Raw genomic sequence first — 57,671 nt, 5'->3', positions numbered from 1 at the left:
AAGAACTCAATCAGCATTTGATACAGCTTCCTCTATTTATGTTTTAAGTAAAGAGCAAATTACTAACTCTGGTGCTATGTCTGTACCTGAAGCACTAAAAATGGTTCCCGGGCTTATTGTTAGACAACTCGATAATAACCAGTGGGCTATCTCTTCGAGAGGCGTTGCTTCTCGCTTTTCTAGCAAGTTATTAGTCATGATCGATGGCCAAAGTTTATATACACCAAAATTTGCAGCTGTTTATTGGGAAACACTCAATGTTCCTTTGTACGATATTGAACGCATAGAAGTCATTCGAGGGCAAGGTGGGCTTTTATGGGGAAGTAACGCAAATAATGGTGTTATCAATATTATTACTAAAAATAGTATTGATACTCGTGACACATTAGCAACAGCAACCACCGGCAATCAAATAAATGTCGATACAAATTTTCGTTATGGAAACGATATTGGTAATAAAGGCAGTTATCGAATTTATGGCCATGCAAAACATGCAAATGCATCTAAAAAAGGAGCTAGACTCAAACCAAATGATACTACGAAACAATATTCTTTTGGTATACGTGCTGACTATACACCTAATGATGAATTGTCGGGTTTATTTCAAGGCGATGTTACGCATTCAAAATTAGGCCAAAACTACCGAGGTGTAGTTGATGCTACAAATGAAAACATTGCATTTTCTGATGATTTAAAGCGTATCGACTCACGTATGATGGCCCGTTTAGAACACAGAATATCAGGCAATGCCAATCAGATGTTACAGGTATCATGGCTCAAAAAAAATGGATCTCAAGCCTACATAAAAGAGCATTTCGAATCGATAGATATTGACTACCAAATGAATTTTATTTACCAGTCACTACAGTTTGATTGGGGATTAAACTACCGCTATAACACCATTTCATTTGCACAAAGTGTCTTTTTAGATAGCGATAAAGATTTGGATAACCTTCAGCAGTATGGTGGGCTTATTCAGGCTCAATATAACTTTACCCCTGATACTCTCGATTTTATAATTGGCACTAAATTAGATCATAATGATCTAACAGGGTGGGAAAACCAACCTTCAGCAAGGTTAGTTTACAAACCAATCGAGAATCATCTTGTTTGGAGCGCTATATCCAGAAGTGTACGAATCCCCACGCTTATTGAGTTTAACGATAACTTTAAACTTAATGGAACCAGAGTTCTTGATGTACTTGGCACTAGTACAGGGCTGGTAGCTATAGATGAATATCGAATCGCCACTTTTTTAAATGGTAACGATAAAGTGAAATCTGAGAATTATATCTCTCACGAACTAGGTTACCGATTTTCCGATAACGATTGGTCAATGGACTTTTCCGCTTATAACACGCACGGTAAAAACGTAGCGGTTATTAACTTAAATACCCATTTTGAACAATTCTTGCCTGCTCTCGCTCTGTTTCGATCGGGAGAGATCCCACAAGCAGCTCAAGCGCTTACAACAACTCAAATCAACCTTGATTTAATCTCTGTTGGAAAAACAACAACAAAAGGTTTTGATGTCGTTTTATCGTGGCAACCTATGGATACTCTCAGCGCAGAACTTGGGTACAGTTATACAGACTTTAAATATAGCTTACCTTATGATACTAGGCCTGTGGTTGGGTTTGATTCAACAAATAGGCAGCTATTTGCAAAAGCAAATTACACTCTATTTAACGGCCATTCTCTGTTTTCTACATTACGAGTAGAAAATTCTAATGCGTATAACACAGATAACTACGCAGCATTAGATTTGACTTGGAATTGGCAGATAAATCAACAGTGGTCAACAGCGCTTTCAGGTAAAAATTTATTAGCTAGTTCTCACATCGAATATGGTAATACACACGAAACCTATACTATACCCAATTATATTGATGAATCTTTTACATTCACAATTATGACTACGTTTTAAGTTTATAACATGCTCAAGTCAAAAAGTTTAATCCATCGTACCTTAATTATATTTGTATTTTTATTTAGTGCGAATTGTAATGCAATGGAAAAAGAATACATGCTTAAAGCAGGCTTCTTATATAATTTTGCCAGATTTTCTCAATGGCACTCGCTTCCTCAAAAAGACAATTTTTTTACTCTATGCAGCCCTGATAAACACTTTATTGAGTTAGCAAACATTGTTTTAAAAGAACGAATAGTAAAAGGATTACCTTTAAAGAATAAACATATTGCTCTCAACGATATATCGAACGTATCGTGTGATATGCTTTTTATAACCGTCAATACAGTCGCTAATTGGGAAAACCTAAAGGTTTTTCCTTATGACAATATTATGGTTATAGGTGAAACTGAAGGTTTTATTAAAAATGGCGGACACATTAGGTTTTTTCTTTCAAGTGGTAAAATTCGTTTCGAAATAGCGCCTAAAAAGCTTAAAGAAGTAGGTATTACAATGAGTTCAAAAGTATTACGCCTTGCTCGCGTTGTTGATAGGTAATGCAATGAAAAAACTATTTTTATTAAACACAATGAGCAAAAAACTTTTAGTCATTTTAATGTGTGTCGCCCTCGTATCAACCGCAACAGTCACAACCGTATTTAGTGCCTATGAAATAAGTAGCGCGAAAGAAGAGCAAGTAAAAAGTTTAGTATCTCTTTCTAAAATGTTGTCCCCTAATATAACGACAGCGCTTATGTTTGACGATGCAGAGGCAATACAAGAACTTATTAACCCACTGCTTATTCGCTCAGATATAGTATCTGTGATTGTGAGTAACTCAGATGGTAAACCACTTGCTATCGCCAATTCTCTGTCTAAAACAGCACAACATAGTATAGAAATAAGTACCGTTTTAGAGCTAGATTCTCATTGCTATGGTGAGCTAAAAATTAGGGCTAATGATAGCTACATTAATGATAGAGTGGCATTTTATAGTAAGTTTCTTATTATTTTGGTGATATTTACATTTATTGTGAGCTTACTATTATCCTTATTACTCAGACGTCGGTTTTTAAACCCTATATTATATTTGGCACAAACAGCTAACCAAATAACAAAATCGAATGACTATAGCTTACGTGCAAAACAGCTCTCGCAAGATGAGGTAGGCGAACTTACTTCCTGTTTCAACGATATGTTACACACGATTGAACAGCGAGAAAGTTCACTTGAAAATCAAGTTCGGCTTCGTACTAAAGAACTTGAAAATGCAAATTTACAATTACACCAATATGCATATGAAGATGGCCTTACAGACCTACCTAACAGACGTTACTTTTACGAAAAACTACAAAGTTTAATTAGCAAAAAAAATATAACTTTTGCCCTTATTTTTATTGATTTAGATGGCTTCAAAGAAATAAACGACAGTCTCGGACATGACTATGGCGATTTACTGTTACATCAAGTCGCAGTTAGGTTACAAAACTGCATAACAGCTAACGATACTGTAGCAAGACTAGGCGGTGATGAATTTACTCTTATTCTAGAAAGAGTAGACAATCAAGCGAGCGCAAGTAAGGTTGCAAATGCAGTAAAAAGTAGCTTAATGCAGTGTATTCATCTAAAAAAAGAAAAGGTGTATGTGACTGCAAGTTTAGGTTTAACTTTTTATCCAACGGATGGGGTAACAGTAGAAGACTTAGTAAAGCGAGCTGATCAAGCAATGTATTTATCTAAACATAAAGGTAGAAACCGCTACGAATTTTTCACTTATGCTATGGAAGAACAAGCAATCGAAAAGCGCCGTTTAATAGAACAAATACATACTGCCCTTAAAAAAAGTCAATTTGAGCTTTATTATCAACCCATTTTTTCTATCAATGGTACATCAGTACCCAAAGCCGAAGCGTTAATACGCTGGAATCACCCTGAGCGAGGTCTAATTGGCCCAAATGAATTTATACCAATCGCTGAAAAGAATGGCTTAATAAGCGATATTGGCCAGTGGGTAAAACTACAAGCAATTAAAGATACTGTTCAATTTAATCTACTTTGCGAAACACCTATACAAATTAGCGTAAATACGTCACCACTTGAGATTGATCGTGCTGGTAATTGGGTAAATGAATGGCTAGAAGCAAGTGAGCAATACAAACTCCCCGCCCATACTATTCTCATAGAAGTTACAGAGAACACTCTAATGGATCCTGATTCTTTAATACAGAGTCAATTAAAGCGACTTAACGCAAAAAATATTGATATAGCAATAGATGATTTTGGTGTCGGTTATTCATCACTTGCCTATCTTCAACGCTTAGATATCGATATCCTAAAAATTGATCACTCTTTTATTAGAGATATAGAAACCAATGAAAACAGCATAGCGCTTATAAAGGCAATAATAACAATGGCACATAATTTAGGTGTAAAGGTTGTCGCTGAAGGGGTAGAAACCCAACATCAATACTTACTATTAAAGCAGTTAGCATGTGATTATATTCAAGGTTATGTATTTTCAAAACCAATCACTAAACAAAGCTTTATTGAAAAGTACGTAAAGTCTAAAGTATTACTTTAAAATTAAATACCAGCTTGTATGTGGGTAGTATCTTTATTACAACCAGCGAGGTACGCGTTGTTTATAATACTGATACTGCTCTGAAAAAGATTGCGATAGATGCTTTTCTTCTACTAAAGTTTGTCTATATAAAGCGCTCACCCCTACAATCAAACATATCAGACTAAATACACACGGCAATGCTAAAAAGAAACCAATTTGAGCCGCTGCAACACCTAAATACATAGGGTTGCGAGAATAGTCATAGAGTCCAGTGGTTTTTAGCTCCTTTGGCCCATTAGGATCTATTCCTGAGCGCCAAAGTGATGCCATATCAAAATGTACAAACATACTTAATATAAACCCAGCACTCAGTAATACATTGCCAAACATGACCCCAGGCCAGCCGTTTAAAGGTTCAAATAATACTAAATAATTATCTAATTCAGGAATAAAAACTCTCACAACACACACAAACCAAATAGCAGCCCTGAAAAATTTAAACGCCATATGGTTCCACCAACTAGAGCAATACTGCTGACCAGGAAAAATTACGCCTGAGGGTGTGATTCGATTCTTATAAATAATTCTATAAGTATAAAATCCCGCAACAAATGTATAGAAAATAGCGAGGTAAATACGTGTAAACTCTATTAAGGATACTGAGTCATCTATAAAGGGTTGATAGTTCATTGAGGGAGCTCACACACATTATTTTTTAGCTAATACTATAAATTAACTTTAGTGTTCATACTGTTAATTAACAAGCAAAGTCAGCTAAATGGGCATAAAAGATTAGAGTAAGTTTACCAATGATACCATGTATTATCCATCCACTTTTCTGCAGAAGTAAAAAAGCCCGAATCGTTAAATTCGGGCTCTCTACAATGTTAAGTCGGTGCGCTACGCAGTAGAATGTCATGGTACCCACAGCGGTGGAGAGTCACAGTGAAATGCTACACTATCTTTGTGTCAGGGCGGCCCTCAGTGGGTCTCGCCTTCGAGCTGTTTTGTTTCACTACTGAGTTCGGCATGGGCTCTTGCTACCGCTTTTATTTTCACTTTTCTGCAGACGTAAAAAAGCCCGACTATTTCTAGTCGGGCTCTCTACAATTTGAAGCCTGGTAATGTCTTAGTGCCCACAGCGGTAAAAAGTCACATAACAAATGCTACACTATCATCGGTCGAAGCTTTGACTTCACTACTGAGTTCGGCATGGACTCTTGGCTATTTACTAAATCCCAGATAGCAAAAAAACCCGTCACATTGCTGCAACGGGTTTCTTTAATTTGAAGCCTGGTAATGTCCTACTTTCACATAGCAAATGCTACACTATCATCGGCGCTGTTTCGTTTCACTACTGAGTTCGACATGGAATCAGGTGGGTCCAAAACGCTATTGTCACCAAGCAAATATGGTGCAAAGAATTAATGACAAGCACGTAGTGCTACCATTTTCTTTGCGCAAGGTGCCTCAACTTTAACGCTACGCGCTAAGAGTCACCTCTTGAATTTGGAAAATATCTGATAATATTTTTTAAGTCTTTCTAAGTAATTTCTACTTTAGTTATATTAACTTCTTCGCTTGCTTCACTATCACATAAAACGCGTTTGGCGTTGTATGGTTAAGCCTCACGGGTAATTAGTACAAGTTAGCTTAATGGCTCACACCACTTCCACATCTTGCCTATCAACGTTGTAGTCTTCAACGGCCCTTCAGAGACTTTAAAAGTCTAGTGAGAACTCATCTCGAGGCCTGCTTCGCGCTTAGATGCTTTCAGCGCTTATCAGTTCCGAACGTAGCTACCGGGCAATGCCATTGGCATGACAACCCGAACACCAGCGGTTCGTTCACTCCGGTCCTCTCGTACTAGGAGCAACCCCTCTCAATTCTCAAACGCCCACGGCAGATAGGGACCGAACTGTCTCACGACGTTCTAAACCCAGCTCGCGTACCACTTTAAATGGCGAACAGCCATACCCTTGGGACCGACTTCAGCCCCAGGATGTGATGAGCCGACATCGAGGTGCCAAACACCGCCGTCGATATGAACTCTTGGGCGGTATCAGCCTGTTATCCCCGGAGTACCTTTTATCCGTTGAGCGATGGCCCTTCCATTCAGAACCACCGGATCACTATGACCTACTTTCGTACCTGCTCGACGTGTCTGTCTCGCAGTTAAGCTGGCTTCTACCATTACACTAACCGTACGATGTCCGACCGTACTTAGCCAACCTTCGTGCTCCTCCGTTACTCTTTAGGAGGAGACCGCCCCAGTCAAACTACCCACCAGGCACTGTCCGTAACCCCGATTCATGGGCCAACGTTAGAACATCAAAACTACAAGGGTGGTATTTCAAGGTTGACTCCAACAAAACTAGCGTCTCATCTTCAAAGTCTCCCACCTATCCTACACATGTAGGTTCAATGTTCAGTGCCAAGCTGTAGTAAAGGTTCACGGGGTCTTTCCGTCTAGCCGCGGGTACACAGCATCTTCACTGCGATTTCAATTTCACTGAGTCTCGGGTGGAGACAGCGTGGCCATGGTTACACCATTCGTGCAGGTCGGAACTTACCCGACAAGGAATTTCGCTACCTTAGGACCGTTATAGTTACGGCCGCCGTTTACCGGGGCTTCGATCAAGAGCTTCTCCCTAAGGATAACCCCATCAATTAACCTTCCGGCACCGGGCAGGTGTCACACCGTATACGTCATCTTGCGATTTTGCACAGTGCTGTGTTTTTAATAAACAGTCCCAGCCACCTGGTCACTGCGGCTCCCGTCCGCTTAGAGAGCAAGTCTCATCACAGATAGGAGCGTACCTTCTCCCGAAGTTACGGTACGATTTTGCCTAGTTCCTTCACCCGAGTTCTCTCAAGCGCCTTAGTATTCTCTACCTGACCACCTGTGTCGGTTTGGGGTACGATTCCATATAATCTGAAGCTTAGAGGCTTTTCCTGGAAGTATGGCATCAGCAACTTCATCACCGTAGTGACTCGTCTCGTGTCTCAGGTTTAATGTCTGTCCGGATTTACCTAAACAAACGCCCTACTCACTTTCACATAGACTACCAACGCTATGCTTGCTTAGCCTGCTCCGTCCCCCCATCGCAATTATATCGAGTACAGAAATATTAATCTGTTTCCCATCGACTACGCCTTTCGGCCTCGCCTTAGGGGTCGACTTACCCTACCCTGATTAACATGGGATAGGAACCCTTGGTCTTCCGGCGTGGGAGTTTTTCACTCCCATTATCGTTACTCATGTCAGCATTCGCACTTCTGATACGTCCAGCATACCTCCCGGTACACCTTCAACCGCTTACAGAACGCTCCCCTACCACTCAGAATAAATTCTGAATCCGCAGCTTCGGTGCATAGTTTAGCCCCGTTACATCTTCCGCGCAGACCGACTCGACCAGTGAGCTATTACGCTTTCTTTAAAGGATGGCTGCTTCTAAGCCAACCTCCTGGCTGTCTGGGCCTTTCCACATCGTTTCCCACTTAACTATGACTTTGGGACCTTAGCTGGCGGTCTGGGTTGTTTCCCTCTTCACGACGGACGTTAGCACCCGCCGTGTGTCTCCCGGATATTACTTTACGGTATTCGGAGTTTGCAAAGGGTTGGTAAGTCGGGATGACCCCCTAGCCTTAACAGTGCTCTACCCCCGTAAGTATTCGTCCGAGGCTCTACCTAAATAGATTTCGGGGAGAACCAGCTATCTCCCGGTTTGATTAGCCTTTCACTCCTAGCCACAGGTCATCCCCTAACTTTTCAACGTTAGTGGGTTCGGTCCTCCAGTTGATGTTACTCAACCTTCAACCTGCCCATGGCTAGATCACCGGGTTTCGGGTCTATACCTTGCAACTATTCGCCCAGTTAAGACTCGGTTTCCCTACGGCTACCCTATTCGGTTAACCTCGCTACAAAATATAAGTCGCTGACCCATTATACAAAAGGTACGCAGTCACCCAACAAGTGGGCTCCTACTGCTTGTACGTACACGGTTTCAGGTTCTATTTCACTCCCCTCACAGGGGTTCTTTTCGCCTTTCCCTCACGGTACTGGTTCACTATCGGTCAGTTGGGAGTATTTAGCCTTAGATGATGGTCCACCTATATTCAGTCAAAGTTTCACGTGCTCCGACCTACTCGATTTCACTTAAAATGTCTTTTCATGTACGGGACTATCACCCTGTATCGTGGCGCTTTCCAGCAGCCTTCCATTAACACATAATAAGCTTAAGGGCTGTTCCGATTTCGCTCGCCGCTACTTTCGGAATCTCGGTTGATTTCTTTTCCTACGGGTACTTAGATGTTTCAGTTCTCCGCGTTCGCCTCGTTAACCTATGTATTCAGTTAACGATACCTGCAAGCAGGTGGGTTTCCCCATTCGGAAATCCTAGTCTCAAGCGCTTTTTACTAGCTTGACTAGGCTTATCGCAAGTTAATACGTCCTTCATCGCCTCCAACTGCCAAGGCATCCACCGTGTACGCTTAGTCACTTAACCATACAACCCAAACGGGTCTTTGTTTTGTGACAGTTTAACTTCGCCAGAAGTTAATATTGAATACTAAAGTAGATACCAATCAATCAACTCATAAGAGTTAACTAAATGGCACTCAATGGTACTGCTACCATTGTTTTTTTACTTTTGAAAACTCTTGATAAATACAATGTATTCATCAGAATTTTATTATCAGCTTTTCCAAATTTTTAAAGAGCATATTAATTAGTTATCCCAAAGGGACAAGCACTAATTAACAATCATCTGTGTGGACACTACGAACAAATAAGTTCTAAATCGTATAAGGAGGTGATCCAGCCCCAGGTTCCCCTAGGGCTACCTTGTTACGACTTCACCCCAGTCATGAATCACTCCGTGGTAAACGTCCTCCCGAGGGTTAGACTATCTACTTCTGGAGCAACCCACTCCCATGGTGTGACGGGCGGTGTGTACAAGGCCCGGGAACGTATTCACCGCGTCATTCTGATACGCGATTACTAGCGATTCCGACTTCATGGAGTCGAGTTGCAGACTCCAATCCGGACTACGACGCACTTTAAGTGATTCGCTTACCTTCGCAGGTTCGCAGCACTCTGTATGCGCCATTGTAGCACGTGTGTAGCCCTACACGTAAGGGCCATGATGACTTGACGTCGTCCCCACCTTCCTCCGGTTTATCACCGGCAGTCTCCTTAGAGTTCTCAGCATTACCTGCTAGCAACTAAGGATAGGGGTTGCGCTCGTTGCGGGACTTAACCCAACATCTCACAACACGAGCTGACGACAGCCATGCAGCACCTGTATCAGAGTTCCCGAAGGCACCAAACCATCTCTGGTAAGTTCTCTGTATGTCAAGTGTAGGTAAGGTTCTTCGCGTTGCATCGAATTAAACCACATGCTCCACCGCTTGTGCGGGCCCCCGTCAATTCATTTGAGTTTTAACCTTGCGGCCGTACTCCCCAGGCGGTCTACTTAATGCGTTAGCTTTGAAAAACAGAACCGAGGCTCCGAGCTTCTAGTAGACATCGTTTACGGCGTGGACTACCGGGGTATCTAATCCCGTTTGCTCCCCACGCTTTCGTACATGAGCGTCAGTGTTGACCCAGGTGGCTGCCTTCGCCATCGGTATTCCTTCAGATCTCTACGCATTTCACCGCTACACCTGAAATTCTACCACCCTCTATCACACTCTAGTTTGCCAGTTCGAAATGCAGTTCCCAGGTTGAGCCCGGGGCTTTCACATCTCGCTTAACAAACCGCCTGCGTACGCTTTACGCCCAGTAATTCCGATTAACGCTCGCACCCTCCGTATTACCGCGGCTGCTGGCACGGAGTTAGCCGGTGCTTCTTCTGTCAGTAACGTCACAGCTAACGGGTATTAACCGTTAACCTTTCCTCCTGACTGAAAGTGCTTTACAACCCGAAGGCCTTCTTCACACACGCGGCATGGCTGCATCAGGCTTGCGCCCATTGTGCAATATTCCCCACTGCTGCCTCCCGTAGGAGTCTGGGCCGTGTCTCAGTCCCAGTGTGGCTGATCATCCTCTCAAACCAGCTAGGGATCGTCGCCTTGGTGAGCCATTACCTCACCAACTAGCTAATCCCACTTGGGCCAATCTAAAGGCGAGAGCCGAAGCCCCCTTTGGTCCGTAGACATTATGCGGTATTAGCAGTCGTTTCCAACTGTTGTCCCCCACCTCAAGGCATGTTCCCAAGCATTACTCACCCGTCCGCCGCTCGTCAGCAAAGTAGCAAGCTACTCTCTGTTACCGCTCGACTTGCATGTGTTAGGCCTGCCGCCAGCGTTCAATCTGAGCCATGATCAAACTCTTCAATTAAAAAGTTTTATGTCTTTCGACAGCTCAATGAATTCTGAATTTTTTAATATCTTTCGATATTGAATTGACTGTGCCGAATAATTACCGAAATAACTATTCTGTTGGTCACTCAGTTTTCAATTGAGACTCTAATTTGTTTGCCTTACTTAGCGAACTAAGCTTGGCTGTTAGAACTCAATCTGTACGAGTGCCCACACAGATGATTGCTTTATATTGTTAAAGAACATTTTGAGTCGCTTTAGCGTCTCAAGGGATGCGAATAATACACCCTTTATTTTTCGAGTCAATACTTTGTTTTAAACTTTCTTTTTAGAAGATTTAAAACCGAAGTTTTATTTAACTCTCTGATTAGTTCGTGCCTTGCTATGCGTTGGCGTTTCCCGTCTCAGTGGGGTCGCATTATAGGGAGATCCGAGCGGGGGTCAATGTTTTATTTCAGCTTTTTGACAATTAAATCAATTTAGTATAAAAGCTATACAAACAAAGGGCTGCATCGCCTTTTTTGCCCATTAAACAACCAATTTGTACACAAATCCCAGGGGGACTTAAAAACACCTCTATAAATAACACTGCAGAGCTATGTTAACTGTGCGGTTATCACTACTGCATTAAATAAGTGTTTTACTATAGCGCCACTAAAATAGCGCAATAACAAAGCTGACATTATAATGTATTGATCATTGAGCTTAAGCTAATTAAGTAGCTTAAACTGTATCTATGAAATTCAATTGAATTTTCTTTTCACAAATTTACTGAACAGATACCAACTTTAAACACTACCAATTATTCGCTTAGCTATTGAACATCGTCCGCTTTATGTTTTACTTCTCTTTATTCGCTTTTACATTTTGTGCTTGCTCAAATATTTCTTTGTACACTTCGTCGTGGCTAATTGGCGGATACTTAAATTTAGCCAGTATTAAAATAAGCTCTACTCTTAGTGATGATTTAATATCTTCGCGGTGGTTCCAATCAACAAATTTAACTTTGTCGTCCACTATTACTTTTACCGCTTGGGCGAGCTCAATCAACTTATCTTCGGGGTAGTCAAAGTCGTATTTAACCGCGAGCATTTTTAATGCGTCGTAAAAGCCTTTTTCTTCAATATCAATACCTAGCTCGTCGCCGGCGTTCATTTCGTCGCGTACGCTGTAAATCATATTAACCATAGTGTCTGAAAACTCATCAAGTACGTTACTTACCAATATGTCATCATCTTTTCGCTCGTTATAGCGCTGTACCAGCGATTCAAAGCGTTTAGTAAAGTCGATACCTTGGGTTTGGTTTACTTTTTTAAGCTCGCCTATGGCTTTAGCTAACATTTGTTGCAGTATTTTTATTTTGGTATTGGGGAGTTTTATTTTTTCTATTTTGGCGATGTAGTCGTCATTAAAAATATCAATTTCGCCGCCGTCTTCATTGCCGAGTTTAAATACCTCTTCGACACCGTCGCTTTGTAGGGCTTCGGCTATCATTTCACGTACTTTGGCGTTCATTTGCGCGGTATCGGGCGCTTCGCCTTTGGTTAGCTTGTAAATAATAGAGCGAATAGCGAGGTAAAAGTGAATGTGGTTACGCTCGTTTTCGTTAATTTTTTCACTACCACAACATACATCGTAAGCGGCTTTTAAACGTTTAACTAAATCCATAAAGCGTTTTCGGCGCTTTTCGGTAATAAGCGCAAACTCGGCTGCGTGGTTTAAACAATTAAGCTGTGCAACGGCTTCGCCGGTAAAGTACGCGCGGCTGTCAAACTTATGAAATAACTGAGCAAGTAACGCTAAGTGATTTTTTACTTCGATAACCGAGGCGGTAATGTCTTCAAAGTTGGTTTCGTCTGTTTTTGAATACTGCGCTAACGCTTTATTCATTTCAGATTTAATACCAATGTAATCGACTACCAAGCCTTTATTTTTACCTTCAAACTGGCGATTAACCCGCGAAATAGTTTGTATTAAGCTGTGCTTTTGCAGTGGCTTATCTATGTACATGGTGTCTAAAAATGGCACATCAAAACCGGTTAGCCACATATCGACCACTATGGCTATTTTAAAGTTTGAATGTTTGTTTTTAAATTGCTTATCAAGCTCTTTACGTTCGTCTTTACTGCCCAGTAAATTATATAAGTGTGCGACGTCGTCTTTACCACGGGTCATCACCATTTTTACTTTTTCAGAAGGGGCTGCAATACGGCCTTCGCTAATAGCACGCTTTCGCTCGGTATCCGATAAGTTTTGCGCGTTGTCCTGCTCGTTTAAAGAGTCGACTACATCAAACCAATCTGGACGTAATTCTTCTAATTCTTGATACAACTGATAAGCAATATCACGCGAGCTACACACAAACATTGCCTTGCCGGCAACCGTTGAGCATTCTTCAACACGTTTTTCGTAGTGCTGTACAAAATCTTTTGCTAACACTTTAATACGATCAGGGTCGCCTAAAATGCTATTCATGTTCGCAGTGGCTTTTTTACTGTCTTCTATTTGCAGCTCGTTACTGCCTGCATCGGCGCATTCTTTGTAATAAGCTTCAATTTCTGCCAGCTTGCTATTGTTTAAACACACCTTAGCGGCGCGCCCTTCGTAAACAATGCGTACGGTTATTTCATCTTTGACTGATTCGGTCATAGTATACGAGTCAACTACTTCACCAAACACATCTAAAGTCGCGTCTACTGGTGTGCCAGTAAAACCAACATAAGTGGCGTTTGGCAATGAGTCATGCAGGTATTTTGCAAAACCAAAGGTTTTTCTCACTCCGGCATTTGGGCCTTTGTCGGTAATAGTAATTTTTTGATCGAGATTAACTTGGCTACGATGCGCCTCATCAGAGATACAAATAACGTTAGTGCGCTCGGTTAAAAGCGCAGTGTCTTCGGTGAACTTATGAATGGTAGTTAAAAATACACCGCCGCTGTTACGGCCTTTTAATAGCTCACGCAAGTGAGTACGGCTGGTGACTGTTTTTACCGTGTCATCGCCAATGTAGGTTTTAGCATTACCAAACTGCTGCGAGAGTTGATCGTCTAAATCGGTTCGGTCGGTAATTAAAATAATGGTCGGGCTTTTAAGTTCAACGCTTTTCATTAATAAGCGTGTTAAAAATTGCATGGTGTAACTTTTACCACACCCCGTTGCGCCAAAGTACGTACCGCCTTTACCATCGCCTTGTGGCTTTAAATGCAGCTTTATATTTTCGAACAACTTATTAGCCGCATAATATTGCGGGTAACGCGGCACAATTTTTTTCTCTTTTTTGCACGCACTTTTATTATCAGAATCAGGGAAAAACACAAAATTGCGCATTACATCGCGCAGGCGCGCTTTATCAAACAAACCCTGCAATAAGGTATGTAACGAGTTAATGCCCTCTTGCGCTGTTAGCTCTTGCCCCGTTACTTTACCCCACGAGTAAAAAAACTGATACGGCGCAAATAAGTTACCCATTTTATTATTTACGCCATCGCTTATAACGCACAAGGTATTAAATACAAACAACTGAGGAATAGCGCGTTTGTAGCGCACAGTTAGTTGCTCAAACGCTTCAAAAATAGGGGCTTGCTCGCGTATCGCGCTTTTAAATTCAAACACCACCAATGGCAAGCCATTCACATATAAAATGCCATCGGGAATACGCAGTTCAATATTGTCGTAGCTTGTGGGGCTCTGTATTTCTAACTGGGTAACAAAGCGGTAAATGTTGTCGTCTTGCAGGTAAGTAACGCTCGCTTCATTTACATTATCGAAAGCAGCCATAGCACTGCCTGCTATTAAGCTGCTTTTAATGCCTTGCTCAACGTTATCGTAATCGAGTAATTGAATATATAAATCTTTTTGAGACTGGCTCTTCGCCGCATCACTACTTTGACCACTTAACATGTCTCTTTTATGTAAAAAACCATCACTTAGCCAGTTACAAAAGGTTTTATTGCTCTCGTATAGATCACTGTCAGGGAGTTTTTCGAGCTTTGCAATAATCGAGTCTACTTCACCCGTGGTAATATTATTTTTAGCGTAACGCTTGGTTAAAAAAGCACATAAGTCTTCTTTAATTAATACTTCGCTATTATTGCGGGTGAGCTGCCCGCCCAATAAATGCGGATAGCCTTGTTCGGCTAATAACTCGACTACCGCTTGTTCTAATCTGGCTTCAGTAAATTTCATCTATTTAGCACCGTCCGCTGGTTTATTCATGTTAGTTATTATTTTTTAAACTTTTATTCTTAGCTACAATGCGGGAAGTATTCTCGCAACAACTTCAGCATATTTCGTTTTTGCTTAAACTTCTTAGCCAATGTAGTAATCATTTCATATAATAGCGTGCAGTCGGCATTTTTGTCTTTTAAGCTTTTTTCTATTTTAATTAATAAATTAGTTGCTTCACGATAAGCGTCATTATTGGTTTGTCCAATTATGTTACTAAGTGATTTGTGATACAAGTCAATCGACTCTTGTGGGTATTGCGCCATAATTAAACCAGCCAACGTTATCAATTGACTCGACTTAACCTCATGTTTTGCAGCCCATGAACGTGCTTTTTCAATGTCATTTTGATCAATATAAAAATCCAGTAACTCGCACGGATAATTAGTAAAGCGATAAGCCCCTTGGTTTGATTTAGCCCCTTGTTCTGACAAAGAAAGCAATAGCTGCTCTACCTTTTGCGCAAACTGCGCATCAATTATGCCGGTTTTTTGTTGCAATGCGTGTAAATCTTTAAAGCCATTAAAACTCGGATTATCTACAAATAGCTGCCACGCGATTGCCCATGCAGCTTTAAATTCTGACAATTCAAGGCGAATGTCTATCTCATCACGTTTACATGCAAGCACTTCATACGGCTTACTTGCCCGTTGATACGCTTGCTTTAAATAGTACTCGGCATCTAACAGCTCATTACGGTCTTTGCAAAGCGCACTTATTTTTAAATAATCCGACGAGTCATGGGCTGTTAGTTTAATTAAACGCAGTTGCGCTTGCCAATCATCCTGCGCTTGCGCGTGCTCTATTAATACCGAGGTAAGGCGTGCAAGCGCGCTTTTTTGTCTCCAATCATCAAAGTCAACGCCCGCATGTAGTCGCTTTTCTATTGCAGTTGTACACAGTGCTAAAAACAAGGTGTTTACATTGGGTGTTATACCAAAGTCATGCGGCACACTCGGGAATACATCGTACTTGTAGTCTTCAAAGTGTTCAAAAATCCACTGCGCTTTTTGCTCATCAGACCAAGGCTGTTGATTAAAAAGCTCGCTCAGGTTTTGGTTAAGCTGCCCTTCTAAATCAAAGCGAAAGCCGCCGGAGTCATCAATTTCTTCAAGTACGGTGTTTAAGCGCACCAAGGCTTTAAAATTCAACTGTCATTGCTGATCAACGGGCAGTTTTTCTATCGCAGGAAATATCATTTCAAACAGTGAGTCAGCATCAACAAAATAGCTACGTACTTCATTCCAGCCCCATACTGATTTTTTAGGCAAGGCTTTAGTGATAAGTTTGCTTAGCTCACCTGTACTCATAGCTTGCTTGTCGTTTGACATCATAAATACCCATTTATCGTATTCATGCTCTGACTCATCTAAAAAACCCATGATTATATCGGTAAGTTCATTAGCCGGTTTATCTAAAAACCACGCCATTAATGCCCCGCGTTCGTTGCCTTGTGTTGTAGCATCGGCGTTTGCATTGGCTAATTCAGCAGCAGATAAACTGTTTACTTTGAGCGCCACGGCAATGGCATGTTTACATACCTCTTGATAATCGGCTGCGGGGCACGTACAGCTTGCCACGCATTGCGCACCTGCTATATTTTCTAAGGTGACTTTGTATTTATACTGCCCCGCCACGCTCGCCATTGCTTGATCACCCACAATAAGTAACTTACTGACATTATTTGATGCGTACAAACCATAACCCAAATCGTAAGTTTTGCTGGCCACGCGTTGCTTTATTTCATTTAAATCAAACATACTAATTCTTATTCACTCATTGTGTTAATTGGCAAAGCACGTAAGTCTTCTTTAATTAATACATCGCTATTATTGCGGTTGAGCTGACCGCCCAATAAATGCGGGTAGCCTTGCTCGCCTAATAGCTCAACCACCGCTTGTTCTAATTTGGCTTCAGTAAATTTCATCAAACATCCTTATTCTTGTTATTTTAAATGGTTAAGTGCTTAGCCTATGTATTAATATACTGTTTCATCGTCGGTGGCTACATCAGGTATTTGTAGTTCACCAGAGATGAGTTTGGGGAGTAACGTATTTCTTAAACTTTCAAGTTGGTTGATATTTAATTTGTTGAAATTTATCTTGTTAAAATAATCCTCGATTACTCTGTCAAACCTATAAAGAACTTCTACTGAAGGAAAAAGTAGCTCTAAGCTATTAAGTACTTTAGTTGTCATGCTTGGTACAGCTGACCCTACATTCATTGCTGCAAAGTCTAAAGCTTTCAAGTGGTAAAACATAAACTTTGCAACCTTTGGTACTTTAGGGATCGTGTAAAACATAGTATCAACAGTCCAAAATGAGCCATTTATATGCATAATATTACTCAAAGTGCCTTTCCTAGGGATAAGTACAGACTCCCCCTCATACAAAAAACTTTCTGCATAACGCATAAGTCCGCCCGAGCCGTAAACAGGATACTTTCCATCATCTAATTTTTTGTGATCTTTACCATATTTAACTTCAAGTAAATCACTTAGATATTTTTGCTTCCAGCCTTTTGGTATCCAGCCTAGTTGTTCGTTGTGTTCGAACTCATTGGGGAAGTGGGCGTGGGTGCTGGCGTGTTGCTCTAATATTTTAGGATTGGCGCTAAAGTTTGGTTTAACGGGTGTTTCAGCGGCTTTTTCTGATACTTGCTCTGCTGATTGTGTTGCTTCTTTTGTCGGTAACTGTGCTTGTAATTCGTGAGCGAGCGCAATGAGTGAGGCTTTGCATTGTGCCACATATTCCAAACTGTCCAGTGCCACTAAGCGGCGCTGTGCTTTTTGTTTTAGCTCGTCAGGCAGACTAGTTTCAAGGTTTTCTAATTTAAAATCAGCGCTCGCAAGGAGATTGTCGAACACAGGATCAAAATCAACAAACCAGCTTTTAAATAACGCCTGTGCCATTTGTTCTAAGGTTTGGTTAGTTTTTTGGTTTACTTCTAATTTACTTGCTAATACAGATAATATTTTCGCAGATTGTTTTTCATGTTTAGGTAACCTTGGAATCATCAATGCCTTTAAAACGGGGATTCTAACATTACTGACTGTTGTCCCCGTGCCTTCATTCCATGATATTTGATGTTGTACATAAGGTGACTGTAATGCCCAAAACAAATACTCACCGCATATCTCATTTCGTGGGCGAAGTAAAACTTGCCTTTGGCCTAAACAACACTTTAACCCTTCTGGAATTATACAAACTTCTCCCATAGGAGCTTCGCGAGTAATTACAATATCACCAGCTCGTGGGACCGCACGCTTAACTCTTTTTTGATAATCTTCTTCATTAGTAAAGCTTGGGTTACTTAAATCAAGTACTCCATTTTTTATATTTTGGTTCCTTAGAACTATAATTCCTGAATCTGTCCATTTGGGTGTTGAGTGGGGACAATCCACTACGAGCTCACATAAAGATTCTAAAGTCTCAGTATTAAGCTCCATAACCCAGTGCCTCCACGTTTTTACGGATTGCTTTATCAAGCTCATCGCTTTGGTTCATTTCGCTATAAAAGCGTTGGCTAAGTGCGAATTGTTTATATTTATTATTTTTCATTGTTTAACACCTGCCAATATCCGTCTTTGTTTGCGCCGATCCGCTTGATTACGTTATGGTCTTTTAACCACTTAATATGACGTTCAACCGTTGCAGTGCCTACTTTAAGCTGCTTAGCAAATACTTTTGTAGACAATGAAGGCGAGTGCTTAATGCACGTTAACAATGGCTGAATATTTTTGGGAATAATAGTTTGATGGTTTATTCCATCATTTACTCCATCATTTATTCCATCATTTATTCCATCATTTATTCCATCATTTATTCCATCATTTATTCCATCAGTCGTTACTACTGCTTCATTACTGTCGCGTATTTTTCTTGGAAACTCCCAATCGGTAAAATCACCTGACTCAGAGAATACAGGTAAACCGATGTTTGCCTTGACGCAATACTCTTTTATTCTTTGTATACCGCTGCCCCATTGCTCAACTAAATCCAGCTCCTTAAACACTCTTGCAATCACCGTATTACGGATTTCAGAACGCCCTTTTAACGCATCATGAATAGTTAGCCCATGTGGTAAACCGCCTGGCGATACAATATTAAGAATATCATCGTAAATACCTATTTTTATATCTCGTCCAAAATTGCTGTAATCTCGATGCATTACTGCATTGAGTAATGCCTCTCGAATTGCTGGAAAGGGGATCTCAAAGGTATCAGTACGCTGCAGCCCCAGTACCTCTGCGCGTAAATGAAGATGATTTTTTATAAATAGTTCTGCGTTTTCTATTTGCTGAAATAGATCACCCGTGTACTCTTTTTTATCTAAAAAGATAGACATGGTAGTGCCTTTAAATCGGCTACATTTTATTTCTACATGCTCATAAAAGCCCAGTAAAATTAGCAAGCCATGTGTGGGGTAAAGCATATTATTATCGTTTTTGACCAGCTTTAAACTTAATAATTTTTCTGGCGTTAATGGTTTACCATGTGCTGCAAAACGCTGTTGAAGTGGCGTTAAATCAAGGGTTGATAAATCCACTTCATAGTTAATAAGTGAGTCAAAGCTAATATGGTTACGTTGACGTTCAAGCTCTATCACTTGCGCCTGACTGACTACGCGATTAGTCGCACCAATACGTTGATAACAACCCAGCTCTTTGCCTTTACTCTTTAAATAATAAGGGAGTAATGCTCCGCGCTGCACTTCTATTACTAATAACTCAACCCCGTTAATATTCTCTATATAAATATTAGGTAATAGCGTAGGCGCAACTAGTTCATGCATTGTTGAACTAATTTTATCCATTAATTCAAATAGATCAAAATGTTGCAAACCTATTAGAGTTCTATTATCAGAAACGCCTATAACCAGCTTTCCACCCGCAGAGTTGGCAAAAGAGATAATGCTTTTAACCCACTCTTTACTGGTTGGTAATTGCACTTTAAATTCTAAATTTTTGCTTTCACCTTTTTCTATATCAAGCAATAAAGGGTGTTTATTTTCCATTACATCGCTCTCTATAATTATGCGTTTCCACGATTCTGAGGGTCGCTTTACCAAGCCCTAATAAAAACTGTTGTAGGTTATTTATAATACCTTGCTCAACGGGTTGTTTATTTTTACTTGAGAGTAAACGCTCGTAGTAAAGCGTACCAATTTGGCGCTCTAACGCGCGCGCCGACCAATTTTGTAAAATGGCTTCATCTCGATACCAGTTGCGCGCAGTTGAACTATCAACCCGTAATAGGGTGCGATAATGCGTCCAGCTCAATTCGAGACGCACTGCGTCTCGTTTTTCAAAGGCGAGATAAAAACGGCGCATATTACGCAGGTTGGTTATGTCAAACCCCTTACCGTAGTCTGTGGTGAGTTGCAGCGATAGCCGTTTTAATGTTGCTTTGCAATAGGCTGCACGTGTTTCACCGCCTTGCTCATCTTCTACAATTAAGCGCCCTATTTGCCAATACGCTTGTAACATGGCGGTATTTACGGTTTGTTTAACTTGCCCACGGGCTTGTTCAACAATGCGGCGAATATCAACTAATAAGAGCTCGTTTTGAGTCGATGGGTGTTCTTTACTGTTAGTCATTACGTTCTTCACTATCGCGTTTTTCACCAAAACGCTCTTCGCCATAGCCTAAGGCCTGTAAATTTTTACGAATAGCGTTATCAAGTTCATCAGCTTGATTCATTTGGCTGTAAAGGGTTTGGCTAAGCTCGCTCATTTTGGTCTCAAACGGGATGCCATCGTCTGCAATGTCAGCAGCGCCGACATAGCGCCCTGGGGTAAGTACATAGTCGTTGGCTTTTATATCCGCAAGGGTGGCTGATTTACAATAACCGGCGATATCTGCATATTCTTGCACTTTATTTGCGCTTTGCTCTTTACCTGCGCTTTCTCGCTCGGTACTTGCAGTAGTTAGCTCTTCGCCACGCCAAATATGGTAGGTTTGTGTAATTTTTGCAATGTCGTCGTTGGTGAGTTCTTTTAAGGTACGGTTAACCATAGAGCCCATTTCGCGGGCATCTATAAATAGCGTTTCGCCTTGGCGGTCACGGCGCTTTAGTAGGCCTTTTTCGTTATTACCGCGTTTATCTTTACTTATAAACCATAAACACACCGGAATTTGCGTGGTGTAAAACAGCTGCCCGGGTAGGGCTATCATACAATCGACTAAATCGTTTTCGATTATTTTTTGGCGAATATCGCCCTCGCCACTGGTATTTGAACTCATTGAGCCATTAGCGAGTACAAAGCCTGCCGTGCCATGCTCGCTGAGTTTTGAGATCATATGCATGATCCACGCATAGTTGGCATTACCGGTAGGCGGTGTTGGGTAGCCTGCCCAGCGGGCATCGTCAACTAATTCGTTATCGGCGCGCCACTGTTTTTGGTTAAACGGCGGGTTTGCCATTATGTAATCGGCTTTTAGGTCAGGGTGTTGATCTTTAAAAAAGGTATCGCCTGCTATATCGCCTAAATTGCCCGAAATACCGCGCACGGCGAGGTTCATTTTAGCCAGTTTATAGGTGGTGTTAGTGTATTCTTGCCCATAAATAGACACATTTTTTTGATTGCCGTTATGGCTATTAATAAACTTAAGCGATTGCACAAAGATACCGCCCGAGCCACAACAGGGGTCGTAAATTTTACCTTCAAATGGTTCAATCATATCGGCTATTAGGGTAACAATTGACTTTGGCGTATAGAACTCGCCTCCACCTTTACCTTCAGATGCGGCAAATTTACCTAAAAAATATTCGTAAACACGGCCAACTAAGTCTTCTTCTGTTTTTTCGTTTTGGTTGGCAATAGTGTCGATATTATTGATGGTGTCGATTAACGCCGAGAGCTTACTGGCATCAAGCCCTAAGCGTGAAAAGTAGTTATCTGGCAACGCGCCCGCGAGTGATTTATTGTTTTTTTCAACGCCGTGCAGGGCGGTATCTATTTTTACAGCGATATCGCCTTGCTTGGCGTTGGCTTGAATGTATGACCAGCGGGCGTCTTCTGGTAGGTAAAACACGTTATCCATTGCGTAAAAGTCGACCATGTCGATGTATTCATCGCCGTGCTCAGCAATAATGGCTTTTTGACGTACTTCAAACTTATCACTAATAAATTTAAGAAAGATTAAGCTTAAAACAATGTGTTTATATTCGGCTGATTCAACACTGCCACGTAGTTTATTGGCGGCATCCCAAAGCGATTCTTCAAACCCGACTTGTGCTTGTTTTGTGGTTTTTTTAGCAACTTTTTTAGTAGCGGGCTTTGTGGCGGTTTTTTTAGGTGCGGTTTCCATAGCTATCTCAGACCAGAATATCAATACAAATTATTGAGTTATCATACCGTAAAGAGCGCGAATTATTGAGACTTAATTAAAAATATATGAGGGGATATTTATTAGGGCGTGTTGATCTTTGTGGATTGAAATTTGTTCAATCTAGGGGCGATTAAATCGCGGCGCGAGGTTTGTAACCTAGTGGGCTAAGTAAAAACCGAGCAACAAAGAGTTTATCGTCCCTAGAAAGAACCCAAAGGGCAGCGCATGTTTGGTATTTATGCTGCGTTATCGCCTATTTATGGGGAATAACCACACTACATAGGCTCTGCCTTGCCTAAAAACCAAACATACAGCTGCAAACTCACCCACCAAAGATCAACACGCCCTAGTCATAATACGTAATATGCGAGCAGTTTGGTTGTTGCGACAGTGTCGCAACTTTCGCTTCGTAACCCATTACACATAAAAACCAATTAATAAACTAACTCGTTAACCTGACATATTTTTCAGCCAGTTCGTCTATATTTTCACGATGGGCTGGGTCGGGCTTTATGCAGTCAATTGGGCATACGCTGACACAGGTTGGTTTGTCGTAGTGGCCTACACATTCAGTGCATTTTGCGGGGTCTATTTGGTAAATTTTAGCGCCCATGTAAATGGCTTCGTTAGGGCATTCTGGATCGCACATGTCGCAGTTAATACATTTGCTGTTAATTAGTAAAGCCACTCTCTAACCTCTAGTACTTCTAGCATAAATTTGCAGCCGTAAATTATGCATTTTATTCTGCGTTTTCTTGTTGATCTCAATCAATAAAAATTACATTCGGTAACTCGCATTCAATCATTAACTTTATAACTAAAAATGGACACTATAATATCCATTACGCTCATAAAAAAGCAATTTTTGGACACAGTAATGCCCAATCAAGTTCGCGAGGTTCTATTATTAATTATTTATTATTAAGCGAGGGTGATGTCCAGCTAGCCTTTGCTGAGCACCTAAAAGAACGTCGCAAAAAAGCAAAAATGTCACGCGAGGCGTTAGCTAAAAAAAGCACAGTACCGGCTTCTACAATAAAAAAGTTTGAGGTTATAGGGCTTATTTCGTTTAGGCAGCTATTGCTTTTGTGGCAAACACTCGACGATTTAACTCGTTTATATGACTTAACAAAAGCGCCAACTCAAGGCAAGAATGCGCCAACGCCTATTGATCAGGAATTAAACAATGGCCTTTATTAAACCCATAGAAAAGCTAGAAGTAAAACGTACACTGTCAGACTCAACAGAGTTAATGGTGGGTGTACTTGCTCAAAATAGGCAAGGTGTTTACTTTCAGTTCGACCAAAGTTATTTAGACACATATGGTAATCTTTCGCCATTCTCACTCGCCTTCAATAGAGATGTTCAGTTAGCTTCAATAGAGATGTTCAGTTAGCACCCAAAAGCCCACATAATGGATTGCATGGGGTCTTTTCTGATTGTTTACCTGATGAGTGGGGGTTATACCAATTCCAATAAATAGCTGATCTATTTTACTTGCTAAAACAACCCATTTCTTTGTTGTAAATTTCGCAAATGGAACAACCAATTACATCAATTTACGCCTAGAACTGAATTGTTTTTTCGGCGTAAAATTTAGATCTCATACTTAATGGAATTGGTATTACTACTACAGGATCGTGTATTCAGACAAAATAATATAATGCCTAACTTTGTGACCCAAATGGACCGCTATCTTTTGTTGGCCATTTAGCTATGGGCATTATCGTTTACACCTGAAACTCATTATGATGGCACAAATGACGATGACGCTGGTCTTGCTACATTGGGTCAACAAGCCCAAGCAATATTTGACGGGCAGACAGAAAAAGTACTTTCTGCGTTAGTGGCTGCTGGCAGCTCCGGCGGTGCACGCCCTAAAGCTCAAATTTATTTTCCTGACAATAATATACAAGAATGTAGGACAAAACCTAAAACAGGCGATGATGCTTGGTTAATCAAATTCACATCCAAAAACCTCGCTTTAGGACATGAGAAAGGGTTATGTGAAGCTGTGTATTTGGATTTAGCTGAACAAGCGGGATTAAACCCACCTCAACGATTACTGGTACCCGCCCCAGAAGGGACCGGTGCAAAGCAATGGCTTGCCTTAAAGCGATTCGATAGGTTTAAATTAACGGGTGATAAAATGGGCTGCAAACATATGCATAGTTCATGTGGCTTGCTAGATGCTGATTTTCGTACACTTACATTAGATTATGAGGATTTAATTAAAGCGAGCCGTGTTTTATGCAAATCACCTGCTGCGGGGCAATTACAATTTCGTCGGGCTATGTTTAATTTATTTAGCTGTAACCAAGACGACCACAGTAAAAAATGGGCTTTTTTACAAGAAGATTCTGGTGAGTGGGATTTAGCGCCTTTTTATGATGTCACTTTTAGTCCTCACCCTTTTAACGAGCATGCTACTTCGTTTGCTGGATTTGGAAAAAATCCGCCACTAAAAGCGATTCAAAAGCTGGCCTCTGCAGCAGGTTATGCAAACTGGAAACAAGTACAAGTTATAATATCTGAAATAGCAGAGATTATTTTAAACTTTAAATACACCGCTAAAACACTCGACGTAAATAAAAAACGATTAGCTTAATAGAGCAACAGCTTAATAATACGTACGCCATGAATAAGCATTTAACGGGTAGTTAAAATAGATTATGAAGTAACACCAAAATACCGATTTTTGGTGTTACTTATACCCCTTAAACTGCTTGTTTAAACGGATTGCGGGTATCTTGGTTTTCATCTAGGTTACGCATTAAAATAGCGTGCGCTAAGTTAACGCCCTCATCTAGCGGTATTTTTACAATGTGACCAGAGCCTTTAGCATCGCTAATACTTTCGCCTTTTTTGTTTTGCATGTATTCAAGCACAAAACTAATATTTCCCTTTGGCGTCATTAGCTCTAAAGAGTGGCCTGTGCAAAATTTATTTTTAACGTCTATTTCAACTAATCCATTTTCGCAGCGCCCAAGTACTTCACCCACAAATTGCTGCTTAGTTGATACAGAGTGACCATACTCGTAATTTTGATATTCTTGATGGGCATGGCGTTTTAAAAAGCCTTCGGTATAGCCACGATGTGCTAAGTTTTCAAGCGTCTTAAATAATTTAGTATCGAATGGTTTACCTGAAGCTGCATCGTCTATTGCTTTGCGATAAACTTGTGCTGTGCGCGCCACATAATAAAATGACTTAGTACGCCCTTCTATTTTTAAACTATGTACACCCATTTTTGTGAGCTGCTCTACGTATTGCACAGCGCGTAAATCTTTGGAGTTCATAATATACGTGCCGTGTTCATCCTCAAACGCAGGCATGTATTCGCCAGGGCGGCCTTGCTCTTCTAACATAAATACATCGTTACTCGGCGTCCCTTCTCCCAATGTAGGAATAACCTGTTTGGGATCAATTTTATGCACCATTTCGCCGGTTTCGTTCTCAACACCTGGTTTTACATCGTAATCCCAGCGGCATGCATTGGTACAGGTACCTTGGTTTGGGTCGCGTTTGTTTATATAACCAGAGAGCAAACAACGCCCAGAATACGCCATGCATAATGCACCATGTACAAACACCTCAAGCTCAGTATTTGGGCAAAGCGTGCGTATTTCTTTTATTTCTTCAAGCGAGAGCTCGCGAGATAAAATAACCCGCTCAATGCCCTGCTTCGCCCAAAACTGCACACTTGCAAAGTTAACGGCGTTTGCTTGCACCGATAAGTGAATAGGCATCGCCGGCCATTTTTCACGAACCAGCATGATCAAACCAGGATCTGACATAATCAGCGCATCGGGTTTCATTGCTATAACTGGCTCTATATCACGTAAATACGATTTTACTTTCGCGTTATGCGGCGCAATATTAGACACCACATAAAACTTTTTATTTTGCGCATGTGCTTCACTAATACCAATTTGCAGCGTGTCTAGGTCAAACTCATTATTGCGCACACGCAAACTATAGCGGGGTTGCCCCGCATAAACCGCATCTGCGCCATAAGCAAACGCGTAGCGCATGTTTTTTAAAGTGCCTGCAGGGCATAATAGTTCAGGAGTAAAAGGCGTTGAAGAAATAATGGGTGACATGTGCGCTCCATACATCGAACCGAGTATAAGTCGGTTGCATGATTAATTAATTTACGAGCGCGGCATTATAAATCCGCCAAGCATTGTGCTTTTGATCAAGATCACAAAACTGCAATCAAACTGGTTTTTAATAAAATTAGGATTTTTCACTTAAAACGCGTATAATTCGCGCCCGTTAATATTCACACTTTTACTTAAAATTATTGGAGCATAAAGATGGCTTTAGAGCGTACTTTCTCAATCGTAAAACCTGATGCAGTTGCTAAAAACCACATTGGCGCTATCTACAACCGTTTCGAATCTGCTGGCCTTAAAATCGTTGCAGCTAAAATGGTTCACCTTTCACAAGAGAAAGCTGAAGGTTTCTACGCAGAACATAGCGAACGTCCTTTCTTCGGTGCTTTAGTATCTTTCATGACATCTGGTCCAGTAATGGTTACCGTTCTTGAAGGCGAAAACGCTGTTCTTAAAAACCGTGAAATCATGGGTGCTACTAACCCTGCTGAAGCACTAGCTGGTACTTTACGTGCAGACTACGCTGATAGCATCGACGAAAATGCTGTTCACGGTTCTGATGCTGTTGAATCTGCTGCTCGCGAAATCGCGTACTTCTTCGCTGACGAAGAGCTTTGTTCACGTACTCGTTAATTCGAATTCGTTAACATATTGAAAAGGGCTTTCGGGCCCTTTTTTAGTCATTACGTAAAGTATTAATCAGTAAACTAATAATGTTTTACTTAATGATTAAAGTGAGTGAATTGTGTACAATTCGTCCTCGTAAATTTTATCTCCACCGTCACCGATTGAGGTTGTTTCATGACCGAGCAAAAAAAGATTAACTTATTAGATTTAAACCGAGATGCAATGCGCGAGCTATTTGCATCGTTCGGTGAAAAACCGTTTCGTAGTGACCAGGTGATGAAATGGATTTATCATTTTGGCGTAGATAACTTCGACGAAATGACCAACGTAAATAAAAAGCTTAAAGAAAAGCTTAAAGCTGAGTGCGAAATTGTTGCACCAGAAATCACCGTTCGCCAACAAGCAAGCGACGGTACTATTAAGTACGCACTTATTCTTGAAGGCGGCCAAGAAGTAGAAGCTGTTTGGATCCCTGAAAAAGAACGCGCTACTTTATGTGTATCATCACAAGTTGGTTGTGCGCTTGAATGTACTTTTTGTTCTACTGCTCAACAAGGCTTTAACCGTAACTTAAAAGTATCTGAAATCATTGGCCAAGTTTGGCGTGTAGCTAAAGATATAGGCCTTGATGGCCATAGCGAAAAGCGCCCAGTAACTAACGTTGTGATGATGGGTATGGGTGAGCCTTTACTTAATCTTAAAAACGTAGTGCCAGCAATGGAACTAATGATGGACGATTGGGGCTTTGGTTTATCTAAGCGCCGCGTAACATTAAGTACGTCAGGCGTTGTACCTGCACTTGATTTACTAAAAGAGAAAATTGACGTAGCACTGGCTATTTCATTGCATGCACCAGATAACGCACTGCGTGACATTTTAGTGCCCGTTAATAAAAAGTACCCTATTGAAGAATTTTTAGCCGCGTGTCGTCGTTATATCGACGGTTCAAAAGCTAATAAAGACGTAACCGTTGAATACGTTATGCTTAACGGTATTAACGACAGCACCGATCAGGCGCATGCACTCGTGCAAACGTTAAAAGGCACACCATCTAAAGTAAACCTTATTCCGTTTAACCCGTTCCCAGGTAATGAGTACACTCGCTCAAGTAACAGCCGTATTGATCGCTTTTCAAAGGTATTACAAGCAGCCGGCGTTACCTGTATTGTTCGTCGTACTCGAGGGGACGATATTGATGCAGCTTGTGGACAATTAGTGGGTGATGTAGTGGATCGTACTAAGCGCTTAGCTAAAAAGAAAATGCGTGATGATAATGCGATTACTGTAAACATTCATCAAGCATAACTTTTAGTAAAATACTTAAAGCCTTTATATTAATTCGTTTATTTTTAAATATATGATGCAACATAAAGGCTTTTAGGTAAGATAGAAGATATGGATTAAAATACAGAGATAAGGTAATGCGATCTTTACTTGCTTTAACTATATCGGCACTCGCTCTAAGCGGGTGTGTAACCGAAAATAGTTATAACGGCAGTGACAAACCCGTCGTCGAAAATAAAATTAATAATATAGGCGCAGCGCGAACGCGTATTGCTCTAGCATTACAATACCTAAATACAGGCAATAATTCTCAGGCTAAATATAATTTAGAGCGTGCAGCCGAATTTGCACCAAATTTACCAGAGGTTCATTACTCTCTAGCTTATTACTATCAACAAGTTGGTGAAAATACACTGGCCGATAAAGCTTACCAAAAAGCACTCGCCATAAAACCAGACGATCCAAATACTTTAAATAACTACGGTGTATTTTTATGTGGCATAAATGAATACGACCGAGCCACTGATCAATTTTTAAAAGCAATAGAAATCCCTAGCTACATTCGTGTTGCAGAAAGCTACGAAAATTTAGCTTTATGTGCCATTGAGTTTAACGATTTTGATAATGCTGAAAGTTATTTTAAACAAGCCATGAACCACAGCTCGCAAAGAACGTCTACTTTAATCAGTTTAGCTGCACTGTTTTATGCTAAGAGTGATTTACACAAAGCAAATGAGCTTTTAAAGCGTTATGACGATACAGGCAAAGTTTCATCTCGGGCTTTGATGCTTAACTATTTAATAAAAAATCGAATGGGTAAAATAGAAGATGCAGAAAAAATTGCGACCACTATTTCACAGACCTACCCAACGAGTAATGAAGCATACGTAATTCGAGAGCAAAAAGTACGGTTAAGCGAATTTGAAATTTTAAGAGAAAAATACCGAAAAGCTAAACTTGATGAATTACAAGAAACAAGTAATGGTGGACAAATTAGTGTTAAACCAAAAATAAAAATCACCCGGAAAAAACACATTGCTAGAGATAATTCAACAAGCTTAGTTACCAACGATAACAAACGCATAAGTTTAGCACCCCAAACTCAAATGGATAATGCAAGTTCAGTTATTGCAAGTACTGTTAATCCAATTAATAAAGGAAATACTTATACAAGCGCGCCCCCATCATCTATTTCAAAAAAAGAAACGACACCAACAGTAACTAGTTCAAGTACTAAAACCGATACATCGGCTATCATGCTTGCTTTAACAACTGGTCATAATTCAGCTAATACGATGCAAAAGACGGTCGCTGCTACACAAGTACCTAAATCGCAAAAACAAGCCGAAAAAACATTAACTAAACCAAATGACAGCATTAAAATAATTTCTTTTGGCGCCCCTAAAGATGCAAACTTTAATTCGCAGCAAACTCCCCCTGTAATAAAGGCTCCTATAGAACAGAATGATTCTGATGTTGTTTTTTACACTGCAACGAAAGATACTAACGTGTTTGCTGAAAGTAGCCGCCAAAATAATAATGACATACAGTTTAAGAGTTATGAGGCAAGTGAACACATTGAACCACCAATGCTCAACCCTAAAGTACCAACTTTAAGCATCCCATTTCATGTAATTCAATTCGGTGAAAACCTATTTAGCATTTCGGTGCGATACAATGTTAAACTACAAAAACTTCTACAATGGAATGGTTTAAAAGAGTCGGATCGGGTAATGAATGGAAGTAAAATTTACCTAAACGATCCTAATGTTTATTACGAAATTAAAGCTGGCGACACCCTTTACGAAATAGCTACCCAGCGGCGTGTATTAATTGATCAATTAATGCGATGGAATAAATTAAGTCCTGACATAGCACTTACGCCAGGGCATAGACTTTTACTAGTGGATCCAGACTCATACACATTATGAATGAAGACAATACGCAAACACAGAGCGAACAACCAACGGTTGGTCAAATACTAAAAGCACATCGTGAGCAAGCGAATGTGAGCATTGAAGCAATTGCTAAGCCGTTAAAACTATCTGAACTACAAATAAAGCGTCTTGAAAACGATGAATTTCAATTACTCGGTCCTATTACGTTTGTAAAAGGTTATATTAAAAACTATTGCCGAGAATTAAAAGTTGATTGCACGCCTATTCTAGCTATGATGCCAGCCCCACCTGAGCCGGCTAAACCCGCGAACATGCAAAGCTTTTCACGCCGAACGGAAAAAGAAGCCAATGACAGCCGATTAATGTTCGTGAGTTATATTATTTTAGCGATCGTCATTGGTTCGTCTGCACTTTGGTTTTGGCAAAATGCCACGCCAATTGAAGAACAAACAAGTAATATTAATGTTGAGAACTCAATTATGAGTGAGCGACAAGCAGCACAATCTCCTTTTTTTGAACAAGAACAACAAGCAGATACTAATAAAACGGTACAACCGCAAAGCGAAACATTAAATGATTCAGTAGAACAACCCGTAGAAACAGTAACTACTGATCTGGATAAAACACCAGGTATAAGTACAATCGTGATGAACTTTAACGATGAAAGCTGGGTTGAAGTTTATGACGGTGAGGGTGAAAAAGTAGCTTTTGGTGTTAAAAAAGCAGGCTACCAGATGACGGTTAGCGGTACTCCTCCTTTTTCTGTTGTACTAGGTAAGCATGACGTTGTAAGTATTACCTTGGATGGTGAGCCTATCGACATTTCGGCTTTTCCTAAAAATCGTTTAGCTAAATTTAAATTACCACTAGCAGAGTAGTCGCTATGTTTTCAGAATCTCCAATTAAACGCAGAAAATCAACTCGTATCAATGTAGGTAATGTACCTATTGGTGATGGTGCACCGATTGCAGTGCAATCAATGACCAATACCGATACCATGGACGTAGATGCAACCGTGGCACAAATTCAGGCGATACAAGATGCCGGTGCCGACATTGTGCGTGTATCAGTGCCAACAATGGATGCAGCAGATGCATTTAAAAGTATTAAAGAACAAGTCACTATCCCTTTAGTAGCCGATATTCACTTTGATTACCGTATAGCCTTAAAAGTGGCAAAATACGGCGTGGATTGCCTACGAATAAACCCAGGTAATATAGGCAGCGAAGAACGTATTAGAGCCGTGGTCGACTCAGCTCGCGAACATAACATTCCTATTCGTATTGGTGTAAATGGCGGCTCACTTGAGCGCGACTTACAAGAAAAATACGGCGAGCCTACACCTGAAGCCTTATTAGAATCAGCAATGCGCCATGTAGATATATTACGCCGCCTTGATTTTGACCAATTTAAAATATCAGTAAAAGCATCAGATGTATTTTTAGCCGTTGGTGCGTATCGCTTACTTGCTAAAGAAATAGACCAACCACTGCATTTAGGTATTACCGAAGCAGGCGGCATGCGCTCAGGTTCGGTAAAATCAGCCGTTGGTTTAGGTATGTTACTTGCTGAAGGCATTGGCGACACACTACGAGTATCACTTGCAGCCGACCCAGTACAAGAAATCAAAGTAGGCTTTGATATTTTAAAATCGCTGCGTATACGCTCACGCGGTATTAACTTTATTGCCTGCCCTAGCTGCTCACGCCAAGAGTTTGATGTAGTTAGCACCATGAACCAGCTTGAAGAACGCCTTGAAGATATTATTGAGCCTGTATCGGTTTCGGTAATTGGTTGTGTTGTAAATGGCCCAGGTGAAGCACTCGTTAGTGATATAGGTCTTGCGGGTGCAAACCGTCGTTCTGGCTTATATATTAATGGAGAGCGTCAAAAAGCACGTATCGACAACAATAATATTGTTGAACAACTCGAAGGTTATGTACGTGACTTTATAGCCCAAAAGCAAAACCAAACACCTATCGACATAAAAATAGTCGAATAAATACCGTATTTAGCGGCAGACAACGCTGTTTGCCGTTTACCTTTATAGCTAAAACGCTATAATGTCAGGTCAATTTTTAGCATTCTTGTTGTGTAAGCATTTTTTATTACACATAAACAGCATTTAGGATTTATCAGTGGCAAAACAAATTCAGGCAGTTCGCGGTATGAACGATTGTCTGCCAGGCGACACACAAGTTTGGCAGAAAGTAGAAAGCATTTTACGCGAGACAGTAGCATCGTTCGGTTATCAAGAAATTCGTTTTCCTATTGTAGAATCAACCGACTTATTTAAACGCTCTATTGGTGAAGTAACCGATATAGTAGAAAAAGAAATGTACACCTTTGCCGATCGCAATGGTGACTTATTAACACTGCGCCCTGAAGGCACCGCTGTATGTGTGCGCGCAGGTAACGAAAATGGATTGTTATATAACCAAGAGCAGCGTCTTTGGTATATGGGACCAATGTTTCGCCATGAACGTCCGCAAAAAGGTCGTTACCGCCAGTTTCACCAATTTGGTTTAGAAACATTTGGTATTGCCACAGCCGATATAGATGCCGAAGTTATTTTATTAACAGCGCAACTATGGGAAGCATTTGGTATTACTGAGCACGTACGCTTAGAGCTTAACTCATTAGGATCTAACGAAGCGCGCGCCGATTACCGTGATGCATTAGTAGCTTACCTTGAACAACACATAGATGTGCTGGATGAAGATTCAAAACGTCGTATGTATTCAAACCCATTACGCGTACTTGATAGCAAAAACCCAGATGTACAAGCCATATTAACCGACGCACCTAAATTATCTGAGCACCTAGATGTTGAATCAAAAGAACATTTTGAAAATTTATGTGAACGTTTAGACGCTGCAGGCGTCTCATACACGGTTAATGAAAAATTAGTACGTGGTTTAGACTACTACAACCGTACCGTATTTGAATGGGTAACCGACAGTTTAGGCGCACAAGGCACTGTTTGTGCAGGCGGTCGTTACGATGGTTTAGTTGAGCAACTAGGTGGTAAAGCAACCCCAGCGGTTGGTTTTGCAATGGGCCTAGAACGTTTAGTATTATTGCTACAGGCTATTGAGTGTGTGGGTGACATTCGTCGCAATGCTGATGTATATTTAGCAGCGATGGGCGACAAAGCAAGTATTCAAGCACCTATTATAGCCTCTGAACTACGTCGTGACGTAGCCGGTTTACGTGTTATGGTACATGCTGGCGGCGGTAACTTTAAAAAACAATTAAAACGTGCTGATAAAAGCGATGCACTTGTTGCTGTTATTATCGGTGAAGATGAATTAGAAAAAGGCGTTGTGACTATAAAGTACTTACGTGAACGTAAAGAACAAGTCACATTAGAATTAGAACAAGCTAAAACGCTATTAGCTGAGCTTATTAACGGCTAAGCTGACATTAGAGGTAAACATGGATATACATTCAACAGAAGAAGAACAAGCAGAAGCCATTAAACGTTTTTTCCGTGAAAACGGCGTTTCACTTGCACTAGGTATAGTTGTTGGCTTGGGTGGTTTGTATGGCTGGAAAGCGTATAACCAAAACCAAATCACAACAGCTGAGAAAGCATCAAACTCTTTCACTAAGCTTGTTGAAGGTGATGATGTATTATCTTCAGCAGATACGTTTATCAGCGAAAATAAAGACACAAACTATGCAACATTAGCCGCATTTGTTGCTGCTAAAGATGCTGTAGATGCGCAAAAGTTAGATGTAGCAAGCGAAAAACTGAGTTGGATCGTATCTAATGTGCAAAATACAGAACTAAAAGCAATTGCTATTACACGCTTAGCCCGCATTCAAATTGCACAAACTAAATATGACGATGCATTAAATACATTAAATGCACCATTACCAGAAGCATTTAACGCAAACGTTGCCGAGCTTAAAGGCGATATTTACGCTCAGCAAGGTAATAAAGATCAGGCTCGCACTGCTTATCAAGCAGCTGTAGATGCAGGTGGATTAACCAGTAACCCACTATTACAAGTTAAGTTAGATGACCTAGCAGTAACTAGCCCAGCGGCTTAAGGTTTTAGGCATGAGAAAATTAACGACTGCAACCCTTGCCCTATGTATGGCAACACTGATGGGTTGTTCATCAAGTGATGATGAAGACGAACTAGTACTTCCTGAAATTGTAAACCAGTTTGAAACTGACGTTGTTTGGCAAGAATCAGTTGGTGGCGGTGTAGAGCATTATTTCTCTCGTCTAACGCCTGCTATTTATAAAGACACTGTATACGTTGCTAGCCGTGAAGGCCAAGTTGAAGCACTTTCGCTTACGAATGGCGACACAAAATGGGAAACTGACGTGCGTCAGGATTTATCATTTTGGCCATGGAGTGACAACGGTACAGCAAAATTATCAGGCGGTATTTTACAAGCTTATGGTAAGATTTATATTGGCTCTGAACATGGCTTTATTATTGCCCTAGATCGCGAAACCGGTGAAGAAGTTTGGCGTAAAAATGTACCTGGTGAATCGCTATCAAAACCAACTGCTGGCGATGGCTTAGTTTTTGTTAATTTAGCGTCTGGTAAATTATTAGCGCTACACCCAGATACAGGTGAGCAGCGTTGGAGCTTTGAACAAGAAGTACCGCCGCTAACATTGCGCGGACAAAGCTCGCCAACCGTTGCTAACGGTGGTGTATTAGTTGGCCTTGAAACAGGCAAGTTAAACGTTTTGATTTCAGAAAGTGGTTACTCAGCATGGAGCGCAGAAATAGCGGTAGCTAAAGGTGCATCAGAGTTTGAACGCCTAGTTGACGTAGATACTCAACCACTTATTAGCGGCCCATACGCATATGCTATTGCTTATAATGGTAACTTAGCCGCTATTGATATTCGCTCAGGTAATATTGTCTGGAAACGTGAATACAGTAGCTACCGCGATATTGCAATGGACGCACAAAGTATTTATGTAGTAGATAGCGATGGTGTTATTTACGCATTGGATAAAGATTCAGGTATTGAACGTTGGAGCCAACCCGCTCTACGTGGTTGGTACTTAACAGGCCCTACAGTTGCGGGTAGCCATTTAGCTATAGGCGACCAAGAAGGTAACCTGCATTGGTTAAATAAAGAAACTGGCGAGCTAGTATCTCGTGAAGACTTTGACAGTTCAGGATTTTTTATTGAGCCTGTTGTTGCCGACGATAAACTGATTTTATACACCCGTGATGGTGAAGTTAGTGCGGTTAAAATACCGAACTAACTTACTACTATTAGTATAACCTGCTAATAGTTAATTATTTTTTGTAAGGCTTCGCACTGCGAAGCCTTTTGTTGTTTTTTAAAGAGGTAGTTTATGCTTCCCGTGATCGCTCTAGTTGGGCGACCCAATGTGGGCAAGTCCACATTATTTAACCGTTTAACACGTACTCGTGATGCGCTCGTAGCCGATTTCCCTGGTTTAACACGAGATAGAAAATATGGCCAAGCTAGTTATGATGGCTATGAATTTATCGTGGTAGATACGGGTGGTATTGATGGCTCAGAAGAAGGCATCGAAATCGAAATGGCAGATCAATCTCTGCTAGCCATTGAAGAAGCCGACATTGTTCTGTTTTTAGTAGATGCTCGTGTAGGTATGACCGTAGCTGACCAAGCAATTGCTAATCACTTACGCAAGCAAGATAAAAAGTGTTTTGTTGTTGCCAACAAAACCGATGGTATTGATGCAGATTCAAACTGTGCTGAATTTTACCAATTATCATTAGGTGAAATTCATCATATTGCGGCATCCCATGGTCGTGGTATTACGCTATTACTTGAGCAAACACTTCAGCCGCTTATTGCTGAATTAGCTGCACAAGACGAAGACGTAACAGGCGATGACGAAGAGCTTATTAATCTTTACGAAGAAGATGAAGACAGCGACACCGATCACCAGGCATTTGCAGACAAACCTGTAAAGCTTGCCATTATTGGTCGCCCTAATGTTGGTAAGTCTACACTTACTAACCGCATACTCGGTGAAGAACGCGTAATTGTATACGATATGCCAGGTACAACACGTGACTCTATCTACATTCCGATGACGCGAAATGAAAAAGAATATGTGTTAATTGACACAGCCGGTGTTCGCAAACGTAAAAAAGTAAGCGACGTAGTTGAGAAGTTCTCTGTAATTAAAACGCTTCAAGCAATCGAAGATTGTAACGTTGTGTTATTGATTGTTGATGCTCGCGATGGTATTTCAGATCAAGACTTAAGCTTGCTTGGCTTTGCTCTTAACTCAGGTCGTTCATTGGTTATTGCTGTGAACAAATGGGATGGCTTAGACGATTACGTTAAAGATCGTATTAAATCAGAGCTCGATCGCCGTTTAGGCTTTATTGACTTTGCACGCCTACACTTTATATCTGCACTACACGGTACAGGTGTTGGTCATTTATTCGAATCTGTTGACGAAGCGTATGAGTCTGCAACTAAACGTATAAGTACTGCAATGTTGCGTCGTATTATGGACATGGCTCAAGCCGATCACCAGCCGCCACTTGTTCGTGGTCGTCGTGTTAAGCTCAAATATGCGCATGCCGGTGGTTATAACCCACCACGTATTGTTATTCACGGTAACCAAGTTAAAGATTTACCAGATAGTTATAAACGCTACCTGATGAACTACTACCGTAAAGCGCTTAAAATTATGGGCACCCCAATCAAAATTGAATTTAGAGAAGGTGAAAACCCATTTGCTGGTCGTGTTAATAAAGTAACACTGTCGCAAAAGCGTAAAATACGTGCATTTGCTAAAGAAAATCGTAATAAATAAATTCGTTAAAAATTAGTTTATTGTAATAAAAACGGCGTACTTTTTAGTACGCCGTTTTTGTTTTAATATGTTTTTAACAGTCACAAACTAAGTAAAGCTAAGCGAACCAAGTTCTCAACGGTGGTTTCATGCGCACTTTTATTTTTATTAGTTGGCGTAAACCTAGAAGTAGGTGATTTAATAGTTATAAACCCATGATTGGTTGCCATTTCATGAGCTAATAGCTTACGCTCTTTGGGTGTTAAGTGGTTTTCGTGTATTTTTGCCAGCTCGCCACTATCAAGCCATATTCCTGCACAGCCTGGGCATTCATCTATTTCAACGGCCTTTACTGGCGAAAAATACCTGCGCATCATTACAATTTTTTTGCACTTTGGGCAATTAATTCGTAGTGATACATCGTATTCACTCTCGCTATGTTCACTCAAATGCTTTAGCAACACCTGACCATGCTTTAGCTCTGGCGAGCTAAATTTAAAAATTTGGCTGTTATCAAAAAATACGCCGCCTTGCGCTGAAGTGTAAACAGTAATACCGCCAATTAATAACGGCTCGAGAGATGCATTTGTACGTGGGCAATGCATTTAAAACTCCTTTTTATTTTAATACTTAACTTATACTACTTTACTCAAGTGCTTTGTGAATAAGCCCAACAAGTGGTGCGGGTAATGTAATATTACCTGCAAGTACAAACTCATGCGCTTCATCTGACATTTTTTGCCAAGTACGACGAATTATACCAATCCACTTTTCCTCATTGTAATCTGGTTTTGCATTGGCAAATCCAAGCATATAATGTTCAATAAACACCAAACTAGCCACATTTTCAACAAGCTGGCTGTCTGGATTACGTTTAATATTCTTTTTAGCGACCGCATCGTACACTCGGTTTTGCTCAGCTTCATCGTAACCAGCTTGCTTCATGAGCGCAACAACACTGCTAGCATGAAATATATAAAGTGCACTGCGCCATTGATGATAGCCCTGCTTATTCATTTCAAAGTCACTACGTGGCGACTTCCAGCGTTGTATATGCTGCCCGCGCACTGCAATTTGCATGAGTTCATCGGCATCTGGTTTAAAACGAGTTAACATTTCGCTCATGCGCAAGGCGTATAAACTTTCTTTAGGAAAGCTTTGTCCATTGTGCTGTTCACTATTTGGGTCTTGGTTATTAGCTTCATCAATTAAGGTAATTACTTTATTAAACATGACGGTCATTTTTTATAATAAGTTTTAATCATTCTAAACGCTGATAAAACAATAAACTAGTACGCCAATCAGTTACGCAGTGAAATTTGTTCAATCAAAAGTAAAACCTAGAGGTACTGGTTATAAAAGTAAGCGCATTGATTAAGTTAACTTGGTACTATATTGAGCACAAATTAAAATAAAAAAGCGCGATAAATAATAACTAACTCGCCAATAACGGATGACTATGTTTAAAAAAACTCTTTTAGCTATATGCTTAGCGGTTGCATCGCTACCAAGCTTAGCCGACAGTAACACTGATTTAAAAACCATTATTGATAACCACTGGCAAAACGCCAAAACCGAAAAAATATTTTTTCGTACCGATCCAGATGGCTGGAAGCCAAACGGTACATTGCCAAATTGGAGCGAGCAAGCCATTGCAAAGCGCCAAGCTTATAACAACAGCGTACTAAAAAGCTTAGCCAGCATTGACCCAAAAACGCTCAACAACAAGCAGCTAATGAACTACCGCTTATTTAAATATGAGCGAGAAACAGAGCAGCAAAGCTACCTTTATCAAGATAAGTATTTTCCGGTTAATTTTTTAAGTGGCTGGCATACTTATTTTGCCGAAGCACCGGCTAACATGGCATTTTTAACACCCGACGATTACAACGCATTTTTAATCAGCCTTGCCGACTACCCTCGATTTAATCAGCAAAATATTGATTTAATGAAAGAAGGTATAAAAACAGGCTTTACTCATTACTGCAAAACCTTTGAAAATTACAGCCAAAGCATTAGCGCGCATATTGTTAAGCAACCTGAAAACAGTGCCCTTTACGAGCCCTTTACACGTATACCAAACACGTTTACAGCAGAGCAAAAAGCCACATACCAAAATAAAGCAAAGGCCTTAATCAGCTCAAAAGTAGTCCCTGCTTATCAGCATTTTTACGACTTTTTTGAAAACGATTACATGCCTAACTGTAGAGCCCAGCCGGGTATTGCAAGCGTTAAAGGCGGGCTTGAGTATTACAAATATGCAGTTAATTACTACACCACAACCAATGCCACACCAAAGAAAATTCATGAGCTTGGCTTAAAAGAAGTCGCGCGTATAAAAACGCAAATGCAAAACATTATTGATGAAGTAGGTTTTGATGGCACATACAGCGATTTTTTAGAATTTTTAGCAACCGATGAGCAATTTTACGCAACAGACGCGCAAGACCTACTTGAAAAAACAGCCTTTATTACGCAAAAAATGTATGGCAAGTTACCAACCTACTTTAATAATTTACCGCGTAACACCTTTACTATTAAAGGCTCAGCGAGTCGCGGCGCGTTTTATATGCCACCTGCTGATAACCGCTCCCCTGGCACTTACTTTTTGGCCTCAACACCTAAGCTACAGCCTTTGTATAATTTAGAAGCACTAAGCCTTCATGAGGCAATACCAGGGCATCATTTACAAAACGCTATTGCTATGGAGTTAAATGTACCCGAATTTAGACGCACACTTAGCCACTCTGCATTTGGCGAAGGTTGGGCACTTTACACAGAGCGCTTAGGTAAAGAAGCCGGCTTTTATCAAAGCCCTTACAGCGATTTTGGCCGTTTAGGTTACGAAATGTGGCGAGCAGTGAGACTTGTTGTTGATACCGGTATTCATGCCTTTGGTTGGAGCCGCCAAAAGGCTATTGACTACTTGGCAGATCACACTGCTTTGCCACAAAGTGCGGTGGAGGATCAAATAGATCGTTATATTTCATGGCCAGGCCAAGCGCTTTCGTACAAAATGGGCGAAATAAAAATACGCGAACTGCGCGCAAAAGCTGAAAAAGAACTAGGCGCTAAATTTGATATTCGCAGCTTTCACGACACCGTAATCGGCCAAGGTTCACTCCCTATGGAAGTATTAGAAGACGTAATAAACGATTGGATAGCAAAACAAAAATCGGCTATTTAACATTCAAGGAGGCGGTATTATTTGCCGCCTCTTTTTAAAACCCTCTTAAACACCTCAAAACTAATCCCTACCCGCTTTTGCTTCGTAAAGTTAATGATTACAAAAACCTGAGTAAACCTATGAGCAAACGCATTTTATATTGGCTACAAAACGATTTACGAATAGATGACAACCCTATTTTAAGCGAACTTGCTACTGAGCAATGCGCGCTCGATATTGTATTTGTTATAAACCCGCACTGGTTTAAAAATAATAACTACCAACAAAAGCCATATGGCGTGCATAAACATCAGTTTTTAATGCAAAGCTTGTACGAACTACAACAAACACTTATTGAGCGCGGGCAAACCCTGCATGTGCTTGAAGGCGAACCCGTATCGCTTTTAAAAGCGCGTATAAATGAGCAAAATATAGATGAAGTGGTATACAGCGAGCAATTTGGCCTGTACGAGCAACGCCAAATAAACTTACTCAAAGCACATTGCCCTAATACTAAATTTACAGGGTCGCAGCAAGACACGCTCTTTAAACAAAGTGACCTACCGTTTGATTTAAGCGAATTACCTAAACACTTTACCCCGTTTCGTAAAAAGGTAGAGGCCGCCACCAGCCCCATTTCACTTTCAACATTACCAAACGGTTTGCTCCCTCAGCCAATAACCATGTGCGCTAAAAAACCTTTAGAGCGTATAGCAAATAATGGTGTAATGCATGGCGGGTTTAAAAGTGCGCAAACACACTTAGAGCAATACTTTTCAGGCTTGCTGCCAAGTACTTATAAAATAACTCGAAACGAGCTTGATGGCTTTAATAACACCACAAAATTTAGTACCTGGCTTGCTTTTGGCTGTGTAAGTGCGCGGCAAGTTTATAAAGCAGTTGAGGCGTACGAACAAAGTTATATAACAAACGAGTCTACCTACTGGATTAAATTTGAATTGCTATGGCGAGAGTATTTTAAATGGCATGCACTTAAGGCCGGTAAAAGCCTGTTTAGCTTTAAAGGCCAAAAGCAAACCAAACCCCTTACTACATTTATGCCAAGCCGATTTGCTGCATGGTGTAATGGCTCAACACCCTACCCATTAGTCAATGCCATTATGAATGAGCTTAATGCTACGGGTTATATATCAAATAGAGCAAGGCAAATTGCAGCAAGCTGCTTAGTAAACGAGCTTGGCCTTGATTGGCGATACGGCGCAGCTTATTTTGAACAGCAACTGATTGATTACGATGTAGCCGCTAATTGGGGTAATTGGCAATATATAGCAGGTGTAGGCGTAGATCCGCGTGGTGGTAGGCACTTTAATATACAAAAACAAACGTTACAGTTTGACCCGCACACTGTTTACACTAATAAATGGCAAGGCAATAAAAATACCAGCAGGCAGCTGGATACCTTAAACGAAGTTGATTGGCCAATTTAAGCCGCCAATCAACTTTTACCAAGTAACGTTTAAAACAGTTCAGCAATGCCTATATTAATAGCGTAACCACCCAATGTTAAAAACAAAAATAAACACAGCGCCAGTAACAGCGGTTTAATACCCGCTTGGCGAATAGCGCCAACATGTGTGCGTAAGCCCAAAGCCACCATCGCAATGGTGAGTAATATATTATCAAACCAAACAACTGCGCTTGTAGCCACTTGAGGAATAATAGAGAGTGAATGCACACCACTTGCCACAATAAATAACACCGCAAACCAAGGGATCGTAATACCTGCTTTTTGCTCGCCGCCATGCTCGTTATTGTTTGTTTTAGCATGCTTTTTACTTTGCCAAAACGATAAGCCCACTAAAAATGGCGCAAGCATCATCACCCTTAGCATTTTTTCTATAACGGCGGTATCAGCAGCATTGGCGCTTACAGCTGTGCCCGCTGCAACCACTTGTGCTACTTCATGAATGGTTGAACCAACAAAAATACCGTAAGCGTGTTCACTCAGTCCCATGTAATCAAACATAATTGGGTAGGCAAACATGCTTAACGTGCCAAACACCACCACCGTTGCCACCGCTACCGATACTTTATGCGCCTGCGCTTTTATAACCGGCTCAGTTGCCATAACCGCAGCGGCACCACAAATAGAACTACCCGCGCCAATTAATATGGTTGTTTGTTCATCAAGCTTAAATACGCGCTTACCTAGCTGCACTGCCAAAATAAATGTGCCTAACAGCATTACAACATCGGTTAATAAGCCTTCCCAACCTACGCCCGCTACTTGCGCAAAAGTAATTCTAAAACCAAATAAAATAATACCCGCTTTGAGTAAAATACTTTTAGCGTAATCAACACCTACATCGGTACGCGTAGCTATACGCGAAAACACACTGTTGCCCACAATAATACCAACCACAATACCAATAGTGAGTGAGCTAAATTGCGCAGTTTGCATTATTGGTAATTTACTCAGCGCAATAGCAACACCCGCAAGTACAATAACCAGTAACATGCCAATCCACCAGCGCGTATCGCCGTATTGCTTAGTATTAATACCCAAAGGCTGAAAACTATTTTTAATAGCGCTAAGCATAATATTCCCTCACTTAAACCATGTTGATGTGTTGACTTAATTGTAAAAAAGCTCAAAATATAACTCCAATATATTAAAATCATGATTTGATAACCTAAGGTTATACAGTTTAAGGTGTTCAATGAACTTACATGCACTTAGGGTGTTTTATACAGTGGCTAAATTGGGTAGCTTTTCAGGCGCAGCCGAAGCGCTTTTTATAAGCCAGCCCGCTGTTTCTAAGGCGCTAAAAGAGCTAGAGCATCAGTTAAACATTCTACTTATTGAACGTGCATCTAAGGGTAAAAAGCTCACCTTAAGTGAAGGTGGACAAGCACTTTTTGAACATGCGCGTAGTATTTTTGCTATTGAAAAAGCAGCCATTGAAGATATTAAATCGCGCACAGGCCTTAAGCGCGGCACACTTGTTATTGGCACCAGTACCACCATTGCCAGTTATTGGTTACCGCCTTATTTAGCTAAGTTTTGCGCGCAGTACCCAGATATAAAAGTAGAAGTACAAGTTGCCAATACCGCGCAAATTGAGCTTGCCTTACTAGAATGCACTATCGATTTAGCACTGGTTGAAGGCACACCAACCGAGCCGCATATTATAAGTAAGCACTGGCAAAACGATTTAATGAGTATCGTTATACCCAGTAACTTTAAGCCCGCTAAAAACTTAAAAGCATGGTTAAACAAACAGTTTTGGTTATTACGTGAGCCGGGCTCGGGCACTTTAGAAATGTCGGTTAAGTTATTAGCCCAACATGGCGTAATAGCAGAGCGCAGTATGCAATTGGGCAGCAACGAGGCTATAGCAAGAGCGGTAGCACAAGGGATGGGCGTTGCGTTATTGCCTAATGTGGTCACTGAAGATTTAGTGCAGTTAGGTAAATTAACACGGCTAAAACAGCCAAGTAACGTCGAGTTATCAAGACCATTATACCAATTACACTACAAAGACAGACCCTCTTCACATGCTGCGCAAGCATTCGAGAAAAGCCTATTTAGTGAATGATTTTTATATGAGTAAGTATATACGCGATATATAAATCGCATTTGTTCTCCAATAAGGAGCAGCGCTACTACACGTTTTGTTGGTTGCTTATTCTTCTTCAATAATATAAAGATATTCAATATTTATATTTTTAATGTCTTCATACTTGAGAATAAGCCTATCTCCTTTAATCTCGTAAAAACGCGTAGTTGGGGAAGCTGTAGATGAAGATTTATCTGACTCTATAGGTCTTCTCATGGCATCAGATAAAACAACACGATCTAGCTGTCCACTAGAATCAAGATAAAAGTCTTCAAGTACACCATAATATAAGAAGGAAACATTTTTAGACTCTACTAAACAAGATAACTTGATTAACTCTGCGTCCTGAGTTTCAGATAATTTTCCAGTAAGCTCATAGTACCATGGAGTATCGAAGGCATATCTGGAAGATTTATATGGATTAAAGTGAAAAATTAGCTTTTGAAATATTTTTCCCAAAATATATGCGAGTAAAAATGAACTAGAAAAATATAAAATGATTTTAGGGATACTAGCACTTACAATTTCTAAATCAGATTCCGACACAGATTTAGAACCAGTTAGTAATTTTAGACAAATTTCATAGTTAATTTCATTACCTAATAAAGGTACCAACATATAAATTAGGAAAGTATGTAAAATTAAGGCATAAAAAAAAGCCAAGGATGAAGATACATCAAATGGCTTTTTTTCTATGCTAGTATTTTCTACTTTTTCATAAGAATTTTGGAATATAAAACCTGGAATTATTAGTACTAAAATAAAAAAAGCAGGAAAAGCTATATTCATGCAACTGCTTTCTCTTTAGGAGAAGTAGAAACACGGTACTTCTTGCCATTTGACAAAGTAATAACTTCACTATCTTTTGAACTACTAGAAATAAAAGCCCTTAACTGCTCGCTTCCCAAGGGATCGCCTTTAATTTTCTTAGCTAAACTACCTAACAAAGCTTTCATAACGCCCCCAAAATAATGTTTTATAATTCTATTTTACTTTAAATATCACCAATACGCTACATATCATGCCATGAGGCTTCTGATGTAGCGCACTACGACGCCAGTGAGCAAATTTCCAAGCGGCGCCTGATATATTTCACTTCACTTATGTTCGCGAGATCACACCCATCATGGAAAAACCAAACCTCGACTTCACACATTAAAGTATCAGGAGACTATTTATAGCGGCCAACCAACTAACTTATAAGTCTATTAGCTCAATTGGCCGCGTTAATATCACCAAGCTCTATTTACAAACCCTGCGTTAAGTCTTGCGCCAATGTACCCGTTGGTTTTTCGATTACACGTACTAACTCTTTACCATCGTCTTTTACTATAAACGTAGGTGTGTATTGCAAGTCGTTAGCTTGTGCAATGCCTGCATCGTCTTGCTTGTTGTAACCCACGGCAACAAATTTAATATCGGCAAGTTGCACTTTAGATTCATCAAGCAACTTAACTAAACGCGGTACTTCGCGCTCACTGTCGTGGCACCACGTTCCAAATAATACAATTAGCTCTTTGCCTTCTAGCTTTTGCATTAGGGCAATGTCTTGTGCTGTTGGTGTATACGTCTTGTAGTGCTCGTTAAACTTGTCGTAGTCGCTTAGCAGTGCTTGCGTACTTATCTCGCCCGAAAATGGTGCCGTAGCAGCGCAGCTTACAAGCGGCATGCTTAAAGCGCACAGTAAAATTAATTGTTTAAACATAAGGTTACTCTTACTTTAGGTATTAATTTAGGTATTAATTTAGGTATTAAACGACTATACCCAATATTGAGTGTGGAGTGAACAACTCAAAACCGTTACTTTTTATCCATAAAAAAGTTAACTTGCGATAAGTTAGTTAAATATTCTCGCCTTACGTTTTTATTCTCAGCTAGCTTATCTAAGTCACCAATTAAGGTAACTAGTTTATTATGAGAATGGCTGCTTGTTTTTTTAAACTCGTCTTGCTTTTCGTCGCTCTCAACACGCTCTTTTTTATTCATGTTGTAGCTGTTTTCGCTTTCTTCAAGCCAAATATCGTCAATTAAGCGAATGTCGCTTTTAGTAACGGTTTGCTCTTGCATCGCCATTTGCAGCTCGTATTGATTTGTTTGCGGATTAAACTCAAACATTTTTGTATCAACATCAACCTCGTGAGACTGATCGAGCCCCACAAGTTCTTTATTTTTAACGGCGGTGTTTACGTTATAACTCTCTTCTTTGTCGTAATAATCAGGGCGACTATATTGATAATCAAAGTGGCTACTTACATTTTTACTTTGCGTTACACCGCTAAGATCCCCTAATTGGGCTTGTTCAGTCGCTTGGCTTAGCTCAATTGTACTTTTAGGTTGATAGTCGCCGTTATCAAGCGCATAAGAAAACGTAGCATCAAAATCAGCGAGCTTAGAAATACCCGTGCCTAATGTATTTGGCGCCTTATTACCAAGCCCTTGGTAACGGGCATCGTTTGTAATCATGTTATCAACCAAATCAGCAACCATGGCGCGCCCGTCATTCAAGTGCTGTTCTGCAAGTGACTCCAAATTGCTATAACGCTCAGCCGCTGATGACATACTCGCAAAAGCGCCTTTAAACAATGCAAAACCTTGTTGCATTGCCTCATCGCCACTTTTACCAAATGCCGATGTTTTATCATCTTCAGTACTGTTTACTCGGCTATCTTCTAGGCTTTGATCGAGCGACGCTAAATACTGCTGCATTTGCTGCGTATCTTTAGCGCCAATGGTAGACATATCGAGTGCAAAGTCGATTTCGTTTTTCCCACTCTCAGCCTTAAACACAAGCGCTTGCTGATTTTTCGTTTCATCAATGGAGTAACTTAAATCAAGCGTGTTTTCGCCTGTATCAAGCGCATCATTTTGCGTTGTTGAAAACGACACATTAAAACCGGTTAACTGCTCACTATTAAAGCCCGCTAAAAAATCTAAGCTCGTATCTGTTTGATTTGGCACTATAAGAGGGTTGAATGAATTTTCACTCACTTTAAAAAATTCATCGGCCATTTCGCCAACACCCGCCATAACCTGCGTTAAAGCGCCATGTTCAGCCTCTGATAAATTGCCATTAACTTCGTAACTTATGCCAAAACCATCTATCGCTTCACCTGTTTCTTCGTCATAACCTTGTGATGAGTTAAAGGTAATGTTTATAACATCACCCTCTTTAGTTTTTACCGAAAGCTCAAACAGGTAGTTATCGTCATCCTCATATTTTGCGCGATTGAGGCTTTCCATGTATGGATTAAGTGAGCGCTCAACACGTTGCTGGCTTGAGGCTAAAAAAGTTTTTTGCTCATGCCCTAGCTGACCTAAACTCGATAAAATATCACTGGTATTAGCATACGCGCCCTGAATATTTTTAACTGACGTATTTAGTCTCTCAATTAATTGAGTGCTGTTTTCGTTTTTTAATAACCCCTCATGCTGAGAGCTTATTACGGTGCGCAGGGCAAGTTCTTCATCGGAGAGTTTATATTTAAGCGCGCTAGGTGTGCTTGAAATTGTAAATAAAGAGGTAAGTTGCTGTTGTAAAACGTCACTTACCTTTTGATTACTGGCTAGTGCTTCATCAAGAGTTTCATTATTTAACTGGCTTAATAACCCATCGGATATTTTTGGCGCGTTAGTTTGCAAATCATTAATAGCTTGAAGATCGCCGCTGGTTAGTAGCGCAGGAGTCACAGAGGTTTGGTTAGTGTTATTAACTGATTGGGCAAGCAAAGTGTTTAAATTAGCCAAACTGCCAAATACATTATTAACCATGATTATCCCTAATCGCTAAACTCTATTAAGTAATTTATCGGTCGTTTGGTTAAAAGCTTTAGGTTAAAGAGGCTTTTTTACCTATTATTTATACAAAAAATTTATTAATAAACGTAGAACGGGTAAATGCAGCGTCATCTGACATGTTATTAACCCAGCTCTGCAATCCTTAATAATTAAACTCTTTTAGTTTTAAGATATTTTCATAGCAAAGTGTATATTTATGGCGTACTAAAGCGCGGACTAATACAGTAATACAATGCACAAAGCGTTGCAGGCAATATCACTACTGCATTTTCGAGCAACTACACGCACGAAGTGTCATTAGCTGAGATATTACGTTTACAATCAATCGAGGCTTATTCTAAACAAGCCGAATAAACTCGCCTAATACAAGAGCTGGATCACACTTTTGGCCATAAGATAAGAATATTACCTGATGCATAATGGCCTAAATCATTTTACTTAACTAAAGAAAGCCACATTTGAAACTGCTTAATCGTTGTCTCATGTTTCCTTTTGAGTCCTAGCTCTAAACACATTTCTTCAACTGGATTTTCTACATTTGCACTTTTAGCATGAATAGCTAAACCCAGAGCCTCTTCATAAGCTAGCTCTTTCCAATTTCGTTCATAGCCAAAAGCATTAACACCACGCCAATTTATTAGCTCACAAGTATCTTCAGGTGAAAGCCAGACTGTTGGGGAATAACCTGCGTTATCTTTGATTCCAGCCCACGGAGTTATAAGCTCACAAATGTAGTCAACTTGCTTTTTACTTGTACGAGTTAATCCATGTAAATTAGCAATTTCTAAGGCAAGAGTATGCAATGTTATCCCCGGCCTCTCTCTTAAAGTTTCTTTCACAAGTTTTTCTAAACGAGCTTTATATTCAGGCTTGAAGTAATTATTTGCATCGAACTCATCAGTTGCAAGCAACGGTAAGCCTCTAGAAAGGACACTTTGATTTGATAAGGTATCTTGCTCTATAGCATTGTGCTCATAATCTTTATGGGTCATTACTGCTTCTGCTTCTGCTTCTGCTTCTGCTTCTGCTTCTGCTTCTGCTTTTAACAGCCTATCTTTTTCTCTTTCAAGCTCAAGTATTTCATTCAACTTAAGATCAAGTTTTTTAATAGCTGTTTCAGCATCAACAAAATAATCTGTTGACCACAGTCTAACGATATTCCAACCCAAGCTTTCGAGTATAATTTGCCTTACTCTATCTCTATCCCTAGCTGCTGGTGAGCTGTGATATGTTGCCCCATCACATTCAACACCCGTAATATAACAACCGGGCTTGTCTGGATGAAGAATACCTAAATCAACTCTGAATTTACTGACACCAACCTGAGTCTGTACCTTCCAGCCTAATTGTCGCAAGTCGTTAGCCACTGCTTGTTCAAAATCACTATCGAATTGATCAACTCCGTGCTCAGCTCTAACAGTTTCGGCAAGTGCTACCGGACCTCTTTCTGCAAACTCTAAATAATGTTTTAGATGTTCGATTGCAGTAGATGAAGTACGGCTCAAATCAATCATTGATGAGCTAAAGCTGCTAAAAACAATTACCTCTGTAGTCGCTCGTGTGATAGCAACGTTTAACCTACGTTCACCGCCTTGCTTATTAAGCGGTCCAAAGTTCATGCTCATAGTCTTCGCTTCAGGCTCAGTTGGACCATATCCTAAGCTAAGCATGATAATGTCTCGTTCATCACCTTGTACTGACTCTAAGTTTTTGACGAATACAGAATCACTTGTTTCAGACTCATGAAAAAATCTCTCAATATCAGGGTTATTCCGTCTAGTTTCATCTAATAAATCTTCAATTGTACGTTGTTGCTCACTATTTAATGTCACTACACCTATAGAATAGTTTTGTAATTGTTTATCAAGCAAACGTCTTGTTATTTCATTAACAACAGCTTGTGCTTCTTTGACATTATTTCTACCTTTACCTTTTGCATAGAGGCCATTTACTTTGTGCAACGAAACTGCCGATTCTTTTGTTTCTGACGAAGGGTAAGTCACTAAAGAGTTTTCATAGTACTTGCTATTGGAAAACGCAATGAGAGTCTCATGTTTACTACGGTAGTGTCCCATGAGCCTTTTAAGTGGCAATCGAGCAGCTAAAGCTTGGTCTAAAATAGATTCCAGATCTTCTTCATCAGGGGCATCAGAAGTCCCCGCTGAGAAGAAGTTTGTTGGAGGCATTTGCTTTGGATCACCAACAATAATAACATTGCGGCCTCTTGCAATAGAACCAACTGAATCCCATGTTGTCATTTGCGATGCTTCATCAAAAACGACTAAATCAAACCCTTTGAAGTCTGCTGGCAAAAATTGAGCTACTGAAAGTGGTGACATCATCATGCATGGTGTAAGTTCTAGCAATGACTCCCCTAGCTCATTAATTAAAGCTCGAATTGGGATGTGCCGGGTTTTCTTCTGAACCTCTTTTGCTAATACTCCAAAGCGTTGATCATTTTTAGAATCTTTTATTTCCTTACTAGGTGCTCTGCTTGAAGCAAGTGCAATAATATATTCGCTCGTGATCTTAGCTACTTTTTCGTCTAACTTACAAAAAGCATCAATTGTTGCTTCATGGGTTGAAGCTTTAAACTCTCTCAATACTTTGCTTTCATCGATCATGAGCGGGGCCAACCAGCTATAATATGCTAGCTCAAATTGATCTAGTAACTCAGAGGATGAAACTACACCTGAACTTAGTGCCTGTTCTACTGTACTTAAACCGATATTACTTACTATATCTTTTGCATTAACCCACTCGCACCAACTTTTCAGCTTAGCTTGATTATCTTTCACCTTAGCCAATGACTTACTAATTTTAGTTAAGTTTGAATCAAAAGGAACCGTAATACTGAAATCAAATAAATCTTTTTGTACTTTTTCAAATTCAATGTATGTTGAATTGAATTCATCAAGTTTAGAGACCAGTAGTGAGCTATCTAGATAATCTCTGCCATCAACGAAATACTTGTTTATTAATACTAAAATATTAGTTAGGTCATTCGTAAGAGGAAAGATTTCATTTAACTTAGCTTTCACTAATCTACCAAATTCAGCTGTGGCTATTAACTCTTCTGTAGTGATTGACCAGTCTTTCCAAATACCTAAATTTTCAAGCTCAGTTACATCTTTACTGATTTCTTCTGCAAGATTTTTAGCCCTTAGGAGCTCAGATAAAACAGATAAATTATTAAATTTTTGAAAGCCAAAGCTTTTAACTTGTTGATTAATTTTCCATCTAGCAAAAAAGGTTTTAAACCAGCTATTATCGGCCGCCTTAAATTCTGAGTGCCATTCTCTTATTGGAGCTGCTAGTAATAGCTCTATCTTTATGAGGCTATCTTGCTTACTAATTAATTCATCTAGTTTCTCTTTTCGTAACGCAATATCTTCTATTAATTTGAGTCGTTCATTAAAACCTGGCTTCAGTACAAATAAAATATTACGGCTCTTTGCAAACTCTTTTAGCTTATGTAATGAGTTCAAAGCAGATAAGCTCTTGCCAGTCATTTCAGGTAATTTTAATTCTAAAACATCTAAAGCTGATTTAAACCTATTTGAAATGCTTGCAAACTGAGAAGCCCATTCATCTATTTTTTGGATAAGCTGGCTTTGCCAAACATTCGACCATGAGGAAGAATTAACACATGAGAAACTAGTAATATCCAGATCATAGATGTCTTCAAATGCAATTTTAAGCTGTAGAACCGCGTCTTTGAGTGTACCTAAGTCATTTTCTAATGTTTTATCTGCACCCAAATCAAGAGGCCAATCTAAGCTGAATTTAATATTATCTTTGTTTAAAGCAAGTTTAGAAATTGCGTCACGAACAGAGATATCTGACTTCGATTTTTTATGAAGTTCTCTTACATAATCATTTAGCTTATCTTTTTTATCCTTTAGATCAGAGATGTGCATAGTCCACGTTTCAGGATTCAACCCTTCTCTAAATTGCCAAGCTTGACCAAGTTGATCTAGCACAGCTTTTTTGTTTGCTTTATTACTATGTAACTCTAAACACAGGTGATCCAATCCAACTTTTTGCAACCTTTTGTATACCACGTTCAAGGCCGCCATTTTCTCGGCAACAAATAAGACTTTGCGGCCTTTACCAATATTATGAGCAATAATATTAGCAATAGTTTCTGACTTCCCTGTTCCTGGAGGGCCCTCAAGAACAAAGTCTTGCTCTTTCGCTGACGCATCTACAGCGACTAATTGCGAACTATCACAATTCAATGGAGTAAATACTTCAGCAGGATCTATAGCATCGTCAACTTTATGCTGTTCAACAAACTCTGCTGTTTGAATATACGCTTCTTTTGGATTATCGACTAAATGTTGAACAAATTGATTTTCTTTTAAAACTTCTAACCGATCTCTTAAATCTTTCCACATTAAATATTTTGCAAATGAAAAAGAAGATAGAACCAACTCTTCTACAACTTCAAAACCTTGCTGCTCACTGACTGCTTGCCTGACTTTGTGCCAAATAAAAGGAACATCTATCCCGCTATCATCTTCAGGTAATTCATCTTTAAACTCATTTAAGTTGATATCGTGCTCAGATAATAAAAACTCAATCAAAGTAAGATTAAAAATCGGATCTTCACCTTGTACTTGCTCTACATAGATAGGAGCACGTGCACTTTTACGGGTTAAATTCACAGGTATTAATATCAATGGAGCTTTGAAGCTTCGACTATCGTCCGCGTTCTCTTTCCATTTCAGAAAACCTAGAGCTAAAAATAAAGTATTTGAACCACTTTCTTCTAAATCATTTTTTGCCTTTCTAAAAAGCTCAATCGCACTTTTCTCAACCCGCTTAGGTGGCTGATTAGCTAACAAAACTTTATTTTTTAACTGGTTTAAAGCGTACTCTTTATGAATTTCTGAACCTGTTTGGAAGCGAAATAGTTCACTGTCACGATCAGAGTCAAAATATGGACTCTCTTGCGTTGATAAAAACTTAAATTTAGTCCCATCAGCTAACATATCTTCCATATTCGCTATGTCTGGGCAATATAATTTAATTGATACCGATCTATCGTTAAAGTTTAATAACCGGTTACGTTTAGTTAAATCAAGAAGCTTCCTACACCATGATTCAATGCGCGTCTCTGGACTATCTTCAACTATACGTTCTTCAGCTCGCACTGGTGGTAATGGAGGGATTTCAGACAAAACAAGTTCTATACTTTCACCTGTAGATTCACTTTCAATTCGTGCTTCCTCAATTGTAGATAACGGCTTTATTGATTGTGATCTTGCCTGCGCAATATCTAAAACCATTATAAACTCTTCTTCTTTATCCTCACCGAGTAAATTACGGGCGTATTCTTTAGCCTGTTCAAAAGTTACAGCAGAGGCATTTGTTACAAGCGTGGTTTCAAATAAAACCAAGTCTCTATTATCAAAACGTTTTCTTATATCTTGAGGATCGTCATTACAAAGAACAGGAAGTTTTTCATCAATGAGCCATGCACCAGCAAATGCATGTCCTTGAGTAATTGCAATTACTGGGTTTAAACCCATAGCCTCGATACAGCTAGCAAATAAAATCGACGAATCTAAGCACGCAGCTATTTTAGATTGACTTATATCAGCAGCTAGGCGAATTCGCTGACCCGTTTTAGCAAAACCTTGTGGTGGACTGACATACGCAAGTTTTTCCTGAAAAATCACGTTCCAAAGCGCTGCAAGCATTAAATAAGGCTTTTCTCTAGTGTTGGACTGATATCCATCTACAGAACGCCCATGGCCACCGGTCTCTAATACAGATGCAACTTTTCTCACTAAAGATTCTACATATAAACCATTTGGCTTAACGAAAGCAGCAAGTAAATCTGGTTGGCGTGTTTCACCACCCCAAAAATTTGAAGGTAATACACTGACTTTATGAATTTTGTTGCATATTATTTTATCTTCGCTATCGACCAACTCAAAATTAAGCTGCAAAACCATTTCTTCGGTTAAACCGAACAATGTTTCAAAAGGAAACTTTAGCTCTTTAATAGGTAACCTAACCGGTTGGCCAGAAGTAACTTCATCAATTAACCATTCAACCGTGTCTAACCACCCGTCAATACCACATAACTTTAACTTTAAGTTTCGATAGATTGACTGGTTATTTTCAGAGACAAAAACCTGAATGTTACGAAGAACTGAGTAAGCATTCTGCTGAGCAGCTAATGAAAAAGTAGAGATTACATCAATTTCCAACTGAATTTGATCTTGTTTGAGTAAATCGGTTTCTTCCATGAGAGGTATTAATCCCTATTTCTGCTAGTGTGCGATGGTGTATTTAATCAATGTAACCATAACATTACTATAGGTCAAGAAGTGCTCGGCTTGCATGTTGGTTACGTAGAGAAAGTTATTCACTTAAACAAAATGTACCAAAAATATGCTAAAACAAGTCTGGCTATTTTATTCACATGATTTCATTAAAAGCCATACGTTGGTAGAGTTCAAAAGCATCCCCTCTCTTGCTAAATAGCTTTTCCCGTGCCGAAACTCACCACAACTTAATGCGTATTTTTTATACCACAAAAGTCATAATTCTGTAACTTTGATCCGCGATAATCTCTATCCGATAAATGAATACACTCTAGAAGATTAAGTAAGATGAGTACACCTTTAGTGCAACTAACATTTGCACTGCAATCATTTGAAGATCCGATGTCTGCGGCTATGAGCCACACCATGGAATACGAAAAATTATCGCTTACAGCCAATGCTGCGCATAATATTACACTGCAATGTGTATTGCCTGATGCAGTCAATGAGGGCGATATAATTTCGCTTAGCGCAACACATCCAAGTGCGCGTGGTGCAGAGTATTTTAGTGAGCACACACTCACTAATGCAGATCTTGAACGTGATTACGTAAACCTTACTTTGAGCCAAATTACACAAAGCCAATGCTTTGTAATGCAAATGATGCTGCACGGTAAACACGCAACTTTAAAAAACAGCCTACAATTCGATATGCATATTAACGCATTTGAACAAGGTTACTGCGCCCCCTTTGTTAATGTAGAACGGACTAAACCACAAGGTATTCGTAGCTATTTTGCGAGTATGGGATCTACGTTTTTATCGCTGTTTTAGTGCTGGCTGCACTCTTTGCAGATTTATAAGTTATTAGTCTGCAAAACTTACTTTACCCATAGTGACTCCCGCGATACCTTGTGCAGTATTACTTAGGTGTTGCTGCTCTCCTGCTAGGCATTCGTTTGCTAAAATAGCAAATAACACGGCCTCTTTTGCGTCGGGATTTATACCTAAATCGTCAGTATTTTTAAAAGCCTTAATACGTGGACAAAGCGCTGTAAGTTGCGCCATTAGTAACGGATTATGAATACCGCCACCACTTGCATACACCACACAATTTTGTGCGCGCTCTGCACACTCGTTTAATGCATTTGCTATAACGGTTGCAGTAAAGGTATTTAAGGTGGCCATTATATCTTCATGGCTTAAATGGTGAGTATTTGTAAGTTGCTGCGCGGCGTTTAAATACGCTAAGTTAAATACCTCAGGCCCTGTGGTTTTAGGCATTGGGAGTTTAAAAAACGCGTTATTACATAATGCATTCAATAATGGCGTATTTACCTTGCCTGCTTTTGCTATTTTTGCGCCATCGTCATAATGTAGTCCTATAAAATGCTGCTGTACGTAGGCATCCATAATGGTATTACCGGGGCCAATATCGGAGCTAAACACAACGTTTGCATCACCATTTTTGGGTAAAAACGTTAAGTTAGCTATGCCGCCCATATTTAGCAAAACCCGACTTTCAATAGCGCTCGAAAAATATAAATAATCGCCATACACAGCCAGTGGTGCGCCCTCGCCTCCTGCGGCTATGTGTTTTTGCCTAAAATCCCCAATGGTTGTAATACCCGTAGTAACGGCTATTTGGTCGCTATCGCCAATTTGTAAGGTGCCGTTATTAAAGCTTTTGTGATTATGTTGCGACTGCGGACAGTGGTAAATGGTTTGCCCGTGGCTCGCTATTACATCAATATTTGCTGGGTTTATTTGCCAAGTATGTAAGCACTGGTTAACCATATCGCCATGGAGTTTACCTACCCACGGGTGCAATAAAGTAACAAGCTCTAAATCGCATTCTCGCTTAGCAAATACCTGCTTTATTTTAGTTTTATAATCGTCGTTGTAGTCAACGGTGGTAAAATTTAAAACCTCAATGTGTGTATTTAAGCCTGCGCCCGTTACTTTACACAGTGCAACATCAAGCCCGTCCAACGAGGTGCCGCTCATTAAACCAATAATTAAACGGCTTGGTTTTTGGGCGCTGTTATAAAGCGCTTTAATGTGAGGGTGCATAATGGCATCTAAAATAGGTGTAATATTTTGCTTATATTAGAGGACTTTAAAACAAAGTAATAGCCGTAAACCGTTTAATTTAGGTTCTGATTGTTTAACTCTTAAATGATTGCTAAGTTAGCGTGCATACTAAAAATTTATGGAAAAATATGATCACCCTCAGAGAGTTTAAAGCCCAAGACGCGCCTTTTATTATTAACACCTTAAATGATGAACAGGTAACTCGTTACTTATCGTCAAAAATTCCGTTTCCGTATACTCAAGCCGATGCTGATTGGTGGATAAACCAAGGCTCAAAAAACGGTATTATTAAGGCCATTGTTGTAAATGGGGAATTTGCGGGCTGTATTGGCATAACTTCCGGCGAATTTGAATACAGCCACAGTGGCGAAATTGGTTATTGGCTAAATAAAACCTATTGGGGGCAAGGCATTATTACTCGCGCTATTGAACTTATCTGCGAAGAAGCGTTTGCGCAATCTAACCTAAATAGAATTTTTGGCGCTGTGTTTGCTGGTAATACTGGCTCTATGAAGGCACTTACTAAGAGCGGCTTTGAACAAGAGGCTGTGCTTAAACAGGCCATTTATAAAAACGGGGTGTTTTACAACAATCATATATTTAGTAAGCTAAAATAAACCATTTAGAATAAATACTCTGCAAAGCTTGAATTACCAGTACCTCGCCCAAAGCTCATCTATTGAGGTAAAAATATATATTTACACTGCTTAGCACGCATTATTGTTTAGGTTAGATATTAATTTAACGCATAAACATTCGCTAAGTAAATTCACTTTAATAGGAGATCTTTTATGTCTACAACTAGTCGCCAACTTACTCTTGAATCACGCCCTAATGGCGCTCCAACAGATGAAAACTTTAAATTAAAAACAGTAGAGCTTCCTGCATTAAAAGACGGCGAAGTTTTACTACGCACTATTTACCTATCACTAGACCCGTATATGCGTGGTCGTATGAGCGATGCTAAGTCGTACGCAGACCCAGTTAATATTGGCGATGTAATGGTTGGCGCAACCGTGTGCCAAGTAGAAGAGTCTAAAAACGATAAGTTTAGGATCGGTGAATGGGTACTTGCCTACACAGGTTGGCAAGACTACGCCATTACCGACGGCGAAGGCTTAATGCAGTTAGGTAAAGAACCTGCAAACCCTTCATACGCATTAGGTATTATGGGTATGCCTGGCTTTACTGCTTACATGGGTTTACTTGATATTGGCCAGCCTAAAGAAGGAGAAACCGTAGTTGTTGCAGCAGCAACAGGCCCTGTAGGCGCAACCGTTGGTCAAATAGCTAAAATTAAAGGCTGTAAAGTAGTGGGTGTTGCTGGTGGTAGCGAAAAATGTGCACACGCCGTTGAAAAACTAGGGTTTGATGCCTGTATCGATCACAAAGCTGATGACTTTGCGGAGCAGCTAGAAAAAGCCTGCGATAAAGGCATTGATGTTTACTACGAAAATGTGGGCGGAAAAGTATTCGACGCCGTACTGCCACTATTAAATACCGCAGCGCGCGTACCACTGTGTGGTTTAGTATCGCAATACAACGCTACTAGCTTGCCAGAAGGCCCAGACCGCTTAGGTATGCTAATGGGTCAATTGCTTACTAAGCGTATTAAAATGCAAGGTTTTATCATTTTTGATGATTACGGTGACCGTTACGACGAGTTTGCACAAGACATGCAAAAAT

41 protein-coding genes, 3 rRNA genes and 1 pseudogene (2 of these 45 running past the window's edge) are annotated in these 57,671 nt (G+C 40.1%); 21 read left to right on the top strand and 24 right to left on the bottom strand.

The features are described from left to right. From AOR04_RS18510 to AOR04_RS18500, 3 genes are all read left to right on the top strand, one after another. Positions 1-1,927: the 3' portion of a TonB-dependent receptor plug domain-containing protein gene (locus tag AOR04_RS18510; protein WP_096794264.1), read on the top strand. It extends 134 nt beyond the left edge of the window; 1,927 of the gene's 2,061 nt are visible here — the last part of the coding sequence; the start codon falls outside the window, past its left edge; the stop codon is at positions 1,925-1,927. Positions 1,928-2,026: 99 nt separating this feature from the next. Beyond that, positions 2,027-2,467 (top strand): YfiR family protein, encoded by a 441-nt coding sequence (locus tag AOR04_RS18505; protein WP_096794651.1) that lies wholly within the window; start codon positions 2,027-2,029, stop codon positions 2,465-2,467. 4 nt (positions 2,468-2,471) lie between these two features. Further along, positions 2,472-4,490, top strand: a complete 2,019-nt coding sequence (locus AOR04_RS18500) for an EAL domain-containing protein (protein ID WP_096794263.1) — start codon at positions 2,472-2,474, stop codon at positions 4,488-4,490. 36 nt (positions 4,491-4,526) lie between these two features. On the opposite strand, the gene AOR04_RS18495 is transcribed toward AOR04_RS18500, so the two are convergent. From AOR04_RS18495 to AOR04_RS18440, 14 genes are all read right to left on the bottom strand, one after another. Continuing rightward, positions 4,527-5,162, bottom strand: a complete 636-nt coding sequence (locus AOR04_RS18495) for a methyltransferase family protein (protein WP_096794262.1) — start codon at positions 5,160-5,162, stop codon at positions 4,527-4,529. A 601-nt stretch (positions 5,163-5,763) separates the two neighbouring features. Next, a 5S ribosomal RNA gene (gene rrf / locus AOR04_RS18490) occupies positions 5,764-5,878 on the bottom strand. Positions 5,879-6,089: 211 nt separating this feature from the next. Further along, positions 6,090-8,980: ribosomal RNA gene (locus AOR04_RS18485) — 23S ribosomal RNA — on the bottom strand. Positions 8,981-9,279: 299 nt separating this feature from the next. Beyond that, positions 9,280-10,815, bottom strand: a 16S ribosomal RNA gene (locus AOR04_RS18480). Together the 16S, 23S and 5S rRNA genes form the textbook arrangement of a ribosomal RNA operon. An 821-nt stretch (positions 10,816-11,636) precedes the next feature. After that, positions 11,637-14,981: a type I restriction endonuclease subunit R gene (locus AOR04_RS18475; protein WP_096794261.1), complete on the bottom strand. Its 3,345-nt coding sequence runs from the start codon at positions 14,979-14,981 to the stop codon at positions 11,637-11,639. A gap of 59 nt (positions 14,982-15,040) precedes the next feature. Continuing rightward, a complete protein-coding gene (locus AOR04_RS18470; protein WP_096794260.1) occupies positions 15,041-16,171 on the bottom strand; it encodes a hypothetical protein in 1,131 nt (376 codons plus the stop codon). A 3-nt stretch (positions 16,172-16,174) separates the two neighbouring features. Then, positions 16,175-16,780 carry an SWIM zinc finger family protein gene (locus AOR04_RS18465; protein ID WP_096794259.1) on the bottom strand — a complete coding sequence of 202 codons (606 nt, stop codon included), beginning with the start codon at positions 16,778-16,780 and terminating at the stop codon, positions 16,175-16,177. Positions 16,781-16,788: 8 nt separating this feature from the next. Beyond that, positions 16,789-16,947 (bottom strand): hypothetical protein, encoded by a 159-nt coding sequence (locus AOR04_RS21655; RefSeq protein ID WP_157770567.1) that lies wholly within the window; start codon positions 16,945-16,947, stop codon positions 16,789-16,791. A gap of 51 nt (positions 16,948-16,998) precedes the next feature. Continuing rightward, on the bottom strand, positions 16,999-18,468 hold the full coding sequence (locus AOR04_RS21650; RefSeq protein ID WP_157770566.1) for a restriction endonuclease subunit S: 1,470 nt from the start codon (positions 18,466-18,468) through the stop codon (positions 16,999-17,001). Next, positions 18,458-18,580, bottom strand: coding sequence for a hypothetical protein (locus tag AOR04_RS22045; RefSeq protein WP_257790463.1), 123 nt, complete (start codon positions 18,578-18,580; stop codon positions 18,458-18,460). The genes AOR04_RS21650 and AOR04_RS22045 overlap by 11 nt, the downstream gene beginning before the upstream one ends. Continuing rightward, complete coding sequence (locus tag AOR04_RS18455; protein ID WP_096794258.1) at positions 18,570-20,036, bottom strand: ATP-binding protein; 1,467 nt, start codon at positions 20,034-20,036, stop codon at positions 18,570-18,572. Before AOR04_RS18455 ends, AOR04_RS22045 begins: the two co-directional genes overlap by 11 nt. After that, entirely contained in the window at positions 20,026-20,619 is a 594-nt protein-coding gene (locus tag AOR04_RS18450; RefSeq protein WP_232525562.1) for a DUF1016 N-terminal domain-containing protein, read from the bottom strand. The genes AOR04_RS18455 and AOR04_RS18450 overlap by 11 nt, the downstream gene beginning before the upstream one ends. Continuing rightward, positions 20,612-22,333 (bottom strand): type I restriction-modification system subunit M, encoded by a 1,722-nt coding sequence (locus AOR04_RS18445; protein WP_096794257.1) that lies wholly within the window; start codon positions 22,331-22,333, stop codon positions 20,612-20,614. Before AOR04_RS18445 ends, AOR04_RS18450 begins: the two co-directional genes overlap by 8 nt. Before the next feature lie 463 nt (positions 22,334-22,796). After that, complete coding sequence (locus AOR04_RS18440) at positions 22,797-23,042, bottom strand: YfhL family 4Fe-4S dicluster ferredoxin (RefSeq protein WP_096794256.1); 246 nt, start codon at positions 23,040-23,042, stop codon at positions 22,797-22,799. Positions 23,043-23,260: 218 nt separating this feature from the next. Here AOR04_RS18440 and AOR04_RS18435 point away from each other — a divergent pair, with 218 nt between their 5' ends. From AOR04_RS18435 to AOR04_RS18425, 3 genes and pseudogenes are all read left to right on the top strand, one after another. Then, positions 23,261-23,554: a helix-turn-helix domain-containing protein gene (locus AOR04_RS18435; protein ID WP_096794255.1), complete on the top strand. Its 294-nt coding sequence runs from the start codon at positions 23,261-23,263 to the stop codon at positions 23,552-23,554. Continuing rightward, positions 23,541-23,750 (top strand): hypothetical protein, encoded by a 210-nt coding sequence (locus AOR04_RS18430; protein ID WP_096794254.1) that lies wholly within the window; start codon positions 23,541-23,543, stop codon positions 23,748-23,750. The genes AOR04_RS18435 and AOR04_RS18430 overlap by 14 nt, the downstream gene beginning before the upstream one ends. Before the next feature lie 228 nt (positions 23,751-23,978). After that, positions 23,979-25,018: pseudogene (locus AOR04_RS18425) on the top strand (type II toxin-antitoxin system HipA family toxin); the annotation flags it as partial. Positions 25,019-25,071: 53 nt separating this feature from the next. On the opposite strand, the gene trhP reads toward AOR04_RS18425, so the two are convergent. After that, a complete protein-coding gene (gene trhP, locus AOR04_RS18420) occupies positions 25,072-26,457 on the bottom strand; it encodes a prephenate-dependent tRNA uridine(34) hydroxylase TrhP (RefSeq protein ID WP_096794253.1) in 1,386 nt (461 codons plus the stop codon). Positions 26,458-26,673: 216 nt separating this feature from the next. Here trhP and ndk point away from each other — a divergent pair, with 216 nt between their 5' ends. The 9 genes from ndk (at position 26,674) to der (ending at position 37,089) form a co-directional block, all read left to right on the top strand. Further along, positions 26,674-27,105 carry a nucleoside-diphosphate kinase gene (gene ndk, locus AOR04_RS18415; RefSeq protein WP_007377442.1) on the top strand — a complete coding sequence of 144 codons (432 nt, stop codon included), beginning with the start codon at positions 26,674-26,676 and terminating at the stop codon, positions 27,103-27,105. Between the two features lie 168 nt (positions 27,106-27,273). Then, the gene (locus AOR04_RS18410) at positions 27,274-28,404 is read left to right on the top strand and encodes a bifunctional tRNA (adenosine(37)-C2)-methyltransferase TrmG/ribosomal RNA large subunit methyltransferase RlmN (RefSeq protein ID WP_008139552.1); all 1,131 of its coding nucleotides are present in this window, start codon (positions 27,274-27,276) and stop codon (positions 28,402-28,404) included. 116 nt (positions 28,405-28,520) lie between these two features. Continuing rightward, entirely contained in the window at positions 28,521-30,314 is a 1,794-nt protein-coding gene (gene pilW, locus AOR04_RS18405; RefSeq protein ID WP_096794252.1) for a type IV pilus biogenesis/stability protein PilW, read from the top strand. Continuing rightward, positions 30,311-31,159: a RodZ domain-containing protein gene (locus AOR04_RS18400; protein WP_007377439.1), complete on the top strand. Its 849-nt coding sequence runs from the start codon at positions 30,311-30,313 to the stop codon at positions 31,157-31,159. The genes pilW and AOR04_RS18400 overlap by 4 nt, the downstream gene beginning before the upstream one ends. A gap of 5 nt (positions 31,160-31,164) precedes the next feature. Beyond that, on the top strand, positions 31,165-32,283 hold the full coding sequence (gene ispG, locus AOR04_RS18395; protein WP_008139556.1) for a flavodoxin-dependent (E)-4-hydroxy-3-methylbut-2-enyl-diphosphate synthase: 1,119 nt from the start codon (positions 31,165-31,167) through the stop codon (positions 32,281-32,283). 136 nt (positions 32,284-32,419) lie between these two features. Then, complete coding sequence (gene hisS, locus AOR04_RS18390; protein WP_007377437.1) at positions 32,420-33,700, top strand: histidine--tRNA ligase; 1,281 nt, start codon at positions 32,420-32,422, stop codon at positions 33,698-33,700. A 19-nt stretch (positions 33,701-33,719) separates the two neighbouring features. Beyond that, positions 33,720-34,340: a YfgM family protein gene (locus AOR04_RS18385; protein ID WP_033037917.1), complete on the top strand. Its 621-nt coding sequence runs from the start codon at positions 33,720-33,722 to the stop codon at positions 34,338-34,340. Positions 34,341-34,350: 10 nt separating this feature from the next. Further along, the gene (gene bamB / locus AOR04_RS18380; RefSeq protein ID WP_096794251.1) at positions 34,351-35,529 is read left to right on the top strand and encodes an outer membrane protein assembly factor BamB; all 1,179 of its coding nucleotides are present in this window, start codon (positions 34,351-34,353) and stop codon (positions 35,527-35,529) included. Between the two features lie 93 nt (positions 35,530-35,622). Next, positions 35,623-37,089, top strand: a complete 1,467-nt coding sequence (gene der / locus AOR04_RS18375; RefSeq protein WP_033017497.1) for a ribosome biogenesis GTPase Der — start codon at positions 35,623-35,625, stop codon at positions 37,087-37,089. A gap of 80 nt (positions 37,090-37,169) precedes the next feature. Here the strand turns inward: der and AOR04_RS18370 are convergent, their stop codons facing one another. Together AOR04_RS18370 and AOR04_RS18365 are read right to left on the bottom strand one after the other, a co-directional pair. Continuing rightward, positions 37,170-37,673, bottom strand: a complete 504-nt coding sequence (locus AOR04_RS18370; protein WP_007377433.1) for a TFIIB-type zinc ribbon-containing protein — start codon at positions 37,671-37,673, stop codon at positions 37,170-37,172. Positions 37,674-37,713: 40 nt separating this feature from the next. After that, positions 37,714-38,301: a DUF4202 domain-containing protein gene (locus tag AOR04_RS18365; protein WP_084166005.1), complete on the bottom strand. Its 588-nt coding sequence runs from the start codon at positions 38,299-38,301 to the stop codon at positions 37,714-37,716. A gap of 226 nt (positions 38,302-38,527) precedes the next feature. Here AOR04_RS18365 and AOR04_RS18360 point away from each other — a divergent pair, with 226 nt between their 5' ends. Both AOR04_RS18360 and AOR04_RS18355 read left to right on the top strand, forming a co-directional pair. Then, positions 38,528-40,255, top strand: a complete 1,728-nt coding sequence (locus tag AOR04_RS18360) for a DUF885 domain-containing protein (RefSeq protein WP_096794250.1) — start codon at positions 38,528-38,530, stop codon at positions 40,253-40,255. 119 nt (positions 40,256-40,374) lie between these two features. After that, a complete protein-coding gene (locus tag AOR04_RS18355) occupies positions 40,375-41,682 on the top strand; it encodes a DASH family cryptochrome (protein ID WP_096794249.1) in 1,308 nt (435 codons plus the stop codon). Between the two features lie 29 nt (positions 41,683-41,711). Here the strand turns inward: AOR04_RS18355 and AOR04_RS18350 are convergent, their stop codons facing one another. Then, positions 41,712-42,794 carry a YeiH family protein gene (locus AOR04_RS18350; RefSeq protein WP_096794248.1) on the bottom strand — a complete coding sequence of 361 codons (1,083 nt, stop codon included), beginning with the start codon at positions 42,792-42,794 and terminating at the stop codon, positions 41,712-41,714. A 121-nt stretch (positions 42,795-42,915) separates the two neighbouring features. On the opposite strand from AOR04_RS18350, the gene AOR04_RS18345 reads away from it, so the two are divergent. After that, positions 42,916-43,794 (top strand): LysR family transcriptional regulator, encoded by an 879-nt coding sequence (locus AOR04_RS18345; RefSeq protein WP_096794247.1) that lies wholly within the window; start codon positions 42,916-42,918, stop codon positions 43,792-43,794. Positions 43,795-43,881: 87 nt separating this feature from the next. On the opposite strand, the gene AOR04_RS18340 is transcribed toward AOR04_RS18345, so the two are convergent. The 5 genes from AOR04_RS18340 to AOR04_RS18325 form a co-directional block, all read right to left on the bottom strand. Then, positions 43,882-44,604 (bottom strand): hypothetical protein, encoded by a 723-nt coding sequence (locus AOR04_RS18340; protein WP_007377427.1) that lies wholly within the window; start codon positions 44,602-44,604, stop codon positions 43,882-43,884. Then, positions 44,601-44,771, bottom strand: coding sequence for a hypothetical protein (locus AOR04_RS21730; RefSeq protein WP_007377426.1), 171 nt, complete (start codon positions 44,769-44,771; stop codon positions 44,601-44,603). Before AOR04_RS21730 ends, AOR04_RS18340 begins: the two co-directional genes overlap by 4 nt. Before the next feature lie 290 nt (positions 44,772-45,061). Continuing rightward, positions 45,062-45,520: a TlpA family protein disulfide reductase gene (locus AOR04_RS18335; protein ID WP_096794246.1), complete on the bottom strand. Its 459-nt coding sequence runs from the start codon at positions 45,518-45,520 to the stop codon at positions 45,062-45,064. Between the two features lie 95 nt (positions 45,521-45,615). After that, complete coding sequence (locus AOR04_RS18330; protein WP_096794245.1) at positions 45,616-47,583, bottom strand: hypothetical protein; 1,968 nt, start codon at positions 47,581-47,583, stop codon at positions 45,616-45,618. Positions 47,584-48,044: 461 nt separating this feature from the next. After that, positions 48,045-53,873: a DUF4011 domain-containing protein gene (locus AOR04_RS18325; RefSeq protein ID WP_096794244.1), complete on the bottom strand. Its 5,829-nt coding sequence runs from the start codon at positions 53,871-53,873 to the stop codon at positions 48,045-48,047. 366 nt (positions 53,874-54,239) lie between these two features. Here AOR04_RS18325 and AOR04_RS18320 point away from each other — a divergent pair, with 366 nt between their 5' ends. After that, entirely contained in the window at positions 54,240-54,725 is a 486-nt protein-coding gene (locus AOR04_RS18320) for a hypothetical protein (protein ID WP_096794243.1), read from the top strand. Positions 54,726-54,758: 33 nt separating this feature from the next. Here AOR04_RS18320 and AOR04_RS18315 read toward each other — a convergent pair whose 3' ends face one another. Continuing rightward, positions 54,759-55,964, bottom strand: coding sequence for an anhydro-N-acetylmuramic acid kinase (locus AOR04_RS18315; protein WP_096794242.1), 1,206 nt, complete (start codon positions 55,962-55,964; stop codon positions 54,759-54,761). A 149-nt stretch (positions 55,965-56,113) separates the two neighbouring features. Here AOR04_RS18315 and AOR04_RS18310 point away from each other — a divergent pair, with 149 nt between their 5' ends. Beyond that, positions 56,114-56,602, top strand: coding sequence for a GNAT family N-acetyltransferase (locus AOR04_RS18310; protein ID WP_033037900.1), 489 nt, complete (start codon positions 56,114-56,116; stop codon positions 56,600-56,602). 174 nt (positions 56,603-56,776) lie between these two features. After that, a protein-coding gene (locus AOR04_RS18305; RefSeq protein ID WP_007377416.1) for an NADP-dependent oxidoreductase crosses the window boundary here: on the top strand, positions 56,777-57,671 show its 5' portion. Its footprint extends 134 nt past the window's final position; the window shows 895 of its 1,029 coding nt (coding positions 1-895); its start codon is at positions 56,777-56,779; the stop codon falls past the right edge of the window.

It is taken from the genome of Pseudoalteromonas sp. 1_2015MBL_MicDiv (genome assembly GCF_002407505.1).
Classification (GTDB): Bacteria; Pseudomonadota; Gammaproteobacteria; order Enterobacterales; family Alteromonadaceae; genus Pseudoalteromonas; species Pseudoalteromonas fuliginea.
The sequence above is the reverse complement of the archived record's forward strand: the minus strand, read 5'-3'. Positions and strand labels throughout refer to the sequence as shown.

Excerpts from the sequence above, each read along its gene's own strand:
- AOR04_RS18505 (WP_096794651.1), top strand. The coding sequence starts at position 2,027 with ATGCTTAAAGCAGGCTTCTTATATAATTTTGCCAGATTTTCTCAATGG.
- AOR04_RS18500 (WP_096794263.1), top strand. The coding sequence starts at position 2,472 with ATGAAAAAACTATTTTTATTAAACACAATGAGCAAAAAACTTTTAGTC.
- AOR04_RS18495 (WP_096794262.1), bottom strand. The coding sequence starts at position 5,162 with ATGAACTATCAACCCTTTATAGATGACTCAGTATCCTTAATAGAGTTT.
- AOR04_RS18475 (WP_096794261.1), bottom strand. The coding sequence starts at position 14,981 with ATGAAATTTACTGAAGCCAGATTAGAACAAGCGGTAGTCGAGTTATTA.
- AOR04_RS18465 (WP_096794259.1), bottom strand. The coding sequence starts at position 16,780 with ATGTTTGATTTAAATGAAATAAAGCAACGCGTGGCCAGCAAAACTTAC.
- AOR04_RS21655 (WP_157770567.1), bottom strand. The coding sequence starts at position 16,947 with ATGAAATTTACTGAAGCCAAATTAGAACAAGCGGTGGTTGAGCTATTA.
- AOR04_RS21650 (WP_157770566.1), bottom strand. The coding sequence starts at position 18,468 with ATGGAGCTTAATACTGAGACTTTAGAATCTTTATGTGAGCTCGTAGTG.
- AOR04_RS22045 (WP_257790463.1), bottom strand. The coding sequence starts at position 18,580 with ATGAAAAATAATAAATATAAACAATTCGCACTTAGCCAACGCTTTTAT.
- AOR04_RS18455 (WP_096794258.1), bottom strand. The coding sequence starts at position 20,036 with ATGGAAAATAAACACCCTTTATTGCTTGATATAGAAAAAGGTGAAAGC.
- AOR04_RS18450 (WP_232525562.1), bottom strand. The coding sequence starts at position 20,619 with ATGACTAACAGTAAAGAACACCCATCGACTCAAAACGAGCTCTTATTA.
- AOR04_RS18445 (WP_096794257.1), bottom strand. The coding sequence starts at position 22,333 with ATGGAAACCGCACCTAAAAAAACCGCCACAAAGCCCGCTACTAAAAAA.
- AOR04_RS18430 (WP_096794254.1), top strand. The coding sequence starts at position 23,541 with ATGGCCTTTATTAAACCCATAGAAAAGCTAGAAGTAAAACGTACACTG.
- trhP (WP_096794253.1), bottom strand. The coding sequence starts at position 26,457 with ATGTCACCCATTATTTCTTCAACGCCTTTTACTCCTGAACTATTATGC.
- ndk (WP_007377442.1), top strand. The coding sequence starts at position 26,674 with ATGGCTTTAGAGCGTACTTTCTCAATCGTAAAACCTGATGCAGTTGCT.
- AOR04_RS18410 (WP_008139552.1), top strand. The coding sequence starts at position 27,274 with ATGACCGAGCAAAAAAAGATTAACTTATTAGATTTAAACCGAGATGCA.
- pilW (WP_096794252.1), top strand. The coding sequence starts at position 28,521 with ATGCGATCTTTACTTGCTTTAACTATATCGGCACTCGCTCTAAGCGGG.
- AOR04_RS18400 (WP_007377439.1), top strand. The coding sequence starts at position 30,311 with ATGAATGAAGACAATACGCAAACACAGAGCGAACAACCAACGGTTGGT.
- ispG (WP_008139556.1), top strand. The coding sequence starts at position 31,165 with ATGTTTTCAGAATCTCCAATTAAACGCAGAAAATCAACTCGTATCAAT.
- AOR04_RS18385 (WP_033037917.1), top strand. The coding sequence starts at position 33,720 with ATGGATATACATTCAACAGAAGAAGAACAAGCAGAAGCCATTAAACGT.
- bamB (WP_096794251.1), top strand. The coding sequence starts at position 34,351 with ATGAGAAAATTAACGACTGCAACCCTTGCCCTATGTATGGCAACACTG.
- der (WP_033017497.1), top strand. The coding sequence starts at position 35,623 with ATGCTTCCCGTGATCGCTCTAGTTGGGCGACCCAATGTGGGCAAGTCC.
- AOR04_RS18370 (WP_007377433.1), bottom strand. The coding sequence starts at position 37,673 with ATGCATTGCCCACGTACAAATGCATCTCTCGAGCCGTTATTAATTGGC.
- AOR04_RS18365 (WP_084166005.1), bottom strand. The coding sequence starts at position 38,301 with ATGTTTAATAAAGTAATTACCTTAATTGATGAAGCTAATAACCAAGAC.
- AOR04_RS18360 (WP_096794250.1), top strand. The coding sequence starts at position 38,528 with ATGTTTAAAAAAACTCTTTTAGCTATATGCTTAGCGGTTGCATCGCTA.
- AOR04_RS18355 (WP_096794249.1), top strand. The coding sequence starts at position 40,375 with ATGAGCAAACGCATTTTATATTGGCTACAAAACGATTTACGAATAGAT.
- AOR04_RS18350 (WP_096794248.1), bottom strand. The coding sequence starts at position 42,794 with ATGCTTAGCGCTATTAAAAATAGTTTTCAGCCTTTGGGTATTAATACT.
- AOR04_RS18345 (WP_096794247.1), top strand. The coding sequence starts at position 42,916 with ATGAACTTACATGCACTTAGGGTGTTTTATACAGTGGCTAAATTGGGT.
- AOR04_RS18340 (WP_007377427.1), bottom strand. The coding sequence starts at position 44,604 with ATGAATATAGCTTTTCCTGCTTTTTTTATTTTAGTACTAATAATTCCA.
- AOR04_RS21730 (WP_007377426.1), bottom strand. The coding sequence starts at position 44,771 with ATGAAAGCTTTGTTAGGTAGTTTAGCTAAGAAAATTAAAGGCGATCCC.
- AOR04_RS18335 (WP_096794246.1), bottom strand. The coding sequence starts at position 45,520 with ATGTTTAAACAATTAATTTTACTGTGCGCTTTAAGCATGCCGCTTGTA.
- AOR04_RS18330 (WP_096794245.1), bottom strand. The coding sequence starts at position 47,583 with ATGGTTAATAATGTATTTGGCAGTTTGGCTAATTTAAACACTTTGCTT.
- AOR04_RS18325 (WP_096794244.1), bottom strand. The coding sequence starts at position 53,873 with ATGGAAGAAACCGATTTACTCAAACAAGATCAAATTCAGTTGGAAATT.
- AOR04_RS18320 (WP_096794243.1), top strand. The coding sequence starts at position 54,240 with ATGAGTACACCTTTAGTGCAACTAACATTTGCACTGCAATCATTTGAA.
- AOR04_RS18315 (WP_096794242.1), bottom strand. The coding sequence starts at position 55,964 with ATGCACCCTCACATTAAAGCGCTTTATAACAGCGCCCAAAAACCAAGC.
- AOR04_RS18310 (WP_033037900.1), top strand. The coding sequence starts at position 56,114 with ATGATCACCCTCAGAGAGTTTAAAGCCCAAGACGCGCCTTTTATTATT.